This window comes from Ruegeria sp. K5 (assembly GCF_056531805.1).
In genome coordinates this window covers 115,065-172,735 of the sequence record NZ_JBQFML010000005.1, presented here as the reverse complement: position 1 = coordinate 172,735, position 57,671 = coordinate 115,065, and the positions used below count along the sequence as shown (strand labels likewise).

Annotated in this window: 46 protein-coding genes and 1 riboswitch (2 of these 47 cut by a window edge); of the genes, 19 read left to right on the top strand and 27 right to left on the bottom strand. The window is 60.7% G+C overall.

The window, feature by feature from the left end; translation table 11 throughout:
* The 4 genes from ACR0MO_RS14865 to ACR0MO_RS14850 form a co-directional block, all read right to left on the bottom strand.
* Nucleotides 1-607 carry the 5' portion of a phosphotransferase gene (locus ACR0MO_RS14865; RefSeq protein WP_480626368.1) on the bottom strand. It extends 50 nt beyond the left edge of the window, so only the first 607 of its 657 coding nucleotides appear in the window; it begins with the start codon at nucleotides 605-607; its stop codon lies beyond the left edge, outside the window.
* A 106-nt stretch (nucleotides 608-713) separates the two neighbouring features.
* Nucleotides 714-2,393: a peptidoglycan -binding protein gene (locus ACR0MO_RS14860; protein WP_170452712.1), complete on the bottom strand. Its 1,680-nt coding sequence runs from the start codon at nucleotides 2,391-2,393 to the stop codon at nucleotides 714-716.
* A 3-nt stretch (nucleotides 2,394-2,396) separates the two neighbouring features.
* On the bottom strand, nucleotides 2,397-3,575 hold the full coding sequence (locus tag ACR0MO_RS14855) for a biopolymer transporter ExbB (protein ID WP_170452715.1): 1,179 nt from the start codon (nucleotides 3,573-3,575) through the stop codon (nucleotides 2,397-2,399).
* Nucleotides 3,576-3,644: 69 nt separating this feature from the next.
* Entirely contained in the window at nucleotides 3,645-4,175 is a 531-nt protein-coding gene (locus tag ACR0MO_RS14850; protein WP_170622830.1) for a gamma-glutamylcyclotransferase, read from the bottom strand.
* Nucleotides 4,176-4,242: 67 nt separating this feature from the next.
* Between ACR0MO_RS14850 and ACR0MO_RS14845 the strand changes: the two genes are divergently transcribed.
* A complete protein-coding gene (locus ACR0MO_RS14845) occupies nucleotides 4,243-5,244 on the top strand; it encodes a DUF2125 domain-containing protein (RefSeq protein WP_170452719.1) in 1,002 nt (333 codons plus the stop codon).
* On the opposite strand, the gene ACR0MO_RS14840 is transcribed toward ACR0MO_RS14845, so the two are convergent.
* The 4 genes from ACR0MO_RS14840 to ACR0MO_RS14825 all read right to left on the bottom strand — a co-directional run bounded on the left by ACR0MO_RS14840 (nucleotide 5,241) and on the right by ACR0MO_RS14825 (nucleotide 9,576).
* Complete coding sequence (locus ACR0MO_RS14840; protein WP_170453147.1) at nucleotides 5,241-6,062, bottom strand: extensin family protein; 822 nt, start codon at nucleotides 6,060-6,062, stop codon at nucleotides 5,241-5,243. The genes ACR0MO_RS14845 and ACR0MO_RS14840 overlap by 4 nt on opposite strands.
* A gap of 29 nt (nucleotides 6,063-6,091) precedes the next feature.
* The gene (locus tag ACR0MO_RS14835) at nucleotides 6,092-7,012 is read right to left on the bottom strand and encodes a prephenate/arogenate dehydrogenase family protein (RefSeq protein WP_480892062.1); all 921 of its coding nucleotides are present in this window, start codon (nucleotides 7,010-7,012) and stop codon (nucleotides 6,092-6,094) included.
* Nucleotides 7,009-8,094: a histidinol-phosphate transaminase gene (hisC, locus tag ACR0MO_RS14830; RefSeq protein WP_170452723.1), complete on the bottom strand. Its 1,086-nt coding sequence runs from the start codon at nucleotides 8,092-8,094 to the stop codon at nucleotides 7,009-7,011. The genes ACR0MO_RS14835 and hisC overlap by 4 nt, the downstream gene beginning before the upstream one ends.
* Before the next feature lie 66 nt (nucleotides 8,095-8,160).
* Nucleotides 8,161-9,576, bottom strand: coding sequence for an aminotransferase class V-fold PLP-dependent enzyme (locus ACR0MO_RS14825; RefSeq protein ID WP_170452725.1), 1,416 nt, complete (start codon nucleotides 9,574-9,576; stop codon nucleotides 8,161-8,163).
* A gap of 102 nt (nucleotides 9,577-9,678) precedes the next feature.
* Between ACR0MO_RS14825 and ACR0MO_RS14820 the strand changes: the two genes are divergently transcribed.
* Entirely contained in the window at nucleotides 9,679-10,140 is a 462-nt protein-coding gene (locus tag ACR0MO_RS14820) for an Lrp/AsnC family transcriptional regulator (RefSeq protein WP_170452727.1), read from the top strand.
* Nucleotides 10,141-10,264: 124 nt separating this feature from the next.
* On the opposite strand, the gene rpsD is transcribed toward ACR0MO_RS14820, so the two are convergent.
* The 3 genes from rpsD to ACR0MO_RS14805 all read right to left on the bottom strand — a co-directional run bounded on the left by rpsD (nucleotide 10,265) and on the right by ACR0MO_RS14805 (nucleotide 14,130).
* Nucleotides 10,265-10,885 carry a 30S ribosomal protein S4 gene (gene rpsD, locus ACR0MO_RS14815; protein WP_039537647.1) on the bottom strand — a complete coding sequence of 207 codons (621 nt, stop codon included), beginning with the start codon at nucleotides 10,883-10,885 and terminating at the stop codon, nucleotides 10,265-10,267.
* Nucleotides 10,886-11,196: 311 nt separating this feature from the next.
* Nucleotides 11,197-11,661 (bottom strand): hypothetical protein, encoded by a 465-nt coding sequence (locus ACR0MO_RS14810; protein WP_480892059.1) that lies wholly within the window; start codon nucleotides 11,659-11,661, stop codon nucleotides 11,197-11,199.
* Nucleotides 11,662-11,847: 186 nt separating this feature from the next.
* Nucleotides 11,848-14,130 carry an adenosylcobalamin-dependent ribonucleoside-diphosphate reductase gene (locus tag ACR0MO_RS14805; protein ID WP_480707733.1) on the bottom strand — a complete coding sequence of 761 codons (2,283 nt, stop codon included), beginning with the start codon at nucleotides 14,128-14,130 and terminating at the stop codon, nucleotides 11,848-11,850.
* Nucleotides 14,131-14,259: 129 nt separating this feature from the next.
* Between ACR0MO_RS14805 and ACR0MO_RS14800 the strand changes: the two genes are divergently transcribed.
* Nucleotides 14,260-14,691 (top strand): DUF1489 family protein, encoded by a 432-nt coding sequence (locus ACR0MO_RS14800; protein WP_480892056.1) that lies wholly within the window; start codon nucleotides 14,260-14,262, stop codon nucleotides 14,689-14,691.
* Here ACR0MO_RS14800 and hisG read toward each other — a convergent pair whose 3' ends face one another.
* From hisG to hisS, 3 genes are read right to left on the bottom strand one after another with little or no spacing between them, the layout of a single operon-like run.
* The gene (hisG, locus tag ACR0MO_RS14795) at nucleotides 14,692-15,381 is read right to left on the bottom strand and encodes an ATP phosphoribosyltransferase (RefSeq protein ID WP_480892053.1); all 690 of its coding nucleotides are present in this window, start codon (nucleotides 15,379-15,381) and stop codon (nucleotides 14,692-14,694) included.
* Nucleotides 15,378-16,466: an ATP phosphoribosyltransferase regulatory subunit gene (locus ACR0MO_RS14790; protein WP_480892051.1), complete on the bottom strand. Its 1,089-nt coding sequence runs from the start codon at nucleotides 16,464-16,466 to the stop codon at nucleotides 15,378-15,380. The genes hisG and ACR0MO_RS14790 overlap by 4 nt, the downstream gene beginning before the upstream one ends.
* 3 nt (nucleotides 16,467-16,469) lie before the next feature.
* Entirely contained in the window at nucleotides 16,470-18,113 is a 1,644-nt protein-coding gene (hisS, locus tag ACR0MO_RS14785; RefSeq protein WP_480892048.1) for a histidine--tRNA ligase, read from the bottom strand.
* A 126-nt stretch (nucleotides 18,114-18,239) separates the two neighbouring features.
* On the opposite strand from hisS, the gene ACR0MO_RS14780 reads away from it, so the two are divergent.
* Nucleotides 18,240-18,434 (top strand): SlyX family protein, encoded by a 195-nt coding sequence (locus tag ACR0MO_RS14780; protein WP_170452743.1) that lies wholly within the window; start codon nucleotides 18,240-18,242, stop codon nucleotides 18,432-18,434.
* A 4-nt stretch (nucleotides 18,435-18,438) separates the two neighbouring features.
* On the opposite strand, the gene ACR0MO_RS14775 is transcribed toward ACR0MO_RS14780, so the two are convergent.
* From ACR0MO_RS14775 to dnaE, 3 genes are all read right to left on the bottom strand, one after another.
* Nucleotides 18,439-18,807: a hypothetical protein gene (locus ACR0MO_RS14775; protein ID WP_480892146.1), complete on the bottom strand. Its 369-nt coding sequence runs from the start codon at nucleotides 18,805-18,807 to the stop codon at nucleotides 18,439-18,441.
* A gap of 5 nt (nucleotides 18,808-18,812) precedes the next feature.
* On the bottom strand, nucleotides 18,813-19,025 hold the full coding sequence (locus ACR0MO_RS14770) for a YMGG-like glycine zipper-containing protein (RefSeq protein WP_480582689.1): 213 nt from the start codon (nucleotides 19,023-19,025) through the stop codon (nucleotides 18,813-18,815).
* Nucleotides 19,026-19,109: 84 nt separating this feature from the next.
* Nucleotides 19,110-22,637: a DNA polymerase III subunit alpha gene (gene dnaE, locus ACR0MO_RS14765; RefSeq protein WP_480892047.1), complete on the bottom strand. Its 3,528-nt coding sequence runs from the start codon at nucleotides 22,635-22,637 to the stop codon at nucleotides 19,110-19,112.
* Nucleotides 22,638-22,981: 344 nt separating this feature from the next.
* Between dnaE and xdhA the strand changes: the two genes are divergently transcribed.
* The 7 genes from xdhA (at nucleotide 22,982) to ACR0MO_RS14730 (ending at nucleotide 32,399) form a co-directional block, all read left to right on the top strand.
* The gene (xdhA, locus tag ACR0MO_RS14760) at nucleotides 22,982-24,379 is read left to right on the top strand and encodes a xanthine dehydrogenase small subunit (protein WP_480892044.1); all 1,398 of its coding nucleotides are present in this window, start codon (nucleotides 22,982-22,984) and stop codon (nucleotides 24,377-24,379) included.
* Entirely contained in the window at nucleotides 24,376-26,778 is a 2,403-nt protein-coding gene (xdhB, locus tag ACR0MO_RS14755) for a xanthine dehydrogenase molybdopterin binding subunit (RefSeq protein ID WP_480626378.1), read from the top strand. Before xdhA ends, xdhB begins: the two co-directional genes overlap by 4 nt.
* Nucleotides 26,778-27,713: a xanthine dehydrogenase accessory protein XdhC gene (gene xdhC, locus ACR0MO_RS14750; protein ID WP_170452750.1), complete on the top strand. Its 936-nt coding sequence runs from the start codon at nucleotides 26,778-26,780 to the stop codon at nucleotides 27,711-27,713. Before xdhB ends, xdhC begins: the two co-directional genes overlap by 1 nt.
* Nucleotides 27,710-29,227: an ABC transporter ATP-binding protein gene (locus ACR0MO_RS14745; RefSeq protein WP_170452752.1), complete on the top strand. Its 1,518-nt coding sequence runs from the start codon at nucleotides 27,710-27,712 to the stop codon at nucleotides 29,225-29,227. Before xdhC ends, ACR0MO_RS14745 begins: the two co-directional genes overlap by 4 nt.
* Before the next feature lie 63 nt (nucleotides 29,228-29,290).
* The gene (locus ACR0MO_RS14740) at nucleotides 29,291-30,373 is read left to right on the top strand and encodes an ABC transporter permease (protein WP_170521610.1); all 1,083 of its coding nucleotides are present in this window, start codon (nucleotides 29,291-29,293) and stop codon (nucleotides 30,371-30,373) included.
* Nucleotides 30,373-31,293, top strand: coding sequence for an ABC transporter permease (locus ACR0MO_RS14735; RefSeq protein ID WP_170452756.1), 921 nt, complete (start codon nucleotides 30,373-30,375; stop codon nucleotides 31,291-31,293). The genes ACR0MO_RS14740 and ACR0MO_RS14735 overlap by 1 nt, the downstream gene beginning before the upstream one ends.
* A 32-nt stretch (nucleotides 31,294-31,325) precedes the next feature.
* A complete protein-coding gene (locus tag ACR0MO_RS14730) occupies nucleotides 31,326-32,399 on the top strand; it encodes a BMP family ABC transporter substrate-binding protein (RefSeq protein ID WP_170521608.1) in 1,074 nt (357 codons plus the stop codon).
* Nucleotides 32,400-32,469: 70 nt separating this feature from the next.
* On the opposite strand, the gene ACR0MO_RS14725 is transcribed toward ACR0MO_RS14730, so the two are convergent.
* The 4 genes from ACR0MO_RS14725 to ACR0MO_RS14710 form a co-directional block, all read right to left on the bottom strand.
* Nucleotides 32,470-33,117: a sulfotransferase family 2 domain-containing protein gene (locus tag ACR0MO_RS14725; protein WP_170521606.1), complete on the bottom strand. Its 648-nt coding sequence runs from the start codon at nucleotides 33,115-33,117 to the stop codon at nucleotides 32,470-32,472.
* 100 nt (nucleotides 33,118-33,217) lie between these two features.
* On the bottom strand, nucleotides 33,218-33,874 hold the full coding sequence (locus ACR0MO_RS14720; protein ID WP_170452763.1) for an outer membrane beta-barrel protein: 657 nt from the start codon (nucleotides 33,872-33,874) through the stop codon (nucleotides 33,218-33,220).
* A 414-nt stretch (nucleotides 33,875-34,288) separates the two neighbouring features.
* A complete protein-coding gene (locus ACR0MO_RS14715; protein ID WP_480626381.1) occupies nucleotides 34,289-35,917 on the bottom strand; it encodes a N,N-dimethylformamidase beta subunit family domain-containing protein in 1,629 nt (542 codons plus the stop codon).
* Between the two features lie 27 nt (nucleotides 35,918-35,944).
* Complete coding sequence (locus ACR0MO_RS14710; protein ID WP_480892040.1) at nucleotides 35,945-37,387, bottom strand: metallophosphoesterase family protein; 1,443 nt, start codon at nucleotides 37,385-37,387, stop codon at nucleotides 35,945-35,947.
* A gap of 158 nt (nucleotides 37,388-37,545) precedes the next feature.
* Here ACR0MO_RS14710 and ACR0MO_RS14705 point away from each other — a divergent pair, with 158 nt between their 5' ends.
* The 6 genes from ACR0MO_RS14705 (at nucleotide 37,546) to metH (ending at nucleotide 47,357) form a co-directional block, all read left to right on the top strand.
* Nucleotides 37,546-40,614 (top strand): ATP-binding protein, encoded by a 3,069-nt coding sequence (locus ACR0MO_RS14705; RefSeq protein ID WP_480892038.1) that lies wholly within the window; start codon nucleotides 37,546-37,548, stop codon nucleotides 40,612-40,614.
* Between the two features lie 31 nt (nucleotides 40,615-40,645).
* Nucleotides 40,646-41,350 (top strand): nucleoside 2-deoxyribosyltransferase, encoded by a 705-nt coding sequence (locus ACR0MO_RS14700; protein WP_170452775.1) that lies wholly within the window; start codon nucleotides 40,646-40,648, stop codon nucleotides 41,348-41,350.
* Nucleotides 41,351-41,570: 220 nt separating this feature from the next.
* On the top strand, nucleotides 41,571-42,635 hold the full coding sequence (locus ACR0MO_RS14695) for an AbrB family transcriptional regulator (protein ID WP_480892036.1): 1,065 nt from the start codon (nucleotides 41,571-41,573) through the stop codon (nucleotides 42,633-42,635).
* Between the two features lie 95 nt (nucleotides 42,636-42,730).
* A riboswitch (cobalamin riboswitch) is annotated at nucleotides 42,731-42,942 on the top strand.
* 122 nt (nucleotides 42,943-43,064) lie between these two features.
* On the top strand, nucleotides 43,065-43,364 hold the full coding sequence (locus ACR0MO_RS14690; protein ID WP_170452778.1) for a hypothetical protein: 300 nt from the start codon (nucleotides 43,065-43,067) through the stop codon (nucleotides 43,362-43,364).
* 214 nt (nucleotides 43,365-43,578) lie between these two features.
* Entirely contained in the window at nucleotides 43,579-44,631 is a 1,053-nt protein-coding gene (locus ACR0MO_RS14685) for a homocysteine S-methyltransferase family protein (RefSeq protein WP_480892033.1), read from the top strand.
* Nucleotides 44,628-47,357 carry a methionine synthase gene (gene metH / locus ACR0MO_RS14680; RefSeq protein ID WP_480892031.1) on the top strand — a complete coding sequence of 910 codons (2,730 nt, stop codon included), beginning with the start codon at nucleotides 44,628-44,630 and terminating at the stop codon, nucleotides 47,355-47,357. The genes ACR0MO_RS14685 and metH overlap by 4 nt, the downstream gene beginning before the upstream one ends.
* Before the next feature lie 28 nt (nucleotides 47,358-47,385).
* Here metH and ACR0MO_RS14675 read toward each other — a convergent pair whose 3' ends face one another.
* From ACR0MO_RS14675 to ACR0MO_RS14660, 4 genes are all read right to left on the bottom strand, one after another.
* Nucleotides 47,386-48,165, bottom strand: a complete 780-nt coding sequence (locus ACR0MO_RS14675; protein ID WP_170622798.1) for an IclR family transcriptional regulator — start codon at nucleotides 48,163-48,165, stop codon at nucleotides 47,386-47,388.
* Nucleotides 48,166-48,176: 11 nt separating this feature from the next.
* A complete protein-coding gene (locus ACR0MO_RS14670) occupies nucleotides 48,177-49,535 on the bottom strand; it encodes a TRAP transporter large permease (protein ID WP_170452802.1) in 1,359 nt (452 codons plus the stop codon).
* Nucleotides 49,535-50,200, bottom strand: coding sequence for a TRAP transporter small permease subunit (locus tag ACR0MO_RS14665; RefSeq protein ID WP_170452804.1), 666 nt, complete (start codon nucleotides 50,198-50,200; stop codon nucleotides 49,535-49,537). The genes ACR0MO_RS14670 and ACR0MO_RS14665 overlap by 1 nt, the downstream gene beginning before the upstream one ends.
* Before the next feature lie 68 nt (nucleotides 50,201-50,268).
* Complete coding sequence (locus ACR0MO_RS14660; RefSeq protein WP_170452808.1) at nucleotides 50,269-51,507, bottom strand: TRAP transporter substrate-binding protein; 1,239 nt, start codon at nucleotides 51,505-51,507, stop codon at nucleotides 50,269-50,271.
* Between the two features lie 109 nt (nucleotides 51,508-51,616).
* Between ACR0MO_RS14660 and ACR0MO_RS14655 the strand changes: the two genes are divergently transcribed.
* Nucleotides 51,617-53,212, top strand: a complete 1,596-nt coding sequence (locus ACR0MO_RS14655) for a GMC family oxidoreductase (protein WP_480780144.1) — start codon at nucleotides 51,617-51,619, stop codon at nucleotides 53,210-53,212.
* An 89-nt stretch (nucleotides 53,213-53,301) separates the two neighbouring features.
* Nucleotides 53,302-54,120 carry a DUF2189 domain-containing protein gene (locus ACR0MO_RS14650; protein ID WP_480892027.1) on the top strand — a complete coding sequence of 273 codons (819 nt, stop codon included), beginning with the start codon at nucleotides 53,302-53,304 and terminating at the stop codon, nucleotides 54,118-54,120.
* 31 nt (nucleotides 54,121-54,151) lie between these two features.
* Here ACR0MO_RS14650 and ACR0MO_RS14645 read toward each other — a convergent pair whose 3' ends face one another.
* Nucleotides 54,152-55,825, bottom strand: a complete 1,674-nt coding sequence (locus ACR0MO_RS14645; RefSeq protein WP_170622794.1) for a thiamine pyrophosphate-binding protein — start codon at nucleotides 55,823-55,825, stop codon at nucleotides 54,152-54,154.
* Nucleotides 55,826-55,828: 3 nt separating this feature from the next.
* Nucleotides 55,829-57,671 carry the 3' portion of an FAD-dependent oxidoreductase gene (locus ACR0MO_RS14640; RefSeq protein ID WP_170622792.1) on the bottom strand. 569 nt of this gene lie beyond the right edge of the window, so 1,843 of the gene's 2,412 nt are visible here — the last part of the coding sequence; its start codon lies beyond the right edge, outside the window — the gene reads right to left on this strand; its stop codon occupies nucleotides 55,829-55,831.

Here is a 57,671-nt window from a genome sequence, read left to right as displayed (position 1 = left end):
CCAGTGGCTCTCTGCCCCGCGCTTCCCGATATGCAAGCGCCAAACTGACCGCATAACGCGGCCCATCTACACCCTGAGAAAAGGCAGATAGGACAGCGATACTCAGATCGCGCGCCTTGCGCAGCCTGCCCGCTTTTGTGGGCACAAAATACTCAAAATCGATAAAACGAAGCTGACGACCGTCCCAGCACATATCCCGAAAAGCGGGACGTCCATGCGCCAATCCCATCGCGTGAAGACGCGCCAGCGCGCGCCCAGCAGCCCGGCACGCCCTGAGCTTTTCCGCAACCGTAATGGACCTTTCGGTGCAAAACTTGGTCAGGCTGCGACCCGCATCCTCAACCGCTATGTAACCGCATCCTTCGGCCAGGATTCTGGGGACAGGCGCACCAAGGTTCCAAAGATTGCGATGAGAAGACCGATCCCGTTCAAAAGCCTGTTCGGGATTTCCTTTGACAAGCCAGAGGTGGGGGGCAAACCGTTCGACACGTTTCAGCCAGAACTTGTCGCCTTGCCTGGTCTGACACAGGGCCACGCGCTGATGGGACGCAAGCAGAGCCTCATCGACCGCATTAGCCAGACTTGTCACCCTGCCTTTCAAACACATCCCCTCTCAACCTCTTGAAATAATATAGGAAGCGAAGTGCCGTGTTTCATCGGATCCAGAGGCGAAATTCCCGCCGGGCAGAACGATTTAATCCAAAGTTGACGCCTTACCGCTCGGTCAGTTTCAACTCGATCCGTCGGTTTTGCGCGCGGGCTTCGGGGGTGTCGGCTGGATTGACGGGCTGGAACTCACCAAACCCGTTGGCTGCCAGACGGTTCGGCGGGATGCCCAGCGCATCGACCATGTAGCGCACGACCGACAAGGCGCGACCCTGGCTCAGTTCCCAATTGTCGCGATACCGCCCGGACCCGGCCAGGGGCACATTGTCGGTATGGCCATCGACCCGGATCACCCAATTCAGGCCCTCGGGGATTTCGGCGGCAACGGTGCGCAGGATCGCGGCGACCTTTGCGACCTCCTGCCGGCCTTCGGCGGACAATTCTGCTGAACCTGTGTCAAACAGCACCTCGGATGAGAACACGAACCGGTCGCCCTCGATCCGGACACCTTCCTGATCGCCCAGAACATCGCGCAACCTGCCGAAAAACTCGGACCGATAGCGTTGCAGGTCCTCGGCCTGTGCAGTCAGTTCCTGATTCTGCCCGGCCAGAGCCTCGGCCTCGGCTTCAAGCCGCTGACGTTCGGCCTCTTCCAACAAGCGGCGGCGGCGCTCTTCGGAGGCGGCCCGCGCAAGCGCTGCGTTCAGGTCCTGGCCCAAGGTCTGAATCTGGATGTCGGCGGCAGCATTGCGTTCTTCATAGTCATCCAGCAACGCCTGTAGGGACCCCAACTGCCCCCGCAGGGCCGCAATCTGCTGGTTCAGCAAAGCGGCCTCGCGCTGAGCCTTCGCCGAAATCGCCTGCTCTGCAGAGAGTGTTTCACGCGCGACATCCAATAGCGCCGCGCGCTGTTCCGCCAGCGTTCTTTGCGCATTGGCATCGGTTTCCGCCTGTGTCCGCGCATCCAGGGCAGCCTGCAACTGGGCTTGCAGGTCTTCGTTGTTCAATTCACCGAACTGGCGCTCCAACTCGGCACGGGCCGCTTGCGCGGCGGCCAACAAGGTAAGCGTGTCCTCGGCCTCCTTCCGCTGCGCCTCAAGCGCCAAAGTCATCGCGGTCAGTTCGGCATCGGCATCCTGCAAGCGGTTGCGCAGGTTTTCCGCTGCGGCGGCTTCAGCAAGCCGTGCGGCCTCTTCATCGCTAAGCTGCTCCTGCAATTCCGCGATCTGCGCCGCGCGCTCCTCGCCGCTTTGTTCCAGATCGGCCACCAGTGCTTCCAGCGCCTCGCGCCGGGCAGCGGCAAGGCGAGCGGCCTCGGCCTGCGCGTCGATTTCCGCGCGGCTTTGGGCCAATGCCTGATCCAACGCGTCCCGTTCGCCCAACAGGTCCGCGCGCTGTGTTTCCAAGGCGGCAATGTCGTCCTGCGCGCGCGCCTGATCGGCAAGCAACGTTGCGACCTGAGCCTCAAAATCCGTAATGCGGGTCTGCGCCTGCGCCAGATCGTCCTCGGCCTGCGTCAGGGTGGCGTTCAAGGCCCCCAGCCGGGCCTGCAAGCGGCTGTTTTCACGCTCTTCCAACCCCAGCGCACCGGCCAGCGCCGCGACCTCGTCCGACAGGGCGGTCAGTTCATCCTCCTGCCCGGAAATCGTCTCGCGCAGCACGAACTGCACCACCATGAAGATGGTCAGCACAAAGGTCAGCACCATCAGCAGGCCCGTCATCGCATCCACGAATCCGGGCCAGACCGAGCCCTGGAACCGTTGACCGGTGCGACGGGACAGGGCCATGGGTTACTCTCCTTCGGGCGTCGTACGCACGGCGCCGCGTGGCAGGGTCATGGCCTTGACCAACAACTCGATGTCCTTGCGGAATTCGTTCATGCTTTCCTGACGGCCAGCCGAAATCTCTTCGAGGATGCGCAGCAGTTGGACGTCCATGGATCGCAGGCGCATCCGGCTTTCAGCGTCGATGCCGTCGCCTGCGCCGTGATCGCGCATGTGATCCAGCAAGGCGTCCTGCCCCAAGGCCACACGTTCCAGCGCGGCTGTAATGCCTTCGTTATCCGCCTGACGCTGGTTCATTTGCCCGATGGCATCGACCAGCTGCCCCAGCTTGTTCGACACGTCAGCCCGGTCGGTTTCCTGCGCCACGAACAAGGTTTGCAAGGCGTCCATCTGTTCGGACATCGCATCCAGAACCGGGGTCAGTACAGCAATCTCTGCCCCGCCTTCCTCGCCCGAGGCAAAACCGACGCGGGTGATCGAGGATAACCATTCCTCAAGCTCGCGGTAAAACCGGTTCTGGCCGTGGCCCGCAAACACCTCTAGCAAGCCCACGATCAGCGACCCGGCCAGACCTAAAAGCGACGAGCCAAAGGCCACGCCCATGCCCTGCAACTGCGCCTCAAGCCCGGTCATCAGGCGGTTGAAAACAGCAAGACCTTCCTCACCTTCTTGCGGGTTCAGGCTGCGGATGGTGTCGACGATGGCGGGGACCGTGGTGGCGAGGCCAAAGAACGTGCCCAGCAGGCCCAGATAGATCAGGACGTTGGTGATATAGCGCGTGATCTCACGTTCTTCTTCCACCCGCTCGGCCACCGAATCCAGAATCGACCGGGTCGAGGTCGAACTGATCTGCGACCGCGCACCCCGTTCCCGCAGCAGCGAGGCCAGCGGGGCCAGCAATTGCGGGGTTCGGGCATCTTCGCGGACAACACCGCCCACAAACGCCTCAATCCAGCGGACCGAGCCGATCAGTTGTGTGACCTGATAGAAACAGGCGAACACACCGATGATGAACACCATCAGAATGAAGCCGTTCAGATACGGGTTGGCGAAGAACACCGGCAGCACGTAGGGCAGCGCCAGAAAAACCCCCAGCCCGGACAGACCGATTGCGATCAACATCATCACGATCTGTCGAATGGGATGCGAGAAATGGGGTCTCGCGCCCTGATGTGCCTGCGCCATGCGCGTGGTTCCCGGTCTTTATCTGCTCTGGCCCGAATCTAGCGAAAATCCGCTGGTGACGCCAAGGGTTTATGCGGTGATACTGCGCACCCGTTGCGACAACCACTCAAGATCGGGGTCATGCAGCCCGATCTCGGCCAGATGTTCGGCAGTGTTGTACAGATACTCGGTGTTCGGACCGCGCCCGCCAACCGCATGGGCGATGATCTGGGCCTGTTCTTCCAGCGGGATGCCCCCGCAATACTGCACGTGGCCTTCGTCAATCACATAGGTCACGGCAGTGACGATGTCGCCATTGTCCAGATGCACGTCCAGCATCCGTTCCACGTAAGCGGATGAGATCAGCTCACGCTCGCGCAATTCGTGCAGGGTGCGGTCCTCATGCCCGGCCTCAACGGCCAGCGCCAGCCCCTTGCAGTGGGCATCGGGTTGCTCGTCCAATGCCAGAACAAGGCCGGGTTTCTCTTCGGTGCCGCGATGGTGGATCGAGCTCATGCAGAAGGACCGCGCATATCCTTGCAGCGTCGCAAGCTCGCTTCGGGCCACGGGGAAGCCGGGGTTCCACAGCAGCGATCCATATCCGAAAACCCACATTGTCATTGCACTGGTCCTTGCCTGTTTCGACCTATAAACATCAATTCCGAGGCAGGAAAAAGGGCCGAAGCTCATGCGCCGTCTGATACGAGTGTTCATTTTTGCAGCCATCGCATGGAGCGCCTATTGGTTCATCGCCGGATATGGCCTGCGCAACGCGATCACAGGCTGGTTTGACGCCCAGCAATCCCGCGGGTGGCAGGCCGAGTTTTCGGATGTCGAAACAGCGGGATTTCCTGCGCATCACATCACGCGGCTGAACAGCCCGGCCCTGGCCGATCCTGCCACCGGAACCGCGTGGAGCGCGGACTGGATCGAATTCCAAAGCCCCGCGATCTGGCCGGGGCGGCAGATTCTGCGCTTTGCCGACACACCCCAGCGCCTGTCCTATTTCGACCAGACCGCAACCATTGAGGCGCAGGAGCTTCAGGCCCAGTTACAACTGCAACCCGGTGTCGCGCTGGTGCTTGAGAAGATGGCGCTGACCGCCGGGCCCTGGCTGATCTCGGAAGACGGCGAGGCGCTGGCCGGCGGCGACACCCTTGGCCTTGTGATGGAGCAGACGGCGACCCCCGAAGCCTATGCAATCACGGCGCAGATCGAAGGGTTCGCCCCGGGGGACGATCTGCGGGCTCTGATGCAGTCCGCCACCTCGCTGCCGCAGCGGTTCGAAACGCTGGAACTGGACATGGTAACCACATTCGACAAGCCGTGGGACCGGACCGCGCTGGAAGAAAGCCGCCCTCAGCCCGTGGCCATTGACCTGAACCTGGCCGAGATCAAATGGGGAGAGCTTCGGTTATTTGCCGCAGGTGAGCTGGACGTGGATGCCCAAGGCATTCCAACCGGCGAAATCGCCATCAAGGCCGAGAACTGGCGCGACATGATTGCGATGGCAAACGCGGCGGGGGCCCTGCCCGATCAGGCGGTCGATCCGGTCACCCGTGCGCTCAACTTTCTGGCGGGGCTGGGCGGCAACCCGAATGCGCTGGATCTGCAACTGAATTTCCGCGACGGGTTTGTGGCGCTGGGGCCCCTGCCCTTGGGCCCGGCCCCACGCCTGATCCTGCGTTAACGGCAGAAGGGACCACGGCGATAGCGCGCCGTGTCCAGATGGAAGTGATCACGGTGGTACCGGTCAGAATTCGGCCCCAGAACCGTTCCAAAAGGCCCGCACGCCCCGCGCCAGACCTTTTTAAGTTGTTTCTGCGAAGGGTTCTTGCGCCAGCCATCATAGACGGTGACAACCTCACCATCCGCCATAACGAAACCCGAAATGTCGATGGCGCGGCCTTTGCCATGTTCAGAGATACGCGCGCCTTTGCGATTGTTCCGCGTCCGGCAGGCATAATGGGCAGCGACCTGCAACTGCACCACCGGTCCGCGCCGCTTGAACGTGGGCTTGACCGATTTATCCACCCACTTGTTCAACGCAATCGCCGTTCCGCAATCCATCGTTGATGGACGGCTGAGCGCAACGCCCGACACCGAGGTAATCTGCACCGCATCCTTGATCCCGCAGGCACTGACCTTGCTGCTCACGCGCCCGACGGGTTTGCCCTGAATCGCAATATCCCCACAAACCGAGCCTTTGCGCAGCTTACGTCGCTTGAACAGAATGGCTTGCTCCAGCGACTCGGGCCGCAGGTAAGGCATCAGGGATGTATCCGGGCCCAGCAACGGCAAATCCGACGGGCGCGCGGCGGCTGCAGTAACCTGCGGTGACACGGGGCGCAATTCGGGGCGCATTTTGGGGATGCTCAGCGGGGTTGCCGCGCGGCTGGAGGCCGCGACCAATTCGACGCTGTTCGAAGTGCTATTGGGACGCGCAACGGGAAACAATGACTGTTCCGGGGGCTTTGCCTGCGCGGCAACGGCCCAAAGCGCCGCCATACAGAACAGGATATGCCCCCGGACACGTGTCACGAATTGACCTTTCCCCGGCCAAAGTCCGGCGCGTCCGTGTCCTGACCCGCATCGATAATCCCGCGCCGGATCGCACGTGTGCGGGTGAAATAGTCGAACAGATGATCCCCGTCCCCGGTGCGGATGGCGCGTTGCAGGGCAAACAGTTCCTCGGTGAAGCGCCCAAGGATTTCCAGCGTTGCATCCTTGTTGGTTAGAAAAACATCACGCCACATGGTCGGGTCGGATGCGGCAATCCGGGTGAAATCCCGGAAACCCGCCGCCGAGTATTTGATAACCTCACTATCCGTCACCCGACGCAGATCATCTGCCACACCCACCATCGTATAAGCGATCAGATGTGGCGCATGGGACGTCACGGCCAGCACCAGATCGTGGTGATCAGCGTCCATCTCATCAACGTTGGACCCCATGCCTTCCCATAAGGCCCGCAAACGCGCGATGGCATCGGGGTCCGAGCCCTCGACCGGCACCAGCAAGCACCAACGGTTGTCGTAAAGCTCCGCAAACCCCGCTTCCGGGCCGGAATGCTCGGTCCCGGCCAGCGGGTGGGCGGGGATGAAATGCACGCCTTCGGGAATATGCGGCGACACCGCCTGAATGACGTGGCGCTTGACGGAGCCCACATCCGTCACCGTCGCGCCCGGCTTCAGAACCGGCGCGATATCTTGGGCAACTGCGCCCATAGCCCCAACCGGAACACACAGCACGACCAGATCGGCCCCTTCGACCGCCTCTTGCGCGGTGTCACACACGCGGTCGCACAACCCGATCCGGCGGGCCGTTTCCCGCGTGGCCTCCGAGCGCGCATAGCCCGTCACCTCACCCGCAAGCCCGGCGCGTTTGATCGCCCAGAACATGGATGAGGCGATCAGGCCCAGCCCGATCAGCGCCACACGGTCGTATATCTGGCTCATGCAGCGCCCCCTTTAAACGCAGTGACGGCTGCAACCACGCGGCGGCAGGCCTCTTCATCGCCGACGGTGATCCGCAGCGCGTTGGGCAGGTTGTAGCCTGCAACGCGGCGCACAATCAAACCCTGCGTTTTGAGATAGTCGTCACATGCCTCGGCCTCGGCTTGATCCGCAAAGCGCGCAAGTATGAAATTGGTGCAGGACGGGTCCGAGGGTACGCCGACCTTGGCCAGTTCATCTGCCAGCCAAACCCGAAGCCGCGCGTTCTCGGTCTGGCAGAAGGACAGGAATTCAACATCGTTCACCGCCGCCTTTGCCGCAGCCAGAGCCGTCAGCGACAGGTTGAAGGGCTGGCGCACCCGGTTCAGCACATCGATGATCGGCTGATGGGCATAGCCCCAACCCACGCGCATGCCGCCCAGACCGTACACCTTTGAAAAGGTCCGGGTCATAATCACATTCTCATGGGCGTCCACCAGCCCGGCGCCGCCATCGAACCCATCGACAAACTCGGCATAGGCCCCATCGATAACCATCAGGCAGGTTTCGGGCAGTGCGCTGGCCAGACGGTCCAGCTCGGCCTCGGGGATCATGGTCGAGGTCGGATTGCCCGGGTTGGTCACAAAGACGATCCGCGTCTGCCCGGTCACTGCGGCCAGAATGCTATCGACATCCACATGGCGGTCGCGCTCAGCCACCATAACCGGTGTGGCCCCGGCCATACGCGCAATGATCGGGTACATCGAGAATCCATGTTCGGTATAGATCACCTCATCCCCCGGCCCCGCATAGGCCTGAGCGATGAATTGCAGCACCTCGTCACTGCCAACACCGCAAATGATCCGCGCCGGGTCCAGCCCGTGCCGCGCGCCAATAGCAAAGCGCAGACTGGCATGATCGGTGCTGGGATAACGATGCAAGGTCGCGGCGCTATCGCGCACAGCTTCAATCGCCTTGGGGCTGGGTCCAAACGGGTTCTCATTGGAACTCAGCTTGATCACATGCTCGACCCCCGCCACATGCGACTGGCCGCCCTGATATAGCGCGATGTCCATGATGCCGGGTTGCGGGGTGATCTTGGTCATTGAGAGGCTCCGTTGATTGGAGCCTCTCATACCTGTCTCAAGAGGTTGAGAAAAGCGGCAATTCCCTCATGCGGCTTTGAAGCGCGCGGTTGCCGGGTCGGCGTTGTAATAGGGCGCAAATTCCGCAGTCCGGCGGGATAGGTCATTGACACTGTCGATGATGAACTGAACCGTTTCCTCGCTCATCAGATACGAGAAGTTCAGCCGCACCCAACCGGGTTTTTTCATTTCCTCACCCGCAGACAGCGCCGCGTGCAATTCGTCTGACGTCGCCCGGTCGATGCCCAGCAGACGATGCGCATAGGGCCCCGCGCAGGCACAGCCGCCACGGGCCTGAATGCCGTAAATGTCGCTCAGCATACGCGTGAACAGCTGCTGGTGCACCAGCTGCCCCGTATTATCCCGCACAAGGAACGAGTAGATCGGTAGACGATGCGCCGCGCCTGTCCCAAGCAAAGTCAGGTTTGGATTGTCCTGCCAGCCGTCTAGGGCCATGCGGTTATACAGCGCCTCGCGCCGCGCGATTTCATCGGTTCCCACCACATCCTTGACGATAAAGGCCAGCGCAGCACGGATGTCGCCGATCACGTTCGGCGTTCCGGCCTCTTCTCGCGTGGCAAGATCGGCGCTGTAGTCATGCCGCCAGGGTGAAACGAAACTGACCGTCCCGCCACCAGGCCAGCTGGGGCTGGTGCGCTGTACCGCCTGCCCGTTCACGATCAACACGCCCGACGCGCCCGGCCCACCCGGAAACTTGTGCGGCGAGGCCACGATCGCATCCTTGCGCGCATCCTCTGGCCCCATATCCATGGGCAGATACGGCCCGCCACCGGCATAATCCCACACCGCCAACGCCCCATGGCGCTTCAGCACCCGCGTGACCGGATCGGGATCCGTGATAATCCCCGTCACATTGGATGCCGCTGAAAACGACCCGATCACAAGATCCGCATCCGCATGGCGCAGCAAAGCGCCTTCCAGCGCACCCATATCAACCCCGCCATCCGCGGCTTCGGGAATCTCAACCACCAATGCCTTGCTTTCACGCCACGGCAGGATGTTCGAGTGATGCTCATACGGCCCGATGAAAACAACCGGCCGGTCTGCCTCCTCCACTCCCAAAAGGCTGACCAGCCGGTTCAAACCCGCAGTGGCTCCGGACCCGGCAAAGATCACCGCGTCGTCTCCCCTCGCACCAACAATGCGGGCAATTTCAGCGCGCGCTTCCTGGCGAAGCCGCGTCATGTAAGACCCACAGAAAGAGGCCTCGGTATGGCTGTTGGCATAGAACGGCAGAACATGCTCGGCCACAAAATCCTCAACCTGCCGCAATGCGCGGCCCGAGGCGACGTAATCCGCATAAACCAGCGATACGTCCCCGTGCAGACCCGGGATCAGAACGTTCTCTCCGATCAGCCCATCGCGCAGCTTGGAATTGCGAGTGGTGGATTGGATTTCTGCGCGAAACTTGGACAAGGTCATTACACCGGCTCCTTACTGTGATACCAATGTGATTGAGCAAAAGCGAGTAAACTTCACCAATCTTTGCATGGAAAACGCAAACTTTGTGTCATATGATCAGATATGACCGCAAAATTAGATCAAATTGACATGCGTATTCTGCAAGCGCTGCAAAAAGACGCCACCCTGTCCCAGCGAGAACTCGCAGATCAGGTCGGCCTCTCGCAAAACGCCTGCTGGCGGCGGCTGAAGGCGCTGAACGAAGACGGTGTTCTTCTGGGTTCCACCGCCCGGATCGCGCGCGAGAAACTGGGGCTCGACCTGGTGGTATTCGTCATGCTGCGCACGCGCCACCATTCGGCGGACTGGCTACAAGCCTTTCGCCGCCATGTGCTCACCATCCCCGAAGTGGTGGATTTTCACCGCATCGGCGGCGACTACGATTATCAGCTCAAAGTCGTCACTCAGGACATGGCATCCTACGACAAGGTCTACCAACGCCTGATTGAGAAGGTCGAGCTGGACAGCGTAACCTCATATTTCGCCATGGAGGCCATTGCCGAAGCCCGCCCCCTGCCACTCTGATCCGCCCTTCATCTGGCCAGAAATATCCCGGGGGAGTCGCGCAGCGACGGGGGCAGAGCCCCCTTCAAACAAAAAAGACCGCGCCAGATGGCGCGGCCCTTCGAATTTCGAATGTCAGCGAAGATCAGTTCTTCGCGTAGAATTCAACAACCAGGTTCGGTTCCATGACAACCGGATAGGGCACATCACCCAGACCCGGCGCGCGCACGAAGGTCGCGGTCATTTTCGAATGGTCGGCGTCGATGTAGTCAGGCACATCGCGCTCGGCCAAAGCAGCCGCTTCCAGAACAACGGCCAGTTGCTTGGATTTGTCGCGCACTTCGATCACATCGCCTTCCTTGACGCGGTAGCTGGGGATGTTGACCCGCTTGCCGTTCACTTTGACATGGCCGTGGTTCACGAACTGACGCGCGGCAAACACGGTCGGCACGAACTTGGCACGGTAGACAACAGCGTCCAGACGGCGCTCCAGCAGGCCGATCAGGTTTTCACCGGTGTCGCCTTTGACACGCTCGGCTTCGGCGTAGATGCGGCGGAACTGCTTCTCGGTCAGGTCGCCATAGTAGCCTTTCAGCTTCTGCTTGGCGCGCAGCTGCAGACCAAAGTCCGACAGTTTGCCCTTGCGGCGCTGGCCGTGCTGGCCGGGGCCGTATTCACGACGGTTGACCGGGGATTTCGGACGACCCCAGATGTTTTCGCCCATCCGGCGGTCGATTTTGTACTTGGCAGACGTGCGTTTGGTCACGGCTGATCTCCTTTACTGTGGCATATCGGCTTGATCCGAAAACCGGTTCCCATTTCTCGGGCCGAAATAGCGTCTCCGCTCGGACCGGGCAGTTCCAGTTCAGACCAGGCGTGGTGCCGGGTTATAAAGGGCGTTGTCCTCTTGAGGTTTCCCCCATGACAGGCATCCCCTTGCGGGGGCCACCAACACCAATGAAGCCGCGCTTATATCTGCAGATCAGTCAGAGTCAATAAGCTATTCGGCAAGAAATTCCCGGGAAAAGGGCGCAATTCGAATGGCCGCAGGTCGCTAAGCCTGGATTGCTACCGCGCTTAGGTCTTCCGCGTCACAGCGTGCAGTGGAAAGGTAACGACGGTTGCGTCCTGAGGTGGCTCGACAAACGCCTGACCGCCAAAATCCAAAACGTCGCAGATCCAGAATGACTGATCGCGCGGTGGGCATCCGTCCGAGAACACAAAGGTCGGGTCAATCTCGCCGTCCTGAACAACCAGATCCGCGCTGAACCGTTGCGCGCCATTGGTCAGAACGACCGAGCCAAAAACCTCACCGGAGATTTCCCGAACAATCGCAAATCGGTCACTGGTCCGAGAGGATACAGCGCCAACACTGCCCGCCCGTTCAACTTCCTGCTCGGCACCATCGCTCAGCAGAACAGCCTGCCCGCGCCAGGACCACGCAGCCCCAACGACCAAAAAAGCCAGAGGCGCCGCCTCAAGCTCGTCAAGCTCTGTCTGTTTCCACGATATGGCTATACGACCGCTTTGCCCTGGTCTCATCTGCCCGCTCAAACCTTTCAACATCCCACCACTTACTCACACGTCCATATCAACCCTGAATTCGGCGAAAAAGAGACCGAATTCAAGCAATCCGAAGATTGTTGCAAAACTGATTCAAATGGGCACCGATCAGTCCGCTACCCTTCACTGTTACAACCGGGTGTCAGACGTCAAATAACAGATAAGTTACCCGCACTTAGAGTGGCCGCAGCTGCGACAGGTCATGCAGCCTTCGATCATGACCATATCGAACTGCCCACAGGATGGGCACGCTTTGCCCCGCGGGGCGTCCATGTTCACCACCTGCGCCTGCGGGTCGGATTTCAGGCCCATCCCCTCGCCTTCCAGAAAGCCGATGCTGATCATGTGCTGTTCGATCACACCGCCGATCGCCGCCAGGATCGAGGGGATATACTTGCCCTTGACCCAGGCACCGCCGCGCGGGTCGAACACCGCCTTCAGTTCCTCGACCACAAAGGACACGTCTCCGCCACGCCGGAACACGGCCGAGATCATTCGGGTCAAGGCCAGCGTCCAGGCGTAATGCTCCATGTTCTTCGAGTTGATGAACACCTCGAACGGGCGGCGGCGGCCTCCGATGACGATATCGTTGATCGTCAGGTAGATGGCGTGTTCGCTGTCGGGCCATTTCAGCTTGTAGGTCGACCCCTCAAGAGCTTGCGGGCGATCCAGCGGTTCGGACATATACACGACCTCGCCACCATCGACCTCATGCGGCGCATCAGCGCTTTCGCCCGGAGCCTTGTCGTCGCTTTCCGATACCGTCAGGACCGAGCCCGTCACGTCGTTGGGGCGATAGGTGGTGCAACCCTTACAGCCCTGATCCCAGGCCTGCATATAGACATCCTTGAACGCGTCAAAGCTGATGTCTTCGGGGCAGTTGATCGTCTTCGAAATCGAACTGTCGATCCATTTCTGCGCTGCCGCCTGCATCTTGACGTGATCAGACGGGCTCAAAGTCTGCGCGTTGACGAAGTAGTCCGGCAGATCCGCGTCGCCGAACTTGTCGCGCCACATCTGCACGGCGTAATCCACGACCTCTTCTTCGGTGCGCGAGCCGTCCTTCTGCAACACTTTGCGCGTATAGGCATAGGCAAAGACCGGCTCGATCCCCGAAGATACGTTCCCGGCATAAAGCGATATGGTCCCCGTCGGCGCAATCGAGGTCAGCAAAGCGTTGCGGATACCATGTTCGCGGATCGCATCGCGCACGTCGTCGTCCATCTGCTGCATCGTGCCGCTGGCCAGATATTTCTCGGCATCGAACAGCGGGAACGCCCCTTTCTCCTTTGCCAAGTCCACCGACGCCAGATATGCGGCGCGGGCAATCGCGTGCAACCAGCGCTCGGTCTGACGCGCCGCCTCGTCGGACCCATAGCGCAGGCCCAGCATTAGCAGCGCATCGGCCAGACCGGTCACACCCAGCCCGATCCGGCGCTTGGCCTGTGCCTCGGCCGCCTGTTCGGGCAGCGGGAATTTCGAGGCATCCACCACGTTGTCCATCATCCGAACGGCAGTGGCGACCAGCTCCTGCATCGCGGCCTCGTCCAGATGCGCGGCATCTTCGAACGGCTCGGCCACCAGACGTGCCAGGTTGATCGAACCCAGCAGGCAGGCGCCATAAGGCGGCAGAGGTTGCTCTCCGCATGGGTTCGTCGCTGCGATGGTTTCAACATAGCTGAGGTTGTTGGCCTTGTTGATCCGGTCGATGAAAATCACACCCGGCTCGGCATAGTCATAGGTCGCCTGCATGATCTTGTTCCACAGATCGCGGGCCTGAACGGTGTGATAGACTTTGTCGCCGAACACCAGCTCCCACGGGCCGTCGGCCTTGACGGCCTCCATGAAGGCATCGGTCACCAGCACGGACATGTTGAACATGCGCAGGCGGGCCGGGTCGGATTTGGCTGTGATGAACTGTTCGATATCCGGGTGATCGCAGCGCATGGTCGCCATCATCGCCCCGCGACGCGAGCCTGCGGACATGATCGTCCGGCACATCGCGTCCCACACATCCATGAATGACAGCGGGCCAGAGGCATCCGCCGCCACCCCATGCACATCCGCGCCACGCGGGCGGATGGTTGAGAAATCGTAGCCGATGCCCCCGCCCTGTTGCATCGTCAGCGCCGCCTCTTTCAGCATGTCGAAAATACCGCCCATGCTGTCCGGTACGGTGCCCATGACGAAACAGTTGAACAATGTCACCTGACGCGCTGTGCCTGCGCCTGCGGTAATGCGCCCGGCGGGCAGGTATTTGAAATCCTCCAGCGCCGCAAAGAACTTATCCTCCCAATGCGCCGAGTCAGCCTCAACCCGCGCCAGGTCGCGGGCGATGCGCCGCCAGCTGTCCTCGACCGTCTGGTCGATGGGCGTGCCATCCGCCTGTTTGAAACGGTATTTCATGTCCCAGATCTGCTCGGCGATGGGGGCGGCAAAGCGGCTCATTGGTGATTCCCTGTTCTGAAAGAGGTATCCAGACTACCCCAATACACACACCTGCCACAACACCTTGATGACACCGGCCAGCGAGCTACAATATAAAGATGGGCCTCGGGACGACTCTGTGGGAAAGCTGTGGATAACTACCTAAACCTCATAAAACTCTCGGTCGGCTCGGAAAGCGTCGAGACCCTGCAAGCGTGGCAGGACAGTCGCAAGCCTCTGTATGAGGACGGCTGCCCGCGCCATGTCACCCGCATGTGGCCCAAACGCGAGGCCGAGATTCTGAATGGCGGGTCAATCTATTGGGTGATCAAGGGCGTCATCCAGTGCCGTCAGCGAATACTGCGTCTGGACGAGGTCCGCGGCGACGACGGCATCCGCCGTTGCGCCATCGTGCTGGACCCCGAGGTACACCGCACCCAGACCGCCCTGAAACGCCCGTTTCAAGGCTGGCGTTACCTCAAGCCCGAGGACACCCCTGCCGACCTGCCGCAAACCCGCGAACAGGACGACGCCCTGCCCGACGATCTGAACCGCGCTCTGGCGGAAATCGGGGTGTTGTAATCAGCCCAGTCGGTCCAGCAATTCGGTCAGAACCGCTTTCTCAGCTACGCCATATTTCGCCACCCGGCTGCGCCATAGGGTCGCCTGTGACTGCAACACAAGCCCGTCCGCCAGGATTTTCAGGTGATTGGCCCGCAGGGTTTCGCCGCTGGAGGTAATGTCCGCAATCGCCTCGGCGGTTTCATTCATCACCGTGCCCTCGGTCGCGCCCTGACTGTCGACAAGCGTATAATCGGCCACGCCTGCATCGGTCAGGAACTCCCGCACCAGCCGGTGATATTTGGTGGCAATCCGCAGCCGGTGCCCGTGGGTCTTGCGGAAGGCCGCCGCTGCCGCATCCAGATCGTCCAGCGTGTCCACATCGACCCAGCAGGCAGGAGTTGCGATGATCAGATCGGCCTTGCCGAACCCAAGCCGCGAGACTTCTTCGACCTGCTGTTCCCAGCGTGGCAGTTTTTCCTGCACCAGATCGATGCCGGTAACGCCCAGATGGATCCGCCCCGCCGCCAGTTCACGCGGGATTTCACCGGCGGACAGCAGGATCAGGGAAACACCGTCGATGCCTTCGACCTTGCCCGCATATTCCCGGTCCGAGCCGCTGCGCGACAGGGTGATGCCGCGCTTTTCGAACCACGAAAAGGTCTTGTCCATCAACCGGCCCTTCGAGGGCACGCCCAGTTTCAGGCTCATTGTGCGTCCTCCTCAACCTCAAGCATCAGGTCCGGGCGCAGCACGCCGCCCACGGCGGGGATTTCCGCGCCATTGCCCAATTGCCGCGTCAGCGCGTCATAGCGCCCGCCGGTGGCGATCGGTGGCAGGTCCGGGCGACCTTCGGCATAGAAACCAAAGACAAACCCATCGTAATATTCCATCGACGTGCGGCCATAGGCGGCCTCGAAATCCAGCCGTTCCACATCGACGCCACGCGCCTGAAGCGAGGCCACCCGCGCCTCGAGCCGGTCCAGCGCCGGGGTGATCTGCGGCAGGTCAACTGCCACGTCACGCAGCTGCTCCAACGCAAAAGGCATGGTTTCGCGCACGTTCAGCAGCGTTTCCAGCCCGACCAGCTCATTGTCGGAAATCGGCGGCGTGTCACGATCCTCGCGCAGCGCAGCGATCCGCGCCTCGATCTCGGAGGCGCGGCGTTTGCCGATCATGGGCACGTCGATGGCCAGAGGGTCGGCAGCCTGCAACAGCGTATCCCGCCCTTCGGGGCCAGATTTACGCCCGGCGAACCGGTCCAGCAGAGTACGGAACCGGCGCGGTCGCCACAGATGCCGCATCAGCGCATCCTTGCGCCTATCGGTCGCACGCAGGCCCCGCACGGCGGCTGTCAGGATACCGATATCCCCGGTGGCCGCACGCAGGGGCAGCCCGCGCAATTGCAGCGCAAACAGCGAGAACACCTCGGCATCCGCCCCGGCGGGGTCATTGCGGTCAAAAACCTCATACCCCACCTGAATGTACTCGTTGGACCGGTCAGGGTCGTGTTCCTGCCGCCGAAACACCTCGCCGGAATAGGTATAACGCGCGGGCTCGGCCCCATCGTTCATATGCATCTGCACCACGGGCAGAGTGAAATCCGGGCGCAACATCTGTTCGCCGCGCAGCGCGTCCGAGGTGACATAGGCACGGGCCCGGATGTCTTCGCCGTATAGGTCCAGCAGCGTGTCCGCCGGTTGCAGCAGCGGCGTATCCACCACCTGCGCCCCGGCGGCCTCGAACCGCACCCGCATCATCGCGGCGCGGGCCTGTATCTGGGAACGGTTGGGCATGGGTCAGTCCTGACTGTCCAGAATTTCGCGGACCTTGGCGACCAGATCGCCGCGCGGTACTTCGAACTGGCTGGGGCGTTCTTTCCATTCCTCCAGCGTGGCGCTTTCGGCGATCCTTGCGCCAAGGATCAGGTCCTTGATCTGGACAATCCCATTGGCCTTTTCGTCACCGCCCTCGATCACCGCAATCGGAGAATTCCGCTTGTCCGCATATTTCAACTGATTGCCAAAGTTCTTGGGGTTGCCCAGATAAACCTCGGCCCGGATGCCCGCATTGCGCAGTTCGGCCACCATCGCCTGATAGTCGGCCATGCGGTCACGGTCCATCACGGTGACGACCACCGGGCCGGTGGCCTGCGCGGCGATGCGGCCCTTTTCGCGCAGGGCGGCCAGCAGGCGATCAACGCCGATGGACACGCCGGTTGCGGGAACCTCCTGCCCGGTGAAGCGCTTGACCAGATCGTCGTAACGCCCACCGCCCGAGACCGAGCCGAACTGCCGCTTGCGGCCTTTCTCGTCGAAAATCTCAAAGGTCAGTTCGGCCTCATAAACCGGCCCGGTGTAGTAACCCAGTCCACGCACAACCGAGGGATCGATCATGATCCGGTCAGCAGAATAACCCTGCGCGTCCAACAAGTCTGAAATTTGCTCTAGTTCATAGACACCTTGCTTCCCGGTTTGTGAGTTAGCGACAATTGATTTGAGGTACTTAATCGCGAACTGGTTTCGGATAGCGCTTTCTTTAGCGTCTCGCCCGATGAGTTGGATCATAGTAGGATCGTTCGCGTGCAACGCGCCCGATAGAGGCATGTGATCCACACCCTGCTTCGCCAAGATTTTCCTGACATCCTTTATCTCTTTTTTAATATTGGAGTCAGCGCTTACAAAGCTCATTACAATATCAACTTGCTCGGGAGACAAGTTGGCACCCTTCGTAAAGTCCCCTGAACTATCTTGGCGGCCCGATCCGAGAAGTGCACGTACTCCCTCCTCTCCAAACCGATCGAGCTTGTCTATTGCTCGAAGAACGATACCCCTTTCTTCCGAATACCGTTCAGGTTCGGCAGAATCCAAGATTCCCGCAATCTCCATGACACCGTTCAGAACCTTGCGGTTATTCACCCGCACCAGATAGTCGCCGCGCGGGATGCCGACGGTTTCCAGCGTATCCGACAGCATCGCGCAGATCTCGGCATCCGCGGCCATCGAGGCCGTGCCGACCGTATCCGCATCACATTGATAAAACTGACGATAGCGCCCCGGCCCGGGCTTTTCGTTCCGCCAGACCGGACCCATCGCATAGCGGCGATAGGGCGTGGGCAGATCATTGCGGTGCTGCGCATAGACGCGGGCCAGAGGCGCGGTCAGGTCATAGCGCAGGGCCATCCAGTCGCCCTTATCGTTTTCGTCCACTTCCTGCCATGCAAAGACGCCTTCATTCGGGCGGTCCACGTCGGGCAGGAACTTGCCCAGCGCCTCGACGGTCTCAACCGCGCTGCTTTCCAAGGCGTCGAACCCGTACCGATGATAGACATCCGCAATAGCCCGCAGCATCTCGGTGCGCTGCGTGACTTCCTGGCCGAAATAGTCGCGGAACCCTTTCGGCGTGATGGCCTTGGGGCGGGGCTGTTTCTTGGGCTTGGCCATGTGGGGCGTCCTTGGGCGTTTAGTGTTCCGCGCGCGGTCTATCCCATGGCCCGCATCGGGGCAAGGCGCGCTTTGGCTGGCCTTGGCCCCAAAGGCCCGCTATGACCGTCGCGGAAGGAGCCCGCAATGCAGCATTTGGAAGAACAGATCGCCCATCTGACCCGCACGGTGGAAGAACTGAACACGATCGTCACCGCGCAACAGGACGAAATCGACCGCCTGACCCGCCGAGTCGCGATGCTGTATCAACGCGAGGCCGAACGGGCGCAGGAAGGATCAGGCGGCATCGTCTATGGCGACGAACGCCCGCCGCATTACTGAGGGATCACAACCCCAGCGTGGATTTCACCGCGTTATCGACCACACCACCCAGAAGGGCATTCTTGTCCGCCGCGCAGCCCTCGGACAGCGCCGCGATGAAGGCTTCACGCAACTGGGCCTTGTCCTCGTCAGTGGTCACGTGATCTTCGATATTGATCTGACGATTATAGAGCGACAGGGCCGTCATCTTTTCGACCACGGCCACAACAAAGGCTTCGTCGCCATCTGCCTCTTCAGCAATCGAAGCGCAGGTGTAGTGCATCACCGGCAAGGCGTCCTGCACCATCTGCTCTGCTGCGTCGTCAGCGAACGCGCCACCCGGCAGTGACAGGCAAAGCCCGGCAGCAGCGATTTTGGACAGGGTCATACGCATCACGTTCATTTCCAGTTATGTCCGATAATCGCACCGGCCACGCCGCCGATTGCTGCGCCCTTGCCGTCGCCGATCAAAGCGCCGACACCCGCACCGATCAATGCGCCTTCGATTGTCTTTTTCTTCTTTTTGTCATCCGCAAAACCCGCAGTCGCCACCGAAAGCGAGATCGCCCCGGCCAACATCAGCGCCTTGGACCCAATTCCTGAAAGTGCCAAACCAATGCCCTCCTGTTTCACAGGTCAATGAGAGTATGGGTTCAGCTTAGCTAGGCAAAAAGGCTGTGGCAACAAATCCGAGGGTCAGACCTCTTCGACCGACAGAACGCCATCCAGCGATTTGATCGCACCCTTGATCTGCGGGTTGATCGGAAACTCCTGCCCCAGGTCCATCTCAACGTCGCCGGGCAGGGTCGGATCCATCAAGCACACCTGTATCGGCCCCCTGGATGCCCCCTTGGCGACGCTCGCCGCGTCCGCCAGCACCGTGGCGACGGTGGACAGGACCTGCGGTTGCTCCACAAAAATACGCAGACCGGTTGACCCGGCCTCGGCAACAACCGAATCCGCTGGACCAACCGAGCGGCCCAGCAGTTTCAGTTGATCGGCCTCCATGGTTGCCTCAGCCGTCAGCACCACCTGCGCTCCGGTTTCCAGAAACTCGCGGCATTTCTCCAACGTGTCCGAGAACAGCGTGACCTCATAAGCCCCCGTCGGGTCCGAGAGCTGGGCAAAGGCAAAGCGGTTGCCGCGCGCGGATTTCCGTTCCTGCCGCCCGGCCACGACACCGGCCATTTTGGCGATCAACGGGCCAGAACGGGCCTTTTCCGTCACCTCATCCAGCGTCAGCACCTGTTTGCGTTTCAGCGCGGGCATATAGTCGTCCAGCGGGTGGCCGGACAGGTAAAAGCCGATGGCCTTGAACTCTTCGCTTAGCCGTTCGGCAGGCAGCCAGTCGGGTGTGGGCGACAGGCGGGGTTCGGGCAGATCGTCCCCTGCCTCGCCAAACAGCGACACCTGGTTCGAGTTCTTCTGTTCATGGATCGCCGCAGAATACTGCACCAACGGATCGAGGCTTTCGAACACCCGGCGGCGGTTCTTGTCGAGCTGATCAAAGGCCCCGGCCCGCGCCATCATTTCCAGCGGGCGCTTGCCGACCTTCTTCAGGTCAACACGGCGGGCAAAGTCGAACAGGTTGACGAAGGGTTTGTCGGCATTTTCGTCCTGCGCGCCTGCGGCGCGACGCCCCTCGACCACCAGATTCATCGCCTCGACGCCCACGTTTTTCAACGCGCCCAGCGCATAGACCAGATGCCCTTCGACCACATCAAACGTCGCCAGCGAGCGGTTCACGCAGGGCGGCACATAGGGCAGTTCCAACCCCTTACGCACCTCTTCGAAATAAACAGCCAGCTTGTCAGTCAGGTGGATATCGCAGTTCATGACGCCCGCCATGAACTCGACCGGATGGTTCGCCTTCAGCCAACCGGTCTGATAGCTGACCACCGCATAGGCCGCGGCGTGGGACTTGTTGAAGCCGTAGTTGGCGAATTTCTCGAGCAGGTCGAAAACCTCGGACGCCTTCTTGGCGTCCACCCCATTCTCACCGGCACCCTTTTCAAACTTGGGCCGCTCGGCATCCATCGCCTCTTTGATCTTTTTACCCATCGCGCGGCGCAGCAGGTCGGCCCCGCCAAGGCTGTACCCCGCCATCACCTGAGCGATCTGCATCACCTGTTCCTGATAAACGATGATGCCCTGCGTTTCTTCAAGGATATGGTCGATCAGAGGGTGAACGGATTCGATTTTCCGCAGCCCGTTTTTGACCTCGCAATAGGTCGGGATATTCTCCATCGGGCCGGGACGATAGAGCGCCACCAGCGCCACGATATCCTCGATACAGGTGGGTTTCATACGCTTGAGCGCATCCATCATCCCGGTGGATTCCACCTGGAACACCGCCACCGTCTTGGCCGCTGAATAAAGCTTGTATGTCGCCTCATCATCCAGCGGGATGGCATTGATCTGGTTCTCGGCCCCGTCGGCGGGTTCATAAAGCTCCGTGCCATCCGCCGCCACATGCAAGGGCCGCCCGGATTTGAAGATCAGATCCATCGCGTTCTGGATCACCGTCAGCGTTTTCAGGCCCAGAAAGTCGAACTTTACCAACCCGGCCTGTTCCACCCATTTCATGTTGAACTGGGTCGCCGGCATGTCCGAGCGCGGATCCTGATACAGCGGCACCAGCGCATCCAGAGGCCGGTCGCCGATCACAACCCCAGCGGCGTGGGTCGAGGCATTTCGCAGCAACCCCTCGACCTGCTGGCCATAGTTCAGCAGACGGTCCACAACCTCTTCGTTGCGTGCCTCTTCGCGCAGGCGCGGTTCGTCTTTCAGCGCCTTTTCGATGGAGACAGGTTTGACGCCTTCAACCGGGATCATCTTGGACAGGCGATCCACCTGCCCATAAGGCATCTGCAGCACCCGCCCGATATCGCGCACTGCGGCCTTGGACAGCAAAGCACCAAAGGTGATGATCTGCCCCACCTTGTCGCGCCCGTATTTCTGCTGCACGTAACGGATCACCTCTTCGCGGCGGTCCATGCAAAAGTCGATGTCGAAGTCGGGCATCGACACCCGCTCGGGGTTCAAAAACCGTTCAAACAGCAGCGAATAGCGCAGCGGATCAAGGTCGGTGATCGTCAGCGCATAGGCCACCAGCGAGCCCGCGCCCGAGCCCCGCCCCGGCCCCACCGGAATGTCGTGATCCTTGGCCCATTGGATAAAGTCCGCAACGATCAGGAAGTAACCGGGAAAGCCCATGCCTTCGATGATACCCAGCTCGAAATCCAGCCGCTCCTGATATTCGTCGGGCGTCACCGCATGGGGGATCACGGCCAGACGTTTCTGCAATCCTTCATTGGCGATGCGGCGCAGTTCGGCGACCTCATCATCAGCAAATTTCGGCAGGATGGGATCGCGACGATAGGCCATAAAGGCGCAACGCCGCGCGATCTCGACCGTGTTTTCTATCGCCTCGGGCAGATCAGCGAACAGCGTCACCATCTCCTGCTGCGACTTGAAATAGTGCTGCGCGGTCAGACGGCGGCGGCCCTCTTGCTGATCGACATAGGCCCCTTCCGAAATACAGATCAGCGCATCATGCGCCTCATACATATCCGAGGTCGGGAAATAGACGTCATTGGTGGCAACCAGCGGCAGGTTCTTGGCATAGGCCATCTCGACATGGCCCCGCTCGGTCAGACGCTCGGCCTCGGGCTGGCCACCTTCACCGGGATGACGCTGCAACTCGATATACAGCCGATCCGGGAACATCCCCGCCAGCCGGTCTACCAGAGCCTCAGCCGCCGGGCGCTGCCCCTGCTGCAACAGCATTCCCACCGGTCCGTCCGGCCCGCCGGACAGGCAGATCAGACCGTCCGACCGTTCCGCCAACTCGTCCAGCGTGACCTGCGGCAACTGCCCGCCCTTGTCCACATAAAGGCAGGAACTCAGTTTCATCAGGTTCTCATACCCCACCTCGGACTGCGCCAGCAGCACCAGCGGCGCGGGCGCTTTGGGCTTTTCACCGGGCTGCGCCTGCACATAGGTCAGATCGACCTGACACCCCATGATCGGCTGCACCCCGGCCCCGCTGGCGGTGACGGAAAACTCCAGCGCCGAGAACATCGAATTGGTGTCGGTCACCGCAACGGCGGGCATCTCGGCCTTCTCACAAAGCGCGGGCAGCTTTTTCAGCCGCACGGCGCCTTCCAGCAGGGAATATTCGGTGTGAACGCGGAGGTGAATGAATCGTGGGGAACTGCTCATGACCCCTACGCTATCCCAGCCAGAGGCGCGGCAAAAGCGGGAACCGACGCTTTGGGATGCCTAAAAAATCGGCGCTGATTATTCGTCTTTTTCAGAAGGTGCTTCGGGGGCCGCGGCTAGGCCGCTGCAAAAAACGCTTTAATTTCAATCGCCTGAACATTACTGAAAACCCGCACCTTCGCGCCGACTGGGGGTAATGGTACATCACATAGGCAGTTTTTCTTGCCAGAGAACCTGCCCTGTTTCTAACATCACACGGCAAGCACTCCGCCCGCCACTCTTTCTACGTCGCATCGAAGGAGGGCACCCAAGGGCGCAACCGGGTAACGCGACGGGTTTCTCGTATGACGATCACGTTTCTTCTGAACGGAGAGACAGTGGAACTGGCGGATGTCGATCCGACAGCCACCCTGCTGGACTGGCTGCGCGAGGATCGCGGCCTGACCGGCACCAAGGAAGGTTGCAACGAAGGCGACTGCGGCGCCTGCACCGTCATGGTGACGGATGCGGATGGCCACAAGGCGCTCAATTCCTGCATTCTGTTCCTGCCCCAGTTACACGGCAAAGCGGTCCGCACCGTCGAAGGGGCCAGCGGTCCAATCGGCGAAGCCCACCCGGTGCAACAGGCCATGGTCGACCTGCATGGCTCGCAATGCGGCTTCTGCACCCCGGGCTTCGTGATGTCGATGGTCGCAAGCCACGCCACCGGTGCCACCGATCACGACACGCAACTGGCCGGAAACCTCTGCCGCTGCACCGGCTACGCCCCGATCATCCGCGCCGCCCAAGCCGCCGAACCAAAACCGACACCGGACTGGATCACCAACGACCAGTCCTTCTCTTGTTCAAAAATACCTCGGGGGGAGGCCGCAGGCCGGGGGGCAGAGCCCCCCTTCCTCCCCAACAACTCCGACGAACTGGCAGCTCTTTACGCTGAACACCCAAGCGCCACCCTGATCGCCGGGGCCACCGATGTCGGGCTTTGGGTTACCAAGCAGCTGCGCGATCTGGACCCGGTGATTTTCCTCAGCCGCTGCGACGACCTGAAACAGATCAGCATCACCGATGACGAAATCCGCTTTGGCGCGATGGTCGATATGAACCGCATGGGCGCGGCGCTGGCCGATCTGCACCCTTCCTACGCCGAAATGATCCGCCGTTACGCCAGCGTTCAGGTGCGCCACGCGGCCACCGTGGGCGGCAACATCGCCAACGGCTCGCCCATCGGGGACAACCCGCCCGCCCTGATCGCGCTGAACGCCACGCTGCACCTGCGCAAAGGCGACACCCGCCGGGCCCTGCCGCTTGAGCAGTTCTTTATCGACTACGGCAAACAGGACCGCACCCCCGGTGAGTTCGTCGAGGCCGTCAGCTTTCCGCTTCAACCCGACCGGCTGAAGGCGTATAAACTCAGCAAACGGTTCGATCAGGATATCTCGGCCGTCTGCGGCTGTTTCAACATCACCGTCTCGGACGGCACCATCACCCAGGCGCGCATCGCGTTTGGCGGCATGGCAGCCATCCCGAAACGGGCAACTCAGGTCGAGGCTGCTTTGATCGGCAAATCCTGGACCCGCGACACCATTCAGGCCGCGCGTTCCGCCTTTGCCGACGATTTCACCCCAATGACCGACATGCGCGCCTCGGCCACCTATCGTTTGGAAACCGCCAAAGCGATGCTTGAGAGATACTTCCTCGAAGATCAAGGCGAGGTGACAAACGTGCTGGAGGTGTCGGCATGAGCGTGACCAAACCCCTGCCGCATGACGCGGCACCGCTGCATGTCTCGGGCACCGCGCGCTATGTGGACGACATCCCGACCCCCAAAGGATCGCTGCATCTGGCCTTTGGTCTCAGCCCGATCGCCAAGGGCAGGATCACCGCGATGGACCTGTCTGCGGCGAAGGTCGCCGACGGGGTCGTCGCGGTCCTGACCGCAGACGACCTGCCCTTTGCCAACGACGTCTCGCCCTCGATCCACGATGAGCCGCTACTGTCGGACGGCACCGTTCACTATATCGGCCAGCCGGTATTTCTGGTTATCGCCACCAGCCATCTGGCCGCCCGCAAAGCCGCGCGTCTGGGGCAGATCGATTATGCCGAAGGCACCCCGATCCTGACGGTCGAAGAGGCTCTGGCCGCCGACAGCCGGTTCGAAGACGGCCCGCGCATCTACGCCAAAGGCGACGCCGACGCGGCCATCGCGGGTGCGGCCCATGTGATCGAAGGCACGTTCGAGATCGGCGGGCAGGAGCATTTCTACCTCGAAGGGCAGGCCGCGCTGGCCGTGCCGAACGAGGGCGGCGACATGCTGGTCCACAGCTCGACCCAGCACCCGACCGAGATTCAGCACAAGGTGGCGGACGCCCTGGGCGTGCCCATGCACGCGGTCCGGGTTGAGACCCGGCGGATGGGCGGTGGCTTCGGCGGCAAGGAAAGTCAGGGCAACGCTCTGGCCGTTGCCTGCGCCGTGGCGGCGCGGGCAACCGGCAAAGCCTGCAAGATGCGCTATGACCGCGACGATGACATGACCATCACCGGCAAGCGCCACGCGTTCCGGATTTCTTACAAGGCCGGGTTCGATGACAATGGTCACATTCAGGGCGTCTCGTTCCTGCAATATGCGATCTGTGGCTGGGCGCAGGACCTGTCCCTGCCTGTCGCCGACCGCGCCATGCTGCATTCGGACAATGCCTATCTGCTGCCCAACGCGCGCATCGAAAGCCACCGGCTGAAAACCAACACCCAATCCGCCACCGCCTATCGCGGGTTCGGAGGTCCTCAGGGCATGGTCGGGATCGAGCGCGTGATGGATCACGCCGCGCATGAACTGGGACTGGACCCGGTCGAACTGCGGCGGCGGAACTACTACGAGCCTGCGCATGTTGTTGCTGACCCTGTTCTCACGGAAAAACCGCTCGGTCACCCCGACCCGCACGAAGACCTGACCAGCCGCGGCGCGGTTGAGACCGGCAACGCCCCAGTGCGCCCCCTGCCCGCAGGCGGCAACACCACCCCCTACGGCATGGAGGTCAGCGATTTCGAACTGCACGGCATGACCGAGGCGTTGCTGAAATCCAGCGACTATACCGCGCGCAAGGCCGCTATCGAGAAATGGAACGCCGAAAACGCTGTTATCAAGAAGGGCATCGCCTTCTCTCCGGTCAAGTTCGGTATCTCCTTCACGCTGACCCACCTGAATCAGGCGGGGGCGCTGGTGCATGTCTATCAGGACGGCTCGGTCCACCTGAACCATGGCGGCACGGAAATGGGTCAGGGCCTGTTCCAGAAGGTGGCGCAGGTCGCAGCCTCGCGCTTTGATATCCCGCTTGAGATGGTGAAGATCACCGCCACCGATACCGCCAAGGTGCCCAATACCTCGGCCACGGCGGCATCCTCGGGCAGTGACCTGAACGGCATGGCGGTCAAGGCCGCCTGCGACACGATCCGCGACCGGATGGCTGACTATCTGGCCGAACGGCATCAGGCCGATCCGTCGACCGTGACCTTCTCGGACGGGCATGTGTCGGTCGGTGAGGAACGCTATACCTTCGCCGAGGCTGCTGCGCTGGTCTATCAGGGCCGGGTCAGCCTGTCGGCGACCGGTTTCTACAAGACGCCCAAGATCGAATGGGATCGGATCAAGGGCCGGGGTCGCCCGTTCTTCTACTTCGCCTATGGGGCCTCGGTGACCGAAGTTGCCGTAGATACTCTGACCGGCGAAAACCGCATTCTGCGCACGGATATTCTGCATGACGCAGGGGCCTCGCTGAACCCCGCGCTGGATATCGGACAGGTCGAAGGTGGCTATGTGCAAGGCGCGGGCTGGCTAACGACCGAGGAACTGGTCTGGGACCACAAGGGCAATCTGCGCACCCATGCGCCCTCGACCTATAAAATCCCCGCCTGTTCCGACCGGCCCGACATCTTCAACGTCGCGTTGTGGGACGGTGAAAACCGCGAGGATACGATCTATCGCTCGAAAGCGGTGGGAGAGCCGCCCTTCATGCTGGGCATCTCGGCCTGGCTGGCGCTGTCGAATGCAGTGGCGGCCTGCGGGGATGGATACCCGGCATTGGATGCCCCCGCCACGGCCGAGGAAGTCTGGCGAGGTGTCCAAAGGATGAAGGGAGGCATCTGATGGGATTTGATCTGGAGGCTTTGAGGGAGGCGGTCAAAACCCACGGAAAAGTGGTCCGGTTGGTCATAGCCGGGATTAAAGGGTCGTCCCCGCGCGAGGTCGGTGCCGCGATGCTGGTCTGGGAGGGCGGGCAATCGGGCACCATCGGCGGCGGTACGTTGGAGTATCAGGCGGCGCAAGCCGCGCGCCATCAGACCGATCGGGTACGGCTGAGCCAACACGCGCTTGGCCCGGATATGGGCCAGTGCTGCGGCGGGGCGGTATCGCTGCTGAGCGAGGTTTATGACCTTGATGCGGTCAACACTCTGGATGACAAGTTCATCGCTCGCCCGGTTTCGGGTGGCGAAATGCCCCTGTCCGTCAAACGGCTGCTGGCGCGGGCGCGGGGTCAGGGCATCGAGCCAGACCCGCAACTGATTGACGGATGGATGATCGAACCGGTTCACCAACCGGCTCGCAATCTCTGGATATGGGGCGCTGGCCATGTGGGCCGGGCGTTGGTTGATGTCCTGTCACCCCTGCCCGATCTGGCGATCACATGGGTTGATACCGGGCCAGAGCGCTTCCCCGAAACCGTGCCGCGCGGCGTTACCGTCGTCCCGGCGGCAAAACCGGCGGAACTGGTGCGCCATGCGCCCCGTGATGCCGAACACCTTGTGCTGACATATTCACACACTCTGGACTTGGAACTGTGCAACCGGCTGCTTTTGCACGATTTCCGCTTTGCTGGGCTGATTGGCTCGGCTACGAAATGGGCGCGATTCCGGTCGCGGTTGGCGGCCCTTGGGCATTCGCCCGAGCGGATCAGCCGGATCACCTGTCCAATCGGGGACCCCGGCCTGGGCAAACACCCGCAGATGATCGCCGTTGGCGTCGCGGCACAGCTGCTGCGCCCGGCCCGGCGGAACGAATTGAAGAAGGACCTGAGCGCGTGACCACTCCACTTCTAAGCTTGCAAGGGCTGACCAAAGCCTATCCCGGCGTCGTGGCCAATGATCAGGTGTCTTTTGACATTGGCGAAGGCGAGGTTCACGCCCTGCTGGGCGAAAACGGCGCGGGGAAATCCACGCTGGTCAAGATGATCTACGGGCTGGTGAAGCCTGACAGCGGCACAATGCTGCTGCGCGGCCAACCCTTTGCCCCACCTGAGCCCCGCGCGGCGCGGGCAGACGGCATTGCGATGGTGTTCCAGCATTTCTCGCTGTTTGACGCGCTGAATGTGGCCGAGAACATCGCTTTGGGGATGGAGAACCCGCCCCCGATGGGCGATCTGGCCTCGCGTATTCGGCAAGTGTCCGAGACCTATGGCCTGCCGCTGGACCCGTACCGCACGGTCGGTGATCTGTCTGCGGGTGAACGCCAGCGGGTCGAGATCATTCGGTGTCTGCTGCAAGATCCCAAGCTGTTGATCATGGACGAACCGACCAGCGTGCTGACCCCGCAGGAGGTCGAAATCCTGTTCGAGACGCTGAACAAGCTGCGGTCCGAGGGCACCTCGATCCTGTATATCTCGCACAAGCTGGAGGAAATCCGCACGCTGTGTGACCACGCCACGATCCTGCGTCTGGGCAAAAATGTGGGTGAATGCGTGCCGTCCGAGACCTCGGCGCGGGATATGGCCGAAATGATGGTGGGCTCGACCCTGCAGACGCCGGAACGGTCCGGTCGCGCGTTCGGCGAGGTTGCGCTGGATGTCAGCGGCTTGTCGGTGCCGTCGCCATCGGAATTCGGGACGGCGTTGAAGAACGTACATATGACCGTCCGCAAGGGTGAGGTTCTGGGCATTGGTGGCGTTGCCGGGAACGGACAAGATGAATTGCTGGGGGTTCTGTCGGGTGAAATCACGACAGCCGCTGATGCAATCAAGTTCAACGGACAGCCGGTTGGCAAACTTGGACCGAGCGCGCGCCGGAAGCTGGGCGTGCTGACAGCACCCGAGGAACGGCTGGGCCATGCGGCGGCACCGGACATGAGCCTGACTGAGAATGCCCTGCTGACCGGATCTGTCCGCGAAGGGCTGGAGAGCAACGGTTTTCTGAAATGGGCAGAGACCAAGGGTTTCGCCGAGAAGATCATCAAGGCGTTCGACGTGCGCACGCCGGGGCCGGAAAATGCGGCGCGGTCGCTGTCAGGCGGCAATCTGCAGAAATTCGTGATCGGACGCGAAGTGCTGCAGGACCCGGACGTTCTGGTGGTGAACCAGCCGACCTGGGGTGTGGACGCGGCGGCTGCGGCCTCGATCCGTCAGGCGATTCTGGATTTGGCGGCCAAGGGGACAGCGGTTGTCTGTATCTCGCAGGATCTGGATGAGTTGATGGAAATCTCGGACAGCTTTGCCGCCCTGAACGAAGGACGACTGAGCGCGCCACGTCCGACGACGGGTCTGACCGTGGACGAGATCGGCCTGATGATGGGCGGCGCGCATGGCATGGAGGTGGCGCATGTGTGATCTGTTGAGCCGCCTCCGGCGGGAGTATTTACAAAAAGATGAAGAACGTGGGGGGATGAGCAGGTGATTGTGTTGGAGAAGCGGCCACAGCCCTCGAAGGCGTGGTCTTATGCGACCCCCTTGGTGGCGGTGCTGGCGACCATGGTGTTTGGTGGCATTCTATTCGCCATTTTGGGCAAGAACCCTGTCGAGGCTATTGGCACCATTTTCTGGGAACCACTGTTCGGCGAATTTGCATTCTATTACCGTCCGCAATTGCTGGTGAAAGGCGCTCCGCTGGTGCTGATCGCCATCGGCCTGTCGCTGGGCTTTCGGGCCGGTATCTGGAATATCGGGGCCGAGGGGCAGTATATCATGGGCGCCATTTTCGGCGCGGGCACTGGTCTGGCGTTTTATCCGCTGGAGGCGTTCTATATCTTTCCGATCATGGTGATTGCCGGGGCCTTTGGCGGTTGGCTCTGGGCGATGATCCCGGCCTTTCTGAAAGTGCGTTTTGGCACAAACGAAATCCTTGTGTCGCTGATGCTGGTCTATGTGGCCGAGCAGATGCTGGCCTCGGTTTCGCTGGGTCTGCTGAAAAACCCCGAAGGGTTCGGCTTTCCCGGCTCGCGCAACCTGCAATCTTATGACAGCGCGCATAATGCCGAGCTGATCGCCGGTTCGGGGATGCACTGGGGCGTCGTGACCGCGCTGATCGCTGTGATCTTTGCCTATGTGCTGTTGAACCGCCACATGCTGGGCTTCCACATCCGCCTGACCGGCGAGGCCCCGAGGGCCGCGAAATTCGCAGGCGTGAACCCGGCGCGCCTGATACTGTTCTGCCTCGGCCTGTCCGGTGCATTGGCCGGATTGGCGGGGATGTTCGAGGTGTCCGGCCCCTCGGGCGTGGTCAGCATCGACTTTAACGTGGGCTATGGCTTTACCGCGATCATCGTGGCCTTTCTGGGCCGGTTGCATCCGGTGGGTATCCTGCTGGCCGGTGGCCTGATGGCGCTGACCTATATCGGCGGCGAGATTGCGCAATCCCAACTGGGCCTGCCTGCCGCCGCCATTCAGGTATTCCAGGGGATGTTGCTGTTCTTCCTGCTGGCCTTCGATCTTTTGACCAACTACCGCATCCGTGCGGCCCGTAGCGAGGTAGCGTAATGGACCTTGGTGAAATCAACCCCGTCCTTCTGGTCGCCTCGCTGATGGTGGCCGCAACCCCCCTGCTGCTGGCCGCGATCGGAGAGCTGGTCGTCGAAAAGGCAGGTGTTCTGAACCTTGGCGTCGAGGGCATGATGATCGTGGGTGCCATCAGCGGCTTTGCGATCTCGGTCGAGACCGGCTCGCCCTGGCTGGGCTTTATTGCGGCGGCGATTGGCGGCGCGGTTTTGTCGCTGCTGTTTGTGCTGCTGACGCAGGTGGCACTGGCCAATCAGGTGGCGAGTGGTTTGGCGTTGACGCTGTTTGGACTGGGGTTCAGTGCGCTGATGGGTCAAAGCTATGTCGGGGTCAAACCCCCCAGCATGGGCGACATCCATATTCCGTTGATCAGTGATATCCCGGTGATTGGGCCGATCCTGTTCCAGCATGATCCGATCCTGTATGTCGGCATTGCGTTGACCGCCGCTGTTTGGGCCACGCTGAAATACACGCGCGTCGGCCTGATCCTGCGTGCAGTGGGCGAAAACCACGATGCCGCGCACGCGCTTGGCTACAAGGTCATCAAGATCCGCATCCTGGCGATCCTGTTCGGCGGGGCCTGTGCGGGCCTCGGCGGCGCTTACATCAGCCTGATCCGCGTGCCGCAATGGACCGAGGGCATGACGGCTGGCGTGGGATGGATCGCCTTGGCGCTGGTGGTGTTTGCCAGCTGGAAACCCTGGCGGGCGTTGCTGGGTGCCTATTTGTTCGGCGGAATCACAGTCTTGCAGCTTAATTTGCAGGCAGCGGGCGTTGCCATCCCTGTCGAGTATCTGGCAATGTCGCCCTATATCATCACGATCCTTGTGCTTGTGATCCTTTCGGCCGACAAGAGCAGCGCACCTGCCTCACTGGGCCGGATCTTCCATGCCTCACACTAGGGGCCAACTGAACCAACTTGGGGAGTAACTAAATGAAATTTAAATCACTTCTGACGACGGCTGCGATAGCGCTGGGTCTGGCGACCGGTGCTGTGGCTCAGGACAAAACGAAGGTTGGGTTCGTCTATGTCGGCCCCGTGGGCGATGGCGGCTGGACCTATGAGCACAACAAGGGCCGTCTGGCGGTCGAGGAGCATTTTGGCGACAAGGTCGAGACTGTCTTTGTTGAATCCGTTCCCGAAGGCCCCGACGCCGAGCGTGTGATGACCCAGATGGCGCTGGAAGGCGCGGATCTGATCTTTACCACCTCGTTCGGTTATATGGACCCGACCATCAACGTGGCCAAGAAGTTTCCGGATGTAAAATTCGAACACGCCACCGGGTATAAGACTGCCGACAACGTTTCCGTGTACTCGGCCCGGTTTTACGAAGGTCGCGCGGTTCAGGGCCATATCGCCGGAAACATGACGGAATCGAACATCATCGGTTATATCGGCTCGTACCCGATCCCCGAAGTGATCCGTGGCATCAACTCGGCCTATATCCACGCCAAGAAGGTGAACCCGGATGTCGAGTTCAAGATCGTCTGGGCCTACACTTGGTTCGACCCGGCGAAAGAAGCTGACGCCGCCACCGTTCTGATCGAACAGGGCGCGGACGTGATCCTGCAACACACCGACTCGACCGCGCCACAAGCGGCAGCGCAAGAGGCAGGCAACGTGGTCACCTTTGGTCAGGCCTCGGACATGAGCGAATACGCGCCATTCCCGCGCGTGTCGTCGATCATCGATGATTGGGCACCATATTACATTGCACGGACCCAGGCCGTCATGGATGGCACATGGGAAAGCGCCAACACCTGGGATGGTATCCGCGAAGGCATGGTCGCAATCGGTGAAATCACTGACGCCGTTCCGGCTGATGTCAAAGAAGAGGCGCTGGCGCTGAAAGCCGCCATGGCTGCGGGTGAATACCACCCCTTCACCGGCCCGCTGAAGAAGCAGGACGGCAGTGACTGGCTGGCCGAGGGCGAAACCGCTGATGACGGCACGCTGGCTGGCATGAATTTCTATGTCGAGGGGCTGGAAGGCGAAATTCCGCAGTAAGCTCTAAGTCAAGCAAACAAAAAAAGCCCGCACCGATGTGCGGGCTTTTTTTGTTTCGGTCTAAACCCGCTTAGAACAGGCCAAGGAACTTTGATTTCTTTCGGGTGCTTCCGTCTTCAAAGGAATAGCCAAACAGCTCGATGTCACGCGCATAGGCCTGCGCAACCACATCCCGGCTGTCGTCATCGAAATAGTCACGGTAGTCCGAACGGGCCGTCTTTTTCCTGTGGCGTACCGTCGACCTTCGAAGGCCAAGCTGTTTCATCACCACTTTGAGATCGTCATCAAAGCGTTCGAACCGGCCGATGAAATCAATCGGCATTTCGCCCGAGCGTGTCGTCAGAAAGTAGCTCTGCGGTATGAAATACCGGATCTTGAGGAAGCGGTCCGGGTCACGCGCAAATGTCGCCATGAACTCGTCAAACGACCCGCAATCGCTGACTTCTGTCAAATCCGGGCGCCGCTGGCACACATAGTGATAGGCCGAGACAAAGCGATCCCACGGGTTTCTGACGAACGCGAACTTGTAGTAGTCATCGGCCTCATCCCCCACCAGTTTCAGCAGCCCGGAAATGGTCGCGCGTTCTTCATCCTGTGGATGGCGTTCGTTCACACGACGACTCAACAGATGGTCGCGCTTCAGCAAAGTGGTCACAGTCGACCCGCCGGTTTTCGGGATATGCACAAAAACAGTGCGAAGATTTGTGTATACAGGCATCCGGCGTCCTTAACAGTGCCACGTGTCGGCGTGGTACGGCTTTGGTGATCGGTTGGTTCAGCGGTCAAAAGCGTGTACCGCCACTTCGGCGCGGTCGCAATCAGAACCGATATGCGACACGCGCGGTTATGGTGCTCAGATCAAAGTCACTGTCGTTGGAAGCTTCATCAAACTGGCCCGAGACGTCGCGATAGGTGTAATCAGCGGCAACGAACCAGCGATCCGTGACGTTGTATTCGACGCCCACGCCGATATTGAAACCATCCAGCGTCGTTTGACTTTCCCGAGACTCAAAAGCTGCGCTTGGATGAACGCGCAGGCGCGACCAGGACCAACCCACGGCACCGTAAAGCAAAAAATCACCGCGGATATAGCCCACGCGCCCGCGCACGTCTGCGAAATCCATGACTTCACGGTTTTCCGGTGCGGGTGCTCCGCGTTCAAGCACGTAAGACAGGTTCGAATACCGGGCTTCGGCGCCGTACAAGATATTGCCGCGTTGCAGGTTGTAGCCAACCAAGACACCGAAACTGCGTCCGTTATCCGGATCGAAAGAGGCATCTAAGGTTCCACCGGACAAGACAGGGTAATCCGTGTCACCGCTTGCCGTGGCAGCGCCAATTTCCAACCCGGCATAGAGGCCATGAAAGGCCCCGTCAGCCCCTGTCAGCCCATCTTGCGCCTGCGCGGTTTCTGGAATGAACAGCGCAAGCTGTGCTAGCACAATACCTGCTACCGCATTTCGCATCTTCGACATACGTAACACCTCAATCGTTCCTTTTTTCGCCGCCTTACAGCGCCCGATACACAAAATCTAGCAGCACCTTCTGAAAAGCCAAAAACGACTTATTCTTTTCGCGCGCCTGCGGGACATACCCGCAACAGTCGCTAAAATAATGGGCATCTTCCAAGTTGTGCCTGATCAAATCGGCCCGTTCGTAACTCACTGTCTCATCTTGAGAATACCACGGGCAAGCGCATTCCTAAATCCCTTATCGTCCTGAACACTCGGGACATGTTCGCCGCATGGCGCTAAAGCCACATTGCACCCGTTGAGTGATCGGATGCTCTGACCAAATCATCGCAACGATCTGCGCGTGTTCTCAAAATCCAGCAAGAAATTGCCTAAACCCCAAAAGGAAGGGAACTATCGGGGCACTGGCAGAACGCGTCAAGCCCGCCCAAACCGGTCCAGAACATTGCGGGTGATCTGCTCGACCTGCCAATCGCGGCGTGTCAGGCCCATGACCCACTCGCAGGTGGCGGCGGTAAAGACTTCGCCTTGCCCACGCTCCCAATGCACAATAACTCCGTTTCCGCGCGTGCTGCGGTCAAGCGTTTCCTGGGTCAGTTCGCCGAACAGTGTCTGTGCTTTGAAAGCAGCGTCGGCGCTGCCGATATACATCGTCTCACCCCAAATTCCGTGATCCGGCTCTAGGTTTGTTGCCAGACCCATGGCCAGAATAGTGATTTTGGGGTCGGCTCCATCGGTCCCCGTCGGAAACGGCAGGCCATCCTCCATTCTGTAATCCAGCCCGTCGACCTCATACCCGTAAATGCGCGAGCTGCTTCCCAGTTGGTCGCCATAGCCCAATTGCGTTCTGGCAAGCGCCCAGTGATCGGGGCGGTAGACCGTGAAACCGCTGTTCTGCCCCGCGCACCTGCCCAAGCCCGCGTAGATACCCTTAAGCCCGTTCACCCCGAATGTCTGGGCACCCGGCCAGTTTACCGGATCAACCTCCCACGCTGCTGTCACCAGATGCTGCTGATCCGTTCCGGCCAGCGGATCGAGCTCTGCCGTGTATTTGTAGCAGATCTGGGTCTGCCCTTCGTCTTCGATCCGGGTCTGCCACAGAAAATTCCCTGCAAACCGGGCGACCCGACCGCCGTTGGTGACAAAGCGATTCACGGCCTTGCGCATATTCGCCGACCAATACTCGTCATGCCCGACAAAAACCGCGCATCTGTGGCGTTCCAACAGGTCGGGATCAGCCTCCAGATCATGTTGGGTGGCAAAGTCGAATTCATAACCCTGCTCTTCGGCCCACCTTGCAAAATGCCGTTCATAGCTGGCCCACCCGGCCGAGGCATATTTCTTCGAATACCCATAGGCGTAGGCCCATTCCATATAGGGGTAACGTACCATCTCACCAGCAGTATGAGCCCTGTCAGGCACCGCCCGAGGGGCCCCGGCTGGCAGTTTGCAAAACCCCCGCGTCCAGGGGCGTTGGGTTGAAACAACAGGTGAAAAGGCATTCTGGTCCGGGCCGGTGATACCCTCATAATGGTTGGACCCGCCCCAGCAATTATACGCCAGCCATGTGCCCGTGGCGCAAACCAACAGATAGGGCGCAGCCGGTTTGTCCTTTGCGCGGCGCAGCAGAAACAGATGGTGTTCTTCGACGCGATCCCCGTCTCGCTCGGCCCTGAACGTCACCAGATACCCGCCTGCGGGCCAGTCGGCAGGAATGGTGAATTCGTAAGACACCTCCCAACCGCACCCGGAAACCGAACAGTCGAAGGGCGTATCCTGATGCACCCCCTTCAACCCGCTTTCCCGAAGCACGGGCTGGTAGGAGACCCCATCCCGGCCAATCTCCAGATCCCATTTCTGCGCGGTTGTCGAAACGCGCAGCGCCACGCGTTCACCCGGGGCGTAGGTCATGCGGTCGGTGTAACCCCAGATCTCCAGCACATCGGCGTCACGGGACGGGCCAATGTAATAGTTGTCCAGAATATGCCGCGCCTTGGCGCGGGTTCGTGGCGTGATGGCCGGTTCGCTGGATTCTGAACGTGTCATTGGCGGATCGGCTTCGATGGGTCGAGTTCAGTCTTTGGTCGCATCTTCAGGCTGGCTTGGCTCATAAGCGGCAAGAAACGCCTTAAGCCGCGTGTTGTGGGTTTTGACCGCAACTGCGGCTGTTTGCGAAAACTGTGCCCAAGGCCATTGAGTGCCGTCAACAAGCGAGGACAAACGGTCGAACAAGGGGTTATCGGCACCTTCCGGCCCCGCCTTATGCAACGCCACGCGGTAATCACCTGGGGCATCCGCTTCGTTATAAAAGCGCAGCGAGGCAAGGTTCAGGTCGGCATCCATAAGAACCGCCGCCCCTCCGATCAGGGGTTGCGGGTCGGGGCTGTCGACCACCCAGCCGCCGCTGTTGACGGCGGTGAAACGGGGGGCAGTGAAATCTTCGATCTCCATCACTTTCTCAAATGGCTTGTGCGTGTGGCCGAAAACCACGGAAATGTCGGCGGGCACCGGCTTGTCGCCATAGGCGGCCCTGATCTGACCCTGAACCGGAACCTGCAAAAACCGACGCAGACCTGCACCACCATCGCTGAGCAGATGCTGCGCCGAGCCTCGCTCGAACGCTTTTCCGACCAGATCGCCCACCAGTTCTCCGGCCCCCTCGCCCAGCGATTTGCCCAGTGACCCGGCCTTGGCCTCCAGAAAACGCCGGACCGCCGCGCCTGCCAGCGCCCCCAGTTCCTTGGGGCTGTTGCCGAGGTTATAGATGATCTCTTCATCCGGCCCGATCCGGCCTGAACGACCGATCAGGGACCAGACAAAATCGATCCAGGCAAAGTTCTGCGCCTCCCATTCCTCCATCGTGACAGGGGGCTTGGTGTCGGGGAACAGGGTATCGGCAAAGGTACTGGCCAGCAGATAGACGTCTTCGATGAAGTGACCGTGGGTATAGATCACCAGCTTTTGGCCCGCGGCAAAGGCCAGGTTGGGATAGACCGTTTCGACCGTAAGATCGGACAGCCACGGCAAGCGTCGGCCAATCGATTGCAGCAGGCAATCAGGCAGCGGATCGGGGTCCATCAGCTGAGTGGTATGCGGCACGGTTGGCGCGCTGTCTTGCCAGTCAGCCCCTGCAAGATGATCGGCAAACCGGCGCTCCCGGCAGGTTTGCCACAGATGGTGATCATGGTTGCCCGGCAGATAGATCATCTTGGTCGAGAACAACCGGCTATCGGGATCCTCGGGCATGGCCAGTTCCAGAAACTGCTGAAACGCCATGGCCGAAACGGTCTTGGTGCTGAAGGCCAGATCCAGAATATCGCCATTCAGAATCAGGGTCGGAAGGGGCGCATCCCCGTTTGCGTTGATTAGATGACGCAGGCAGCCCACCAGTTGCACCAGCAGATCGCTTGGATGGTTCGGATCCACCTTACCATCGGCCGAGGTCAGCCGCGTCAGGATGCTGTTATCGGCCCCGAAATGCATGTCGGACAGGCTGATGTACCGGATATCGCTCATGATTGTGCTTTCTCCTGCGGCCCGTTTTTCGAGGCGATTGCCGGGGATATGGCCCAGGTCAGAGGCGCCAACTCATACTTGACGCAGGGGAACTCATGCGGTCAAGCTGAAAGAGTTAACGCGTTAAACCTTATTTTGGGGCGTTTCAGGGGGCAGAGATGGTTCATTCCGACGAAGACCTCTCGAACCGGCACAATGTCGTCGGCGAGCGCCGGCAGCTTGTTGTGGTCTTCGTCGATCTGGCCGGATCGACCGATCTGAGCGGCCGGATCGACACCGAGGATTACGCCGCGCTGATCCTTGCCTATCAGGAAACCGGACGGCGCATTTTCACCGACTATGGCGGACGGGTCGCCAAATATCTGGGCGATGGCCTGTTGCTGTATTTCGGCTATCCGCAGGCGCGGGAAAACGACGCTGAGCGCGCTGTGCGGGCCGCACTGGACCTGTTGAACGCGATGAAACAACCCCTGCCCGGTACGGACCCGGACGCACCACGCTTGCAGGCCCGCATCGGGGTGCATACCGGCGAGGTGGTGGTGGGTGAAAGCGAACAGGGCGGGCGCGATGTTTTGTTTGGTGAAACAGTGAACATTGCCGCCCGGATCGAGGCGCAGGCCCGTCCCGGAACAGTATTGGTCAGCGATCCGGTGATGTCGCTGCTCAAACAGAAATTTGTATCGCAACCTCTGGGACCGGTTGACCTGAAAGGCGTTGCCCGCCCATTGCCTCTGCACCGCGTATTGCGCCCTGCCGCTGCCAATGCAAGGTCGGGAAACGTCACAGGCTCGACCCCGCTGCTGGGGCGCGAGGCGGTGCTGGGCCAATTGCGCGAACTTTGGCAAAAGGCAACCGAACACGGGCCGGTCGCGGCAACGGTGAAAGGCGATCCGGGGATTGGCAAAACCAGCCTGCTGCGTGCATTCCGGGCCCAATTGGCCGAAACGCCCCACATCTGGCTTGGGGTACAGTGTGACGCGTTGTCGTCAGGCGCGCCGCTCGCACCCTTCATCGGGCTGATCCAGCAAAGTCTTGGTATCACTCCGGGCATGGAGGACGAAGAGGCGCTCAACCGTCTCAGACAGGGTGTGACGCAACAAGACAATGCACCGGACGAGACCGTGCCGCTGATTGCCCGGTTGCTTGGCATCCATACCTCCGAAACCACCACATTGGAAAATTCCAGCCCGGAAACTCTGCGCCACCGGACCCTTCTGACCCTCGGTCACTGGCTTGCACGACTTGCGGTTGATCGTCCTGTCGTGCTGGTCTGCGAAGACCTTCACTGGTGTGACGCCACCAGCCTGGAACTTCTGGAGATGCTGCTCGACTGGCCTCAGCCGCTGCCGGTTTTCTGCCTTGTGGCGCAGCGCGATGATGGCAGTCCGGGGCTGCCCGCAAAACGGTCCGAAGTGATCGCGCTTGCAGCGTTGGATCACGACCAGGCGACGCAGTTGGCGCAACGGGCCGCAGCCCCCGCGGACCTGTCGGATGCGGTACTGGAAGATATCCTGACACGCGGCGCAGGCAACCCCCTGTATATCGAAGAACTGGCCCGCTTTGCCGGGGAAAACCAGACCGGACACCGCCAAAGCCGCGCGGTTCCGCCAACCCTGAACAGCCTGATCATGGAGCGGCTGGACGCCCTGTCGCCCGAGTCGAAAAAGACCGCTCAGGTCGCCGCCGTTCTGGGCGAGGATCTGGATATGTCGATCCTGTCCCAGGTCGCCCAGCGCGATGAGGTCGAGATATCCGGAACGGTCGGGGATTTGCTGGAGGCCGATATTCTACGCCCGCGCTCGGGCACCAACGATGGCTACATGTTCCGCCACGCGCTGACGCAGGACGCGGTCTATGCCACGCTTCTGCGGGCCGAGCGGACCGATCTGCATGCCCGCGCCGCTGCGTGCCTTCAGGATGGGACGGCGGAACAGCCCGACAAGATCGCCCATCACCTGCATGCTGCCCGGCATTTTACCGATGCCGCCATCTGGTACCGCGACGCCGGGCTGCGCGCGGTCAAGCAAGCTGCGGTCGAGGATGCAACGGTGCTGTATCGCCGTGCTTTGGCCTCGCTGGAGCAGACCGAGGAAAACCGCCAGCGGGACGAGATCGAGCTGTCCATCCAGATCCCGTTGGAAAACGCGATCATGGGCGTGCGGGGCTTTGCCTCACCCGAAATCAAACCGGTGCTGGATCGCGCGTTGGAACTGGCCGAACGTCTTGGTGACGCGGATGAGACCTCATCGGCGCTGAACGGGCTGGCCGCGCATTTTCTGGACAAGGGAGACTGCGCTAAGGGCATAGAATATGCCGACCGCATTCTGGCTATGCCCGGCGCGGGCGCGAACCGGATCGGCATGTTGCGCGCCCATACCACGCTTGCCTTTCTGCGGTTTCAACTGGGCGAAGGTGAGATTGCCGTTGAACATGCAGAAGAGGCGATCCGTCTCTACCGCCCCGAGGATTACGCCGAAGTTACCTATGGCATTGGCACCGATCAGGGCGTTCTGGCCTATGGGGTCAGCGCGGTGGCCCATTGGTGGTGCGGCGCGCCCGATACGGCGCTGAAACGTGCCGAGGCGGGGTTGGCGCTGGCCGAGGAGTTGAACTCGGCGCTCAGCTTGGCCGCCGCACGGGCCTTTCTGATCATAACCCTGCATTGTCGCCGGGACAGTGACCGCGCCTATGCGCTGGCCACCGAGACCTACGAGACCTGCACCCAGCTTGGCATCCCGCTTTGGGGCGGGCTAAGCCAGTTGTTCCGGGCCGGGCAACCCATCGACCCGCCGGACAAGCGGTGTCAGGAGGTTGATGCCGGTCTGGCTCTGTTGGCGAAAACCGGCAGTCAGACAGGTTCGGGTATGGGGTTTGCGATCATGGCTGACACGCGGCTGGCCAATGATGACCCGGATACAGCGCTGGCGATTGTTGACACCGGGCTGCAAATGTCGGGGATGTTGAACCAGCCGGTCTGGAACCCGGACCTGATGCGGCTGAAAGCACAGGTGCTGGCTGTTCTGGACCGACAAGACGAGGCCGAGGCGCTGCTGCGCACCGCAATTGACGAAGCCGGGGCTGCCGGATCGGTTTCGCTGGCTCTGCGCTGCGCGCGGGTGCTGTCTGATATGCTAACCGGCACCGCGCGCGAAGCCGAGGGCGCGCAGTTGGTTGCCGATTGGGCCGGTCGGCTGGAGCCCGGCGCAGCCGCTTCAGACCCGGCCTGACGACACTGAATTTTAACCAGAGGACCATTTCATGACAGACCATATCGTTTTCTGCTCGGGCCCGATGTTCAGCGTCGGTGATCTTTGGGAGCAATATAACATCGCCGCCGTGCTCGAGGCCGGAGGGTTCGGAACCTATCTCGCCCCGCGCGACGGCGTCGAGATCGCCAAGATGATGGATATGTTGCAGGACCCTCAGGTCTGGTCACAAAAGGGCCAGGAGATGCTGTATATCATCCTCAAGGTCGGCTACGCGCAGGATATCTACCAATTGCTCGGGCGCTGCTCGAGCCTTGTGTTCAACATGGATGGCCGGGTGCCCGATGGCGGCAGTATTGTCGAGGTGACAACAGCCTACGCCGCTGGAATGCCCCTTGTGATCTACAAGACGACACCGGTGACGCTGTTTGGTGGGGTCGATAACCCGATGATTCAGGGGCTTTCGACCAATTGGGACTATGTGCATGACACCGCATCCATCGTGCCCGCCCTGCTCAAACGGATCGAGGCGCAATCGCAGAACGGCTATGTCTACACCCCGCCCCCGAATGTCAGCCTTGTGATGGAGGTTGGGGCGATGACGGCAGACCCCAGTTCCGACCTTCACAAACGGCTCGACGCGATTTCGAATGCGCCAAACGAGAAGGCCGCGCTGGAAGCGGGTGAGGAACTGATCGACTGGGCGAAAAGCAACAAGGCTTATCAGGCGGCGTTTGGCGGGTCGGCACCCACATAAGCCCTGTTGGATTGGTGGGGTTGAAACGAATTCAGTGGCACTCGCCTTGATTTCGAGACCTCGTTCCTGGATCTCATCCAACACACGCTGATAGCGCCAAGCTGCATCACAGGCCGTTCTTCACTCGGGCATTCTGAATGGTCGGTGCGCGTGGTCTTGCAAACCGCGCCCATTTGTATACCATTGGATACAATTGATCCCATGACATCGGGCCTGAAAATTGTCCGTCCAAGCCACATCACCAAGCCGCCCCGTAAGGCGGGCCATCACCTTCGGCCTTGCCGTGCTGGGAACGGTCGTATTCTGGATGCTGGGCCTGCCCCTACCCTTTCTGTTCGGCCCCATGACCGCCTGCCTGATTGCGGCACTGGCGCATGCGCCGATGGAAGGGTTCGGGCAGATCTCGGTCGCGGCGCGTACCATCCTGGGCGTGGCGGTGGGGGCTTCGATCACGCCTGATCTGTTTGGCCAACTGCCGAAAATGGCAGCGTCAATTGCTCTGATCCCGCCCTTCATCCTATTGATCGCTTTGGTCGGGGTGCCGTTCTTTCGCAAGGTCTGGGGCTTTGACGACAAAACGGCCTTTTACGCCGCGATGCCCGGCGGGTTGCAGGACATGATCATCTTCGGCACCGAGGCCGGTGCCAATCCGCGCGCCCTGTCCCTGATCCATGGCACGCGCGTGCTGATCATCGTGACGCTCGCCCCGTTGTTCCTGACCCTGTTCTACGACGCTGACCTGACCAACCCCATTGGCGAACCCGCCCGCGACCTGCCCTTGCACGAACTGGCGCTGATGGTCGTGGCCGCCATTGTCGGCTGGAAAGGCGGTGAGCGGATCGGCCTGTTCGGAGCGTCCATTCTGGGCCCGATGATCCTGACTGCGGCCTTGTCACTGGGCGATTTCATCCACACCCGCCCACCGCGCGAGGCGATCCTTGTCGCGCAATTCTTTATCGGCTGCACCATCGGCGTAAAATTTATCGGTGTCACATGGGTCGAGCTGCGCAAAGTTGTGGCGGCGGGCTGCGCCTATGTTGTTGTGTTGGCCATACTTGCGGCGGCCTTCACGGCCCTTGTGACCACGTTGGGGTTCGGGCAACCGATTGAGGCCTTCCTAGCCTATGCCCCCGGCGGGCAGGCTGAAATGACGGTCTTGGCCATCGTCTCGGGCGCGGATCTCGGGTTTGTCATTACCCACCACCTGACACGGATCGTTCTGGTGATCATCGGCGCGCCCATCGCGGCCAGTCTTCTGGTGCGCTGGTCCCGCTCTCGGGATTAGAGGGGTTTCGCAGTTTGATTTGGATTCAATTCCTTCCGGGTTGCAATCCGACGCTGCGTGCTTTGCTGGCACCAGTAGACAGGGCTTTGGCCTTATGAGACTGTGCAGCCGATGGTGTCCGACGCTCTGAGTCGGCTGAAAAGGGAATGCGGTGCGGGCAAACGCCCAAGGCCGCAACTGCCCCCGCAACTGTAAGCGGCCAGCGACCCCCGACAGACCACTGGATGACCCCGCTTGGGTTGTCCGGGAAGGACGGGGACAGCGATGAACCGCAAGTCAGGAGACCTGCCATCTCCGGCGCATATGTGCCGCAGTCACCTTAACTCGGGCGGGGTGCCCGTGGACGGAGCGACAAGAGATGGACCGCACTGGCCAGACATCACTGTTGATGCCCCACACAAGCCGCCCAAAAGCGCGGAGGGCGTCGTTATGCTTGACCTGACCATTTCCCAACTGGACACCGGCCACGTGCCTCCGCAGCGCGCGCAAGAGCTGGGGCAGATGGGCTATATGCAATGGCTGGGCGGCCTGCCCGGTTCCGCGAACTACCATGCGCAGGCGCGGATTGCTTTGGCCAAGGCCAAACCGTTTGCCGAGACCTCACCCGCCATCGCTGTGTTCTGCGACCTGCTGGCCAGATCCATGCAGATGCCCCTGGAACCATTGTTCCTGGCCCTGCCCGCAAAACAGCGCCGAGGGGGCCATCGCGCGCGCCGCGCCGCCTTATGACCTCATGCGGGCAGTTCAGCCTGTGCCATCGCCCGCATTTTGGACGATTTTGGCCAGGCAAAGCTTTGACTGCTTATTAGTGATTTCGTTGGATTTGCACGCCGAACAAGGTGCATTATGACGCAAACTCATAATTTAGTCGAATAACAATCATTTCACCTCATAATGCCAACGCGCTATACCTTCGGCCCACACAGCCGATTGGATACCGCGAATGCTTGACTTTACCTTGCCCGACACACCCGCGCTCGCGACGCTGCGCGCATTGGCTGCCCAGCGCATCCTGATCCTTGACGGGGCCATGGGCACAATGATCCAGACGCTGAACATGACCGAAGAGGATTTTACCGCCAACGGTCACATCCATGGCCCCGGCTGTCGGCATCACTATCACCCGGATCATCCGCAACAGGGCAACAACGACCTGTTGGTGCTGACCCAGCCGCAGGCGGTTGAGGATATACAGTATGAATTCGCAATGGCCGGGGCGGACATCCTTGAAACCAACACTTTTTCCTCAACCACCATCGCGCAGGCCGATTACGGGCTGGAGGCTGCGGTGCATGATCTGAACGTCGCAGGCGCGCAGGTGGCGCGGCGCGCGGCGGACCGGGCCACGGCTGAGGACGGCAAACCCCGGTTTGTGGCCGGGGCTGTGGGGCCGACGAACCGGACGGCCTCGATCAGCCCGGATGTGAACGATCCCGGATACCGCGCCGTCAGTTTTGATGATCTGCGCATAGCCTATGGCCAGCAGATCGACGGGCTGATCGAAGGAGGCTCTGACCTGATCCTGATCGAGACGATCTTTGACACGCTGAACGCCAAGGCGGCGATTTTTGCGGCTTTCGAGAGCTTCGCCAAGGCCGGACGTCGCCTGCCGCTGATGATCTCGGGCACGATCACCGATGCCTCGGGCCGGACGCTTTCTGGCCAGACACCCACCGCCTTCTGGCACTCGGTCGCCCATGCGCGCCCTTTCACCGTCGGGCTGAACTGCGCCCTTGGCGCTGCATCCATGCGCCCGCATATGGCCGAGATTTCGGGCGTGGCGACCGCCCTGACCTGCGCCTACCCCAACGCGGGCCTGCCGAATGAGTTCGGCCAGTATGACGAAACACCGAACCAGACCGCCGCTCAGGTCGAAGAGTTTGCCCGCGATGGCATCGTCAACGTGGTCGGCGGTTGCTGCGGCACCACGCCCGACCATATCCGCGCGATCGCCGAAGCGGTTGCGCCCTTTGCCCCCAGAAAGGTACCCGCATGACCCGTCATCTGCGCCTCTCGGGGCTGGAGCCTTTTGTCCTGACGCCAGACATCCCCTTTGTGAATGTGGGTGAGCGGACCAACGTCACCGGCTCGGCCCGGTTTCGCAAGCTGATCGTGAACCGCGACTATGCCGCCGCGCTGGACGTTGCGCGGGATCAGGTGGAAAACGGCGCTCAGATCATCGACATCAACATGGATGAAGGGCTGATCGACAGCAAACAGGCGATGGTCGAATACCTGAACCTTGTCGCGTCCGAGCCCGATATCGCCCGCGTGCCAATCATGATCGACAGCTCGAAGTGGGAGGTGATCGAGGCCGGGCTGCAATGCGTGCAGGGAAAGCCTGTGGTGAACTCGATCAGCCTGAAAGAGGGCGAAGAGGCGTTTCGCCATCACGCGGGTCTGTGTCTGGCCTATGGGGCTGCTGTGGTGGTCATGGCCTTTGACGAGGCCGGTCAGGCCGACACCTTCGAGCGCAAGACCGAGATTTGCGCCCGCGCTTATCGCATTCTGGTCGAGGATATGGGGTTCCCACCCGAAGACATCATCTTTGACCCCAACATCTTTGCCGTCGCCACGGGAATCGAGGAACACGACAATTACGGCGTCGATTTCATCGAGGCGACCCGCTGGATAAGTCAGAACCTGCCCCATGCACATGTCTCGGGCGGGGTGTCGAACCTGTCTTTCAGCTTTCGTGGCAATGAACCGGTGCGCGAGGCGATGCATGCGGTGTTCCTGTACCATGCCATTCAGGCCGGGATGGATATGGGCATCGTCAATGCGGGCCAACTAGCGGTCTATGACCAGATCGATCCCGACCTGCGCGAAGCATGCGAGGATGTGGTCCTGAACCGCCAGCCGAAATCCGGCGGCAGCGCGACCGAGAACCTGCTGGACATCGCCGAACGTTTCCGTGGCGACAAGCGCGAAGAGAAGGTCCGGGACCTTGCCTGGCGCGACTGGCCGGTCGAGAAACGGCTGGAGCATGCGCTGGTCAACGGCATCACCGAGTTCATCGAAGAAGACACCGAGGCCGCGCGCGTCAATGCCGAACGTCCCTTGCACGTTATCGAAGGCCCTTTGATGGCCGGGATGAACGTCGTGGGGGATTTGTTTGGTGCAGGCAAGATGTTCCTGCCGCAGGTGGTGAAATCGGCCCGTGTGATGAAACAGGCCGTGGCCGTTTTGTTGCCCTACATGGAGGAAGAAAAGCGCCGGAATGGCGGTGAGGGCCGGCAATCTGCGGGCAAGGTGCTGATGGCGACCGTGAAGGGGGACGTGCACGATATCGGCAAGAATATCGTCGGCGTGGTTCTGGCCTGCAACAATTATGAGATCGTGGATCTGGGCGTCATGGTCCCGCCGCAGAAGATCCTGCAAGTCGCGCGCGAGGAAAATGTGGACATTATCGGCCTGTCCGGGCTGATCACGCCGTCGCTGGACGAGATGGTGCATCTGGCCTCGGAGATGGAGCGCGAAGCGTTCGATATTCCGCTGCTGATCGGCGGCGCAACCACGTCGCGGGTGCACACAGCGGTCAAGATCGCGCCGCGTTACACGCATGGGCAGGCGGTCTATGTCACCGATGCCAGCCGCGCTGTCGGGGTTGTCGGCGCATTGCTGAGCCCGACGCAGAAGCCCGATTATGTCGCCGGGATTCAGGCCGAATATGCGGATGTGGCCGACAAGCACGAGCGCGGCGAACGCGCCAAGAACCGCCTGCTTTTGGCCAAGGCGCGGGCGAATGCGCTGAAGCTGGATTGGGATGATTACGAGCCCATTGCTCCGTCCTTCACCGGCGCGCGCGTGCTGCCCGATTGGGATCTGGCCGAAATTGCGCGCTATATCGACTGGACGCCGTTCTTCCAGACCTGGGAAATGCGCGGTGTCTATCCCGGAATTCTTGAAGATGAAAAACAGGGCGCGGCGGCGCGGGCGCTTTTTGCCGATGCGCAGGCAATGCTGGAACAGATTATCGCAGAGCGCTGGTTCACACCCCGAGGGGTTGTTGGATTCTGGCCTGCCAACGCGGTCGGCGATGACATCCGGCTGTATACCGGCCCGGATCGCGCTGAAACTCTGGCCGCCCTGCACACGCTGCGCCAGCAGACCGTAAAACGCGGTGATCGACCGAATGTCGCGTTGTCGGATTTTGTCGCCCCGGAAGGCCATAGTGCGGACCATGTCGGCGGGTTTGTCGTCACGGCGGGACCGGAGGACTCTGACATTGCCGAGCGGCTGGACAAGGTCAACGACAATTACGGCGCGATCCTCGTCAAGGCTCTGGCCGATCGGATCGCCGAAGCCATGGCCGAGATGCTGCATGAAAGGGTCCGGCGTGAATTTTGGGGTTACGCAAAGGGTGAAGACTTCGACCCACAGGCCCTGATCAGCGAACCTTATGCCGGTATCCGCCCCGCGCCGGGCTATCCGGCCCAGCCCGATCACACCGAAAAACGCACGCTGTTCAGCCTGCTGGACGCCGAGGCCGCGACCGGAGTGGCGCTGACCGAAAGCATGGCGATGTGGCCCGGTTCATCTGTCTCCGGGCTCTATGTCGGGCACCCGGACAGCTATTATTTTGGTGTTGGCAAAGTGGAACGCGATCAGGTCGAGGACTACGCCCAGAGAAAACGGATGACCGTGGAAGAGGCCGAACGCTGGCTGGCCCCGGTGCTCAACTACGTCCCGGCCAAGGCATCGCGCAAGGCAGCCGCGTAAGGTGATATGTTGTCAGTCAATCGCCGGGCTAAGAAGTCAGCAAACCCGACAGTTTGCGCGCACCGTCCTGTAGCAAGGCAAGAAATTGTTTCAAACTGTTCAGATCATGGCGCTGCGTCGGCGCATGAACGGACAGAGTGGCGGCCAGCCTGTTGTTCTTGTCTATGACCGGGACCGCAATGGCCGTCATACCGGGCATGAACTCCTCATCATCTGTCGAATACCCGTTCTGTGCGACGCGGGTTATTTCGGCCCGCAAGGCCTGGGGCTTCGTTATCGTGCGGTCGGTATTCGGGCTGAGGTTACCTGCGGAAAGAAACCCATCCAAAGTGCTCGGGCGCAGGGTCGACAAATACATCTTGCCACTGGCGGTGCAGTGAAACGGGACTTGTGTTCCGATCGGCAACTGAATTCTCAGCGGCCATTTCGTCTCGACCCGGTCCAGATAGATCATACCCTCGCGATCCGGGATCGCCAGATTGCAGGTTTCGCCGATTTCATCCGCGACGCCGCGAATAATGGCCAAACGGGCCGTGCGAAGATGTTCGGACGACACTGTATTCAGCGACAGCTGCCGCAAGCGCGGACCGGGACCATAAGACCGACCATCCAGATCACGCTGAAGAAATCCTTCGGCCTCGGCTGTTTGCAGCAGGCGATGTATCGTGGGCTTTGCCAGACCCAATGCGTCGATCAGGTCCGAGGGTTTGACGGCGACGCCGCGCCGTGCCACCTCTTCCAGGATCAGCAGCAGGCGCAGGTTCGTGGGAATCTGGGTGTCTTTGTCTTTTGTGTCCGCTTCGGTCATCCCGCAACAGTCTAGTTATTTGGCAGCAGGATCAAGGCCAGATCGGGCACCAGCGAAACCAGAATCCAGACCGACAGCAGTGCCACCAGATAGGGAACCGTATAGCGCAGAAGCCGGAAATAGGGCACGCCAGTCACGCCCGACGCCACATACAGGTTCAACCCGTACGGAGGCGTAATGAACCCGATGGACGCGCCGACCAGAAAGATCACCGAGAAGTGGATCGGGTCAATCCCGACCGAGGCTGCAATCGGCGCAAGGATTGGCGCAAGGATGATGGTCACCGGCAGGCTTTCCAGCACCATGCCCGAGAAGAAGACAATCACCATCGAGGTAAACAGAACTGCATGGTAGCCGCCCATCGAGGTCACGAAGCTCCCGATGGTTTCCTGTGCCCCCAGCAGGGACAGGATTTGCTGCATCACCACTGAAATCGCGATCAGCGGCGCCAGGATGCCGGTAATCTGGGCCGAGCGGATCACAATCGACGGAATTTCCGGGATCGTGAAGCCTTCGACCACGAACATCTCGGCAAAGGTCTTTTCGGTGGGTGGAATGTCATTCCGCGCGCCCATGATGCGGTTGATCGGATAGCTGACCAGACCCGCGATGACACAGAAGCCCACGGTCACCCCCGCCGCCTCGGTGGGTGAGAATTTGCCCGTATAGATGCCCCACAACACAAGCCCGATGGCGAAGAAGCCAAGCCATGCACCGAACGCGGTTTTCAGAACGCGGTTCAGTTGCAGCGGGATCAGGTGGCCCCAGCCATTCATGCGGCAGATGATCCAGCAGGCGAATTGCATCCCGAACACCATCAGCGCGCCGGGCAGGATGCCCGCCACGAACAGCTCGGAAATCGGCAGATTCATCAGGAACCCGTAGACGATGAAGATAATTGACGGGGGGATGATGATCCCCACCGTGCCGCCCGCCGCAGCGGTCGCGGCGCTGAACCGTTCGTCATAGCCGCCCTTAACCATCTCGGGGTGCAGCATCGAGCCAATAGTGGCCGTCGTGGCCGAGTTCGACCCCGAGATCGCCGCAAACAACCCGCAGGCCCCCAGCGACGCCATCGCCAAACCGCCGCGTATCCAGCCAAGACAGGCGTAGGCAAAATCGCTGAGCCGTCTGGCAATGCCCGATTTGTTGATAAGGTCCCCGGTCAGGATGAACAGGGGCATCGCGAGCAGGGCAAAACCCTTGTTGAACACGTTCAGCAATTCGGCGCCCATATTGTCCAGCGTCAGGCCGAGGACAAAGGAACAGCCGATGACCCAGTAGCCGATCACCAGCAGAACCGGCACGCCCAGCATGAACAGGAAGGTGACCCCAAGCGAGATCAGTGTGACTATGGTTCCATCTGTCATCAGTCTGCTCCGATCACGGCCTGCTTGATCAGCGGCTCGCCTGTTTTCCAGTTGCGCAGATCGTCGGCAAGGTTTTGAAACACGCGCCCGACCATCAGAAAGAAGGACAGTGGCGCAGCCAGCAGGAACCACCACTGCATGATATTGTCGGTGCCCAGAACGATCTGGAAGTTAGACGCCGAGAGCGCCACCAACCGCGTTGTGGTCACGATGACGATCACCGCAAAGATGAACCACAGCACCGCATCCAGGATCAGACAGGCCAGTTGCCCGCCGCGGGGCATGGATGTGCGAAACTCGCTAAAGCTCAGATGGGTGCGCAGGCGGACGTTATATGACGCGCCAAACCAGGCCATCACCATGAACAGAAGCGGAGGAATGGTGGTGGACCACGGTTCCTGATCGTTGAACACGAACCTGTCGATCACGCCCCAAAAGATGATCAGGGCAATCGCGAGGTAGGAATACACCATCACCGACCGTTCGAAATGACGTTCGACAAAGGGAACTGCCCGATAGATCAGCATGATCACGAACCCGCCGATGGCCGAGACAATTGCACCCAAAACCCATGCGGCATCGGATTCCAGTGCGGATTGAATCTCGAACGAATCCTGGCTGAGAAAAGCGCTGAAAATAGCGCCGATATCTGCCCAAAACGACATGTACCCCGTCCTCCCAGTCGGTGTGTTTTTTGGAACCGGCCCGCGTGGGGCCGGTTCGCATCAGCTTATCAGGCCTGGCCCATCCACCAGCGGCGCGGCTCGACATTCTCGGGCAGCATATCTGCCGGGATCTCACGCGCGATGTCATAGATTTCCTGATAGGTGTCGATGCCACCCGCCCATTTGTTCAGACGCTCACGCCACTGCGCCCACGGCTCGGGGTTGAAGTTGGGGGCACACATCTCTTCGGCCAGTTTGATCTGGTCATCAGGCAGGAAGGCCGCGCGCACGCCGTTTTCGGCAAAGATCGTATTGGGCAGTTGCGGGTCCGAGAAGCCAACGGTGTTCAACAGCGCCGCCTCGTTTGCGCCCTGAATCAGTGCCTGAGTGAAGTACGAGGACTCCATCACGGCATCCTGCAACTCACCGCCCAGACTGTCGAAGACCTTGGCCGACATCGAGGTATGCTCGGTCCCGCAGAAGAACTTCAGGTTCACCGACTGCGATACCACTGGTGCCATGTTGGCATAAGCCACAGCCGAGGCCCATGTTTCGGCCCCATCGATCAGACCGGTTTTCAGCGCGTCCAGCGTTTCTTCCCACGCCACCGGAACCGGGTTCAGGTTCAAGAGCTGCATGGCGATCCGGCCCAATTGAGTGCCCGTCACGCGGTTCTTGGTGCCGAACAGTTCTTCCAGCTTGGTGACAGTTGGCTTGTCGGCAAAGGTTGATCCCATTTGCAGACCGCGCAACTCGCAATGGGTGAACAGGAACTTCAGCCCGTGCCGTTTTTCCAGCGGGTCGCGCAGGATGCGCTGACTGGCGGGGCTATAGAAGAAGTGATACTGCGCCGCGCGGCTGGGGAACATATAAGCATAGTCCAGCACGTTCAGATAAGGCGCACCACCGGCCGAGTTCTGGGTCGAAGCCGCATAGATATCGACAATGCCCTGCTGGGTTTTCTCGACACAGCTTAGCTGTCCGCAGATCTGGTTGTCGCCGATGAACTCGATGCGAATCTCACCATCTGTGCGTTCTTCCAGGTCACGGGCGAATTCGATGGCCCCGGCGCGCTCGATCAGAAGGTTGCGGGTATTGAAGCCCGACGCACCAAATTTCAGCGTATGTTTCGGCTCTTTCGAGAAGCGTTTTTCGTAATTTGATTCAGCGGCCTGCGCCAAATTCGCCAGACTCATCGCGCCGCCGAACCCGCCTGCCGCAAGCAGCGTCGAGCTCATGCCATAGCGTCCGGCCACGCGGAAGAAATCCCGCCGTGAAATCCCGCTTAGTTTCTTACCGATCTCCATTGCTTACCTCCCTGATCGCAATTATTGAGACGTTTTGTATCAAAAAATGCTAGTATAATTCCTGCATCTTGCATAGAGTTTTTTTCAACGACGTTGGAAGGAGGCGATCATGGAAGTGGATTATGCGATTGTCGGAGCAGGGTCTTCGGGCTGTGTCATCGCCAATCGACTCAGCGCCGATCCCAATACCAAGGTCGCCCTTCTGGAAGCCGGTGGGCCGGATACCAACCCGTGGATTCACATCCCGGTCGGCTATTTCAAAACCATGCACAACCCGTCGGTCGATTGGTGCTATCGGACCGAACCCGACCCCGGCCTGAACGGCAGAAGCATTGATTGGCCGCGCGGGAAAGTGCTGGGCGGATCATCCTCGCTGAACGGGCTATTGTATGTGCGCGGACAGAAAGAAGATTACGACCGCTGGCGCCAGATGGGGAATATCGGCTGGGGTTGGGACGACGTGCTGCCCCTGTTCAAACGCTGCGAGGATCAGGAACGGGGCGAGGACGAATTCCACGGAGTCGGCGGGCCCTTGTCCGTGTCGAACATGCGCATCCAACGCCCGATCTGCGACGCCTGGGTCGCGGCGGCGCAGGCTGCGGGCTATCCGTTCAACGCCGATTACAATGGGGCCGAACAAGAAGGGGTCGGCTATTTCCAACTGACAACACGCAATGGCCGACGGTGCAGCGCGGCTGTGGCCTACCTCAAACCTATCCGCAATCGCGACAACCTGAACATCATCACCCATGCCCTGGTGACAAAGATCGAACTGGACGGGAAACAGGCGACCGGAGTGGTCTATCAGGACCGGTCCGGCGAAACCAAGACGTTGAAGGTACGTCGCGAGATCATTCTGTCCGGCGGCGCGATCAACTCGCCACAAATCCTGATGTTGTCCGGGATCGGAGACCCTGATCACCTGAAAGCCAATGGCATTGAACCGACCCACGCCTTACCTGCTGTCGGCAAAGGGCTACAGGATCACCTGCAGGCCCGTCTGGTGTTCAAATGCAACGAACCCACGTTGAATGATGAGGTGCGCAGCCTGTTCAATCAGGCGCGCATCGCGCTGAAATATGCGCTGTTCCGCGCAGGTCCAATGACAATGGCGGCCAGCCTGGCGACCGGCTTCCTGAAAACCCGCCCGAATGTACAGACGCCGGATATTCAATTCCATGTTCAGCCATGGTCCGCCGACAGCCCCGGCGAAGGCGTACATCCGTTTTCCGCCTTCACCATGTCGGTCTGCCAGCTTCGCCCCGAAAGCCGGGGAGAGCTGCAATTGGATGGTCCCGACCCGTCCAAATACGTGAAGATCATCCCCAACTACCTTTCAACGGAAACCGATTGCCGAACCATCGTCGCCGGCGTGAACATCGCGCGCAAGATCGCCACCCACAACCCGCTGGCCTCGAAAATCTCCGAGGAATTCCGGCCAACATCGGACCTGTCTTGCGACGACTATGAAGGCACGTTGGATTGGGCACGGTCGAACTCGGTTTCGATCTATCACCCCACTGGAACCTGCGCGATGGGCACCTCGGAAAACGCGGTTGTGGATCCGGAACTGAAGGTGAAGGGGATCGATAACCTGCGCGTTGCCGATTGCTCGATCATGCCGGAAATCGTCAGCGGGAACACCAATGCGCCCGCGATCATGATTGGCGAGAAGGCAAGTGATCTGCTGACCGAGCGCAGTTGAACCAAGCGACAGTGCCAATCCGCGCCATTCACCTCGCTTGCCCTGATGCACCACCTGATGCAAACTGATCTGCGGAGGAGGGATGTGCCATGACATCCAAAACCGCAGGATCCACACCACCGGACAATCTGGCGCCGCAGCAGCCAGCCGCGCCCAAGATCAACAAGGTGACAGCAGATGACATCACCGCATCTCTGAAAGCCGGGTTTTCCGACTTTCTGGCGCGCCCTTTCATGAGCGGTTTTTTCGGCCTGTTCTATGCAGTCTTCGGCATCCTGCTGGTTTGGTGCCTGATCTGGCTGGGAAAAATCTGGATGATCATCCCCGCCATTGTCGGCTTTCCGCTTGTTGCGCCGTTTGCTGCCGCGGGCCTGTATGAAATGTCCCGTCGCTTGCAAAAGGGCCAGAGTTTCGGCTGGTCAGACATCCTGACTGTCATGGCCAATCAGCGCAAACGCGAGATGGGCTGGATGGCCTTTGTCACCCTGTTCATCTTCTGGGTCTGGATTTACCAGGTTCGGCTTTGGCTTGCGATCATACTGCAGAATGTGTCTTTCTCGGATTTCGACGGGTTTTTGAACACCGTTTTCTTCACGCCGCAGGGCTGGACCTTCCTTGCTGTCGGCACCTGCATAGGCGCGTTGCTGTCAGCTGTGCTGTTTGCGGTGACTGTCGTTGCCATGCCCATGCTGCTGGACCGGGAAATCAATTTCGTGTCGGCGATGCTCACGTCCATTCGGGTCGTCAACGAAAGCCCGGTGGTCATGCTGGGCTGGGCGGCGATCATCTCGGTCACGATGTTGCTGTCGATGGCTCCGGCGTTTCTGGGCCTGATCTTCACCCTGCCGATCCTTGGGCACACCACATGGCACCTGTATCAGCGGGCGGTGACACCGGCGGAGGGGTGATCCATCCCAACCCGGATCAGCAAGATCACCCCTATTCCCGGCGCTGCGGTGCCTTGAACAAATCCTTGCGCAGTGTCATCAGCGCGCCTGGGTCGATTTTGGCCTGAATAACAGTTGTTTCCCCCGAAGCTATTGCCTGTTGCAACGCAGGACCCATACCACCGGGGCCATTGACCCAGATGCCTTTGCCGCCGCAAAGTTCCGCGAATTTGTCAAAGCGGGGCGACTGGATTTCGGCCCCCAACAGACGTCCGCCATAGAACTCTTGCTGATAGGCTTTCTCGGCCCCCCATGCCTCATTATCCAGAACCACGATCACGATGGGCAGATTGTGTGAGATGGCGGTCTGGATTTCGATCATCGTATACCCCACCGCACCGTCGCCCATGACGGCAACAACGGGCCGGTCGGGGGCTGCGGCCTTGGCCCCGATGGCGACGGGCAGGCCAAAGCCAACCAATCCGAAATCCAAAGGGGTGATCAGCGACAAAGGCTCATAATGCGCCAGACGGTCCGCGGCTTGAAGGCAGGTGTTACCGGTGTCCAGCGTGACGATGGCGTTTTCGGGCAGCGCGTCGCGCAGCTCGCCCAAGGCACGGCGGGGATGCATGGGCAGGGTCTCGATTGCTGCTTCCTCGGCGCGCTCGGCCCGAAGGGTCTCCATGTCGGCACGAAACGCATCACGCCATGGATCGCAATCAGGTTTAGGGACCGCATCGATCAGCGCCTCGGCAGTCAGGCGCGCATCCCCCTGCGCCGCGATTTCAGCCGGGAAATAGCGCCCCACCGCAGATCCGTCGATATCCACATGGGCAATCCGCGTCTCGGCCCCGACATAATCGTTTGAATGAAAGGTCGAGTTGAACCCCAGCCGTGCCCCAAGCACGACCATCACATCCGCCTCTTTCGTCAACCGGCTGGCCACCCGGTTGCCACGCGGCCCGGCCTGCCCCGCAAACCACGGGTGTCCGTGGCGCATCACGTCGGCATGGCCGGTTGATGCAACCACCGGCACCTCAAGTGTCTCGGCCAAAGCGGTCAGCGCGTCTCGCCCGGCGCTCCATTTGAAGCCACCGCCGGCAAAAATCACCGGGCGTTTGGCTTCACCCAGAAGCGCGGCGATGGCGGCAACATCTTCGGAGGCCGCAGGACCGGGCCGGGCGATGTTAACTGACACCGGGTCAACCGCAGGCAACTCGGCTGCAAACAGGTCGCGCGGCACATGCAGCACAACCGGCCCGCGACGGCCCGTATTCGCTAGCCGTATTGCATCTTCCAGCATCGGGACCAGACGCGACGGGTCCGTAACTATGACCGAGCGTTTGCAGATCGGGGCAAACAAAGCCACCTGATCGACCTCCTGAAACGTGTCCTTGTGCTGATCGGCCCGCGTGATTGCGCCTGCGATGACCACCAGCGGGGAATAGGCCAGATGCGCCTCGGCCACGGCGGTGACGATATTGACCACGCCCGGCCCGGCCTGCGCGCCCAGAACAACACCGGGCTTGCCGGTCATCCGCGCCCAGGCATCGGCCATATGCCCCGCCGCCCGTTCATCGCGCGCGCCCACGTATCCGATTTCGCCGCACTGATACATCGCGTCATAAAGTTCGAGCATCGAGCCGCCCAGCAGGCCGAACACGGTGTCGATCCCATTGGCCTTGAGCACGCGATAGACGGCCTCGCCGCCGGTGATTTTGGTCATGGTCTAGTCCTCGGATCGGGGTCTCAGGTTTTGTGGGTCAAACAGGGCGTCGTCATGCACGGTCACGGGGATGGCACGGTTCAGGATTTGCACGCTGAGGCCATCGCGCGGGGTGCCTTTGCGCACGAACAGCCAGCCCAGCGACTTGCCCACCGTATAGCCATACCCGCCCGAGGTGGTCAGACCAACGGGCATGCCATTCAACGACACAGGCTCGCCGCCATGAATGTCGATGCCGTCGGCACGGAGTTCCGCATAGAAGAGCTGCCAGTCCGGATCACGGGCCAAAAGGGCATCCTTGCCGATGAAATCGCGACCTTCGGCGCGGACAAAGCGGTCAAGGCCGACGTCGAACGGACCGACATCCGTGGTCAGCTCGCCGCTGGCGCGATAGGCTTTCTCCATCCGCATCCCGTTGAACGCGTAAGAACCCAGATCGACCAGCCCGTGCGTGGCACCAGCCTCAAACAGCGCATCATAGAGCGCACCGATCCGGTCCAGCGGCACGTGCAACTCCCACCCGAGCTCACCCACAAAAGACACCCGCAGCGCATAGCAGGGGATGCCTGCAACGGTGATCTCTTGCCCCGACAGCCAGGGAAAGGCAGCGTTGCCGAGGTCAGCCTCGGTCAGTTCCGACATGATCCGGCGTGACGCCGGGCCGGACAGGGACAGCATCCCCCAATCGGCGCTGCGATTGACCATCTGCACGTCTTCACCGGGTCGGATATGGGATTTGATCCAGTCAAAATCCGGGTTCGCCCGCGCGATGGCGGAACCGGTGAAATAGCGACCATTGGCGATGCGCCAGATGGTGATTTCGGTCTCGAACCTGCCCTTCGGAGTCAACAGGTGGTTCAGGCTCATCCGCCCGTCTGTGGCGGGGATTTTGTTGGCCGACAGCCGGTCGAGCAAGGCGCCCGCATCCTTGCCGGTGATCTCGAACTGGGCAAAGGCGCAGAGGTCGATCACACCAGCGGCGGTACGAGTCGCTTTGGCCTCGGCCATGGCGTTTTGGTGCCAGGTCTGGTGGCCCCAGCCGATCTGCTCGACCTCACCCACCGCACCGAAATAGCGCGGGCGTTCCCAGCCAGCGACCTCGCCAAACACCGCGCCCTTGGCGGCCAGCCGGTCATAAAGCGGATGGCGGTTCAGCGGGCGCAGGCTGTCGAACTGCTTGCCGGGGCAGGGCGTGTCATGGCGGCGCATGAACTCGTCCTTGGTGCGCTCGACGATGAAATTGTCGGTGCTGAAGTCGCCATAGCGGCGCGGGTCCATCCCACGGGTGTTGATCTGGGTTTCGCCATGCACCATCCAGTCGGCCAGCACCTTGCCAGCCCCACCGCCCCATGCGAGCCCGATGGAAGACCCGCAGGACAGCCAGACATTTGGCGCACCCGACGGCCCCACCAGCATCCCGCCATCCGGCGTATGGGTGATCGCCCCGCGCACCACGCGCCTGATCCCCAGTTCGGCCAGCACGGGCATCTTATCGAGCGCCACCATCAGAAAATCGCCAATCGAGTCGTAATCGACCTCGAACAGCTCATTCTCCGCTGCCCATGGCGCGCCTTGCGGCATTTCCCAGACCGTAGGGCAGACATGGCCTTCGTAAATCCCGATCAGGCCCGATTTCTGCTCCTGCCGGATATAACCGCCAAAGGCATTGTCGCGCATGACGGGCAGTTCGGAACGGTCCTGAAATTCGGGCACCGTATCCGTGACCAGATAATGATGCAGGCAAGACACCGACGGGATTTTCAGCCCGAACCATTCCCCCACCTGATTGGCGTACGAGCCTGCGGCGATCACCACATGCTGGGCGAGAACATCACCCTTTTCCGTC

Excerpts from the sequence above, each read along its gene's own strand:
- ACR0MO_RS14860 (WP_170452712.1), bottom strand. The coding sequence starts at position 2,393 with ATGGCCCTGTCCCGTCGCACCGGTCAACGGTTCCAGGGCTCGGTCTGG.
- ACR0MO_RS14855 (WP_170452715.1), bottom strand. The coding sequence starts at position 3,575 with ATGGCGCAGGCACATCAGGGCGCGAGACCCCATTTCTCGCATCCCATT.
- ACR0MO_RS14850 (WP_170622830.1), bottom strand. The coding sequence starts at position 4,175 with ATGACAATGTGGGTTTTCGGATATGGATCGCTGCTGTGGAACCCCGGC.
- ACR0MO_RS14845 (WP_170452719.1), top strand. The coding sequence starts at position 4,243 with ATGCGCCGTCTGATACGAGTGTTCATTTTTGCAGCCATCGCATGGAGC.
- ACR0MO_RS14840 (WP_170453147.1), bottom strand. The coding sequence starts at position 6,062 with ATGGCGGCGCTTTGGGCCGTTGCCGCGCAGGCAAAGCCCCCGGAACAG.
- ACR0MO_RS14835 (WP_480892062.1), bottom strand. The coding sequence starts at position 7,012 with ATGAGCCAGATATACGACCGTGTGGCGCTGATCGGGCTGGGCCTGATC.
- hisC (WP_170452723.1), bottom strand. The coding sequence starts at position 8,094 with ATGACCAAGATCACCCCGCAACCCGGCATCATGGACATCGCGCTATAT.
- ACR0MO_RS14825 (WP_170452725.1), bottom strand. The coding sequence starts at position 9,576 with ATGACCTTGTCCAAGTTTCGCGCAGAAATCCAATCCACCACTCGCAAT.
- ACR0MO_RS14820 (WP_170452727.1), top strand. The coding sequence starts at position 9,679 with ATGACCGCAAAATTAGATCAAATTGACATGCGTATTCTGCAAGCGCTG.
- ACR0MO_RS14810 (WP_480892059.1), bottom strand. The coding sequence starts at position 11,661 with ATGAGACCAGGGCAAAGCGGTCGTATAGCCATATCGTGGAAACAGACA.
- ACR0MO_RS14805 (WP_480707733.1), bottom strand. The coding sequence starts at position 14,130 with ATGAGCCGCTTTGCCGCCCCCATCGCCGAGCAGATCTGGGACATGAAA.
- hisG (WP_480892053.1), bottom strand. The coding sequence starts at position 15,381 with ATGAGCCTGAAACTGGGCGTGCCCTCGAAGGGCCGGTTGATGGACAAG.
- ACR0MO_RS14790 (WP_480892051.1), bottom strand. The coding sequence starts at position 16,466 with ATGCCCAACCGTTCCCAGATACAGGCCCGCGCCGCGATGATGCGGGTG.
- hisS (WP_480892048.1), bottom strand. The coding sequence starts at position 18,113 with ATGGCCAAGCCCAAGAAACAGCCCCGCCCCAAGGCCATCACGCCGAAA.
- ACR0MO_RS14780 (WP_170452743.1), top strand. The coding sequence starts at position 18,240 with ATGCAGCATTTGGAAGAACAGATCGCCCATCTGACCCGCACGGTGGAA.
- ACR0MO_RS14775 (WP_480892146.1), bottom strand. The coding sequence starts at position 18,807 with ATGCGTATGACCCTGTCCAAAATCGCTGCTGCCGGGCTTTGCCTGTCA.
- dnaE (WP_480892047.1), bottom strand. The coding sequence starts at position 22,637 with ATGAGCAGTTCCCCACGATTCATTCACCTCCGCGTTCACACCGAATAT.
- xdhA (WP_480892044.1), top strand. The coding sequence starts at position 22,982 with ATGACGATCACGTTTCTTCTGAACGGAGAGACAGTGGAACTGGCGGAT.
- xdhB (WP_480626378.1), top strand. The coding sequence starts at position 24,376 with ATGAGCGTGACCAAACCCCTGCCGCATGACGCGGCACCGCTGCATGTC.
- xdhC (WP_170452750.1), top strand. The coding sequence starts at position 26,778 with ATGGGATTTGATCTGGAGGCTTTGAGGGAGGCGGTCAAAACCCACGGA.
- ACR0MO_RS14735 (WP_170452756.1), top strand. The coding sequence starts at position 30,373 with ATGGACCTTGGTGAAATCAACCCCGTCCTTCTGGTCGCCTCGCTGATG.
- ACR0MO_RS14730 (WP_170521608.1), top strand. The coding sequence starts at position 31,326 with ATGAAATTTAAATCACTTCTGACGACGGCTGCGATAGCGCTGGGTCTG.
- ACR0MO_RS14725 (WP_170521606.1), bottom strand. The coding sequence starts at position 33,117 with ATGCCTGTATACACAAATCTTCGCACTGTTTTTGTGCATATCCCGAAA.
- ACR0MO_RS14720 (WP_170452763.1), bottom strand. The coding sequence starts at position 33,874 with ATGTCGAAGATGCGAAATGCGGTAGCAGGTATTGTGCTAGCACAGCTT.
- ACR0MO_RS14715 (WP_480626381.1), bottom strand. The coding sequence starts at position 35,917 with ATGACACGTTCAGAATCCAGCGAACCGGCCATCACGCCACGAACCCGC.
- ACR0MO_RS14710 (WP_480892040.1), bottom strand. The coding sequence starts at position 37,387 with ATGAGCGATATCCGGTACATCAGCCTGTCCGACATGCATTTCGGGGCC.
- ACR0MO_RS14705 (WP_480892038.1), top strand. The coding sequence starts at position 37,546 with ATGGTTCATTCCGACGAAGACCTCTCGAACCGGCACAATGTCGTCGGC.
- ACR0MO_RS14700 (WP_170452775.1), top strand. The coding sequence starts at position 40,646 with ATGACAGACCATATCGTTTTCTGCTCGGGCCCGATGTTCAGCGTCGGT.
- ACR0MO_RS14690 (WP_170452778.1), top strand. The coding sequence starts at position 43,065 with ATGCTTGACCTGACCATTTCCCAACTGGACACCGGCCACGTGCCTCCG.
- ACR0MO_RS14685 (WP_480892033.1), top strand. The coding sequence starts at position 43,579 with ATGCTTGACTTTACCTTGCCCGACACACCCGCGCTCGCGACGCTGCGC.
- metH (WP_480892031.1), top strand. The coding sequence starts at position 44,628 with ATGACCCGTCATCTGCGCCTCTCGGGGCTGGAGCCTTTTGTCCTGACG.
- ACR0MO_RS14675 (WP_170622798.1), bottom strand. The coding sequence starts at position 48,165 with ATGACCGAAGCGGACACAAAAGACAAAGACACCCAGATTCCCACGAAC.
- ACR0MO_RS14670 (WP_170452802.1), bottom strand. The coding sequence starts at position 49,535 with ATGACAGATGGAACCATAGTCACACTGATCTCGCTTGGGGTCACCTTC.
- ACR0MO_RS14665 (WP_170452804.1), bottom strand. The coding sequence starts at position 50,200 with ATGTCGTTTTGGGCAGATATCGGCGCTATTTTCAGCGCTTTTCTCAGC.
- ACR0MO_RS14660 (WP_170452808.1), bottom strand. The coding sequence starts at position 51,507 with ATGGAGATCGGTAAGAAACTAAGCGGGATTTCACGGCGGGATTTCTTC.
- ACR0MO_RS14655 (WP_480780144.1), top strand. The coding sequence starts at position 51,617 with ATGGAAGTGGATTATGCGATTGTCGGAGCAGGGTCTTCGGGCTGTGTC.
- ACR0MO_RS14650 (WP_480892027.1), top strand. The coding sequence starts at position 53,302 with ATGACATCCAAAACCGCAGGATCCACACCACCGGACAATCTGGCGCCG.
- ACR0MO_RS14645 (WP_170622794.1), bottom strand. The coding sequence starts at position 55,825 with ATGACCAAAATCACCGGCGGCGAGGCCGTCTATCGCGTGCTCAAGGCC.